At 73.2% G+C, this 57,513-nt stretch carries 50 protein-coding genes and 2 riboswitches (1 of these 52 only partly in view); of the genes, 19 read left to right on the top strand and 31 right to left on the bottom strand.

Translation table 11 applies throughout. The features are described 5' to 3' along the window. Nucleotides 1-103: the beginning of a carbohydrate kinase family protein gene (locus tag ACIQWA_RS38305; protein WP_402491062.1), read on the bottom strand. 776 nt of this gene lie to the left of the window's left edge; only the first 103 of its 879 coding nucleotides appear in the window; its start codon is at nt 101-103; its stop codon lies beyond the left edge, outside the window. Nucleotides 104-106: 3 nt separating this feature from the next. Further along, nucleotides 107-1,105, bottom strand: coding sequence for a pseudouridine-5'-phosphate glycosidase (locus tag ACIQWA_RS38300; protein ID WP_402491059.1), 999 nt, complete (start codon nt 1,103-1,105; stop codon nt 107-109). Between the two features lie 138 nt (nt 1,106-1,243). Here ACIQWA_RS38300 and ACIQWA_RS38295 point away from each other — a divergent pair, with 138 nt between their 5' ends. Then, nucleotides 1,244-2,146 carry a LysR family transcriptional regulator gene (locus tag ACIQWA_RS38295; RefSeq protein WP_360242411.1) on the top strand — a complete coding sequence of 301 codons (903 nt, stop codon included), beginning with the start codon at nt 1,244-1,246 and terminating at the stop codon, nt 2,144-2,146. A gap of 183 nt (nt 2,147-2,329) precedes the next feature. Further along, nucleotides 2,330-4,012, top strand: coding sequence for a peptide-N4-asparagine amidase (locus ACIQWA_RS38290; RefSeq protein WP_402491057.1), 1,683 nt, complete (start codon nt 2,330-2,332; stop codon nt 4,010-4,012). 294 nt (nt 4,013-4,306) lie between these two features. Here the strand turns inward: ACIQWA_RS38290 and ACIQWA_RS38285 are convergent, their stop codons facing one another. The 3 genes from ACIQWA_RS38285 to ACIQWA_RS38275 all read right to left on the bottom strand — a co-directional run bounded on the left by ACIQWA_RS38285 (nt 4,307) and on the right by ACIQWA_RS38275 (nt 7,008). Then, complete coding sequence (locus tag ACIQWA_RS38285) at nt 4,307-4,984, bottom strand: response regulator (protein ID WP_402491054.1); 678 nt, start codon at nt 4,982-4,984, stop codon at nt 4,307-4,309. A gap of 232 nt (nt 4,985-5,216) precedes the next feature. Then, nucleotides 5,217-5,708, bottom strand: coding sequence for a hypothetical protein (locus tag ACIQWA_RS38280; protein WP_402491052.1), 492 nt, complete (start codon nt 5,706-5,708; stop codon nt 5,217-5,219). Between the two features lie 115 nt (nt 5,709-5,823). After that, entirely contained in the window at nt 5,824-7,008 is a 1,185-nt protein-coding gene (locus ACIQWA_RS38275) for a sensor histidine kinase (protein ID WP_402491050.1), read from the bottom strand. Between the two features lie 401 nt (nt 7,009-7,409). Here ACIQWA_RS38275 and ACIQWA_RS38270 point away from each other — a divergent pair, with 401 nt between their 5' ends. Then, nucleotides 7,410-8,210: a (2Fe-2S)-binding protein gene (locus ACIQWA_RS38270; RefSeq protein ID WP_402491048.1), complete on the top strand. Its 801-nt coding sequence runs from the start codon at nt 7,410-7,412 to the stop codon at nt 8,208-8,210. Nucleotides 8,211-8,310: 100 nt separating this feature from the next. Here ACIQWA_RS38270 and ACIQWA_RS38265 read toward each other — a convergent pair whose 3' ends face one another. From ACIQWA_RS38265 to ACIQWA_RS38245, 5 genes are all read right to left on the bottom strand, one after another. Next, a complete protein-coding gene (locus ACIQWA_RS38265) occupies nt 8,311-9,375 on the bottom strand; it encodes a hypothetical protein (RefSeq protein WP_402491046.1) in 1,065 nt (354 codons plus the stop codon). Nucleotides 9,376-9,580: 205 nt separating this feature from the next. Next, entirely contained in the window at nt 9,581-11,173 is a 1,593-nt protein-coding gene (locus tag ACIQWA_RS38260) for an alpha-amylase family glycosyl hydrolase (protein WP_402491043.1), read from the bottom strand. A gap of 208 nt (nt 11,174-11,381) precedes the next feature. Then, a complete protein-coding gene (locus ACIQWA_RS38255) occupies nt 11,382-12,032 on the bottom strand; it encodes a bifunctional 4-hydroxy-2-oxoglutarate aldolase/2-dehydro-3-deoxy-phosphogluconate aldolase (RefSeq protein WP_402491040.1) in 651 nt (216 codons plus the stop codon). Then, on the bottom strand, nt 12,029-13,699 hold the full coding sequence (locus ACIQWA_RS38250; RefSeq protein WP_402491037.1) for an amidohydrolase family protein: 1,671 nt from the start codon (nt 13,697-13,699) through the stop codon (nt 12,029-12,031). Before ACIQWA_RS38250 ends, ACIQWA_RS38255 begins: the two co-directional genes overlap by 4 nt. Further along, nucleotides 13,699-15,054 carry an alanine racemase gene (locus ACIQWA_RS38245; protein WP_402491034.1) on the bottom strand — a complete coding sequence of 452 codons (1,356 nt, stop codon included), beginning with the start codon at nt 15,052-15,054 and terminating at the stop codon, nt 13,699-13,701. The genes ACIQWA_RS38250 and ACIQWA_RS38245 overlap by 1 nt, the downstream gene beginning before the upstream one ends. A 226-nt stretch (nt 15,055-15,280) precedes the next feature. On the opposite strand from ACIQWA_RS38245, the gene ACIQWA_RS38240 reads away from it, so the two are divergent. The 4 genes from ACIQWA_RS38240 (at nt 15,281) to ACIQWA_RS38225 (ending at nt 18,520) form a co-directional block, all read left to right on the top strand. Beyond that, nucleotides 15,281-16,369 carry a sugar kinase gene (locus ACIQWA_RS38240; RefSeq protein WP_402491031.1) on the top strand — a complete coding sequence of 363 codons (1,089 nt, stop codon included), beginning with the start codon at nt 15,281-15,283 and terminating at the stop codon, nt 16,367-16,369. Nucleotides 16,370-16,406: 37 nt separating this feature from the next. Beyond that, a complete protein-coding gene (locus ACIQWA_RS38235; protein ID WP_360242376.1) occupies nt 16,407-17,156 on the top strand; it encodes an IclR family transcriptional regulator in 750 nt (249 codons plus the stop codon). A 68-nt stretch (nt 17,157-17,224) separates the two neighbouring features. Then, nucleotides 17,225-17,635 (top strand): RidA family protein, encoded by a 411-nt coding sequence (locus tag ACIQWA_RS38230; RefSeq protein ID WP_402491028.1) that lies wholly within the window; start codon nt 17,225-17,227, stop codon nt 17,633-17,635. Between the two features lie 159 nt (nt 17,636-17,794). Continuing rightward, a complete protein-coding gene (locus tag ACIQWA_RS38225; protein ID WP_402491025.1) occupies nt 17,795-18,520 on the top strand; it encodes a DUF2470 domain-containing protein in 726 nt (241 codons plus the stop codon). A gap of 226 nt (nt 18,521-18,746) precedes the next feature. On the opposite strand, the gene ACIQWA_RS38220 is transcribed toward ACIQWA_RS38225, so the two are convergent. Then, entirely contained in the window at nt 18,747-19,730 is a 984-nt protein-coding gene (locus ACIQWA_RS38220) for a peptidoglycan DD-metalloendopeptidase family protein (RefSeq protein ID WP_402491022.1), read from the bottom strand. Between the two features lie 2 nt (nt 19,731-19,732). Further along, nucleotides 19,733-19,915, bottom strand: a riboswitch (cyclic di-AMP (ydaO/yuaA leader). A 397-nt stretch (nt 19,916-20,312) separates the two neighbouring features. On the opposite strand from ACIQWA_RS38220, the gene ACIQWA_RS38215 reads away from it, so the two are divergent. Continuing rightward, nucleotides 20,313-21,770 (top strand): MFS transporter, encoded by a 1,458-nt coding sequence (locus ACIQWA_RS38215; RefSeq protein WP_402491073.1) that lies wholly within the window; start codon nt 20,313-20,315, stop codon nt 21,768-21,770. A gap of 23 nt (nt 21,771-21,793) precedes the next feature. Here the strand turns inward: ACIQWA_RS38215 and purB are convergent, their stop codons facing one another. From purB to ACIQWA_RS38195, 4 genes are all read right to left on the bottom strand, one after another. Then, complete coding sequence (gene purB, locus ACIQWA_RS38210) at nt 21,794-23,224, bottom strand: adenylosuccinate lyase (RefSeq protein WP_360242361.1); 1,431 nt, start codon at nt 23,222-23,224, stop codon at nt 21,794-21,796. A gap of 72 nt (nt 23,225-23,296) precedes the next feature. Continuing rightward, nucleotides 23,297-23,752 carry a MarR family transcriptional regulator gene (locus ACIQWA_RS38205; RefSeq protein ID WP_360242359.1) on the bottom strand — a complete coding sequence of 152 codons (456 nt, stop codon included), beginning with the start codon at nt 23,750-23,752 and terminating at the stop codon, nt 23,297-23,299. Nucleotides 23,753-23,858: 106 nt separating this feature from the next. Further along, nucleotides 23,859-24,275, bottom strand: coding sequence for a DUF3037 domain-containing protein (locus ACIQWA_RS38200; RefSeq protein WP_402491017.1), 417 nt, complete (start codon nt 24,273-24,275; stop codon nt 23,859-23,861). Beyond that, nucleotides 24,272-25,027, bottom strand: a complete 756-nt coding sequence (locus ACIQWA_RS38195; protein WP_402491014.1) for a HipA family kinase — start codon at nt 25,025-25,027, stop codon at nt 24,272-24,274. The genes ACIQWA_RS38200 and ACIQWA_RS38195 overlap by 4 nt, the downstream gene beginning before the upstream one ends. A gap of 205 nt (nt 25,028-25,232) precedes the next feature. On the opposite strand from ACIQWA_RS38195, the gene ACIQWA_RS38190 reads away from it, so the two are divergent. After that, entirely contained in the window at nt 25,233-26,591 is a 1,359-nt protein-coding gene (locus ACIQWA_RS38190; protein ID WP_360242350.1) for an NAD(P)/FAD-dependent oxidoreductase, read from the top strand. A gap of 123 nt (nt 26,592-26,714) precedes the next feature. Here ACIQWA_RS38190 and ACIQWA_RS38185 read toward each other — a convergent pair whose 3' ends face one another. Continuing rightward, nucleotides 26,715-27,917, bottom strand: a complete 1,203-nt coding sequence (locus tag ACIQWA_RS38185; protein WP_402491010.1) for a GDSL-type esterase/lipase family protein — start codon at nt 27,915-27,917, stop codon at nt 26,715-26,717. 155 nt (nt 27,918-28,072) lie between these two features. Beyond that, nucleotides 28,073-29,410, bottom strand: a complete 1,338-nt coding sequence (locus tag ACIQWA_RS38180; RefSeq protein WP_402491008.1) for an aminotransferase class I/II-fold pyridoxal phosphate-dependent enzyme — start codon at nt 29,408-29,410, stop codon at nt 28,073-28,075. A 34-nt stretch (nt 29,411-29,444) separates the two neighbouring features. Between ACIQWA_RS38180 and ACIQWA_RS38175 the strand changes: the two genes are divergently transcribed. From ACIQWA_RS38175 to ACIQWA_RS38150, 6 genes are all read left to right on the top strand, one after another. Further along, nucleotides 29,445-30,146 (top strand): pyridoxamine 5'-phosphate oxidase family protein, encoded by a 702-nt coding sequence (locus ACIQWA_RS38175; protein ID WP_402491005.1) that lies wholly within the window; start codon nt 29,445-29,447, stop codon nt 30,144-30,146. A gap of 13 nt (nt 30,147-30,159) precedes the next feature. Then, a complete protein-coding gene (locus ACIQWA_RS38170; RefSeq protein ID WP_402491002.1) occupies nt 30,160-30,879 on the top strand; it encodes an FMN-binding negative transcriptional regulator in 720 nt (239 codons plus the stop codon). Nucleotides 30,880-30,992: 113 nt separating this feature from the next. Further along, on the top strand, nt 30,993-32,405 hold the full coding sequence (locus tag ACIQWA_RS38165) for a sugar porter family MFS transporter (RefSeq protein WP_402490999.1): 1,413 nt from the start codon (nt 30,993-30,995) through the stop codon (nt 32,403-32,405). Between the two features lie 74 nt (nt 32,406-32,479). After that, entirely contained in the window at nt 32,480-33,181 is a 702-nt protein-coding gene (locus ACIQWA_RS38160) for a dienelactone hydrolase family protein (RefSeq protein ID WP_402490996.1), read from the top strand. A 93-nt stretch (nt 33,182-33,274) separates the two neighbouring features. Then, on the top strand, nt 33,275-34,549 hold the full coding sequence (locus tag ACIQWA_RS38155; RefSeq protein WP_402490994.1) for an MFS transporter: 1,275 nt from the start codon (nt 33,275-33,277) through the stop codon (nt 34,547-34,549). A gap of 99 nt (nt 34,550-34,648) precedes the next feature. Next, nucleotides 34,649-35,185, top strand: coding sequence for an HAD domain-containing protein (locus tag ACIQWA_RS38150; protein ID WP_402490991.1), 537 nt, complete (start codon nt 34,649-34,651; stop codon nt 35,183-35,185). Here ACIQWA_RS38150 and ACIQWA_RS38145 read toward each other — a convergent pair. Next, complete coding sequence (locus ACIQWA_RS38145) at nt 35,163-35,951, bottom strand: CPBP family intramembrane glutamic endopeptidase (RefSeq protein WP_360242324.1); 789 nt, start codon at nt 35,949-35,951, stop codon at nt 35,163-35,165. The genes ACIQWA_RS38150 and ACIQWA_RS38145 overlap by 23 nt on opposite strands. Nucleotides 35,952-36,027: 76 nt before the next feature. Continuing rightward, the gene (locus ACIQWA_RS38140; protein ID WP_360242321.1) at nt 36,028-37,533 is read right to left on the bottom strand and encodes a glutamate--cysteine ligase; all 1,506 of its coding nucleotides are present in this window, start codon (nt 37,531-37,533) and stop codon (nt 36,028-36,030) included. Nucleotides 37,534-37,908: 375 nt separating this feature from the next. Here ACIQWA_RS38140 and ACIQWA_RS38135 point away from each other — a divergent pair, with 375 nt between their 5' ends. Together ACIQWA_RS38135 and ACIQWA_RS38130 are read left to right on the top strand one after the other, a co-directional pair. Continuing rightward, a complete protein-coding gene (locus ACIQWA_RS38135; protein WP_402490988.1) occupies nt 37,909-38,481 on the top strand; it encodes a hypothetical protein in 573 nt (190 codons plus the stop codon). A 406-nt stretch (nt 38,482-38,887) separates the two neighbouring features. Next, complete coding sequence (locus tag ACIQWA_RS38130; RefSeq protein WP_402490986.1) at nt 38,888-39,079, top strand: DUF5999 family protein; 192 nt, start codon at nt 38,888-38,890, stop codon at nt 39,077-39,079. A 113-nt stretch (nt 39,080-39,192) separates the two neighbouring features. On the opposite strand, the gene gcvP is transcribed toward ACIQWA_RS38130, so the two are convergent. Beyond that, nucleotides 39,193-42,093 (bottom strand): aminomethyl-transferring glycine dehydrogenase, encoded by a 2,901-nt coding sequence (gcvP, locus tag ACIQWA_RS38125; RefSeq protein ID WP_402490983.1) that lies wholly within the window; start codon nt 42,091-42,093, stop codon nt 39,193-39,195. 236 nt (nt 42,094-42,329) lie between these two features. Continuing rightward, nucleotides 42,330-42,433: riboswitch (glycine riboswitch) on the bottom strand. Nucleotides 42,434-42,656: 223 nt separating this feature from the next. Between gcvP and ACIQWA_RS38120 the strand changes: the two genes are divergently transcribed. Together ACIQWA_RS38120 and ACIQWA_RS38115 are read left to right on the top strand one after the other, a co-directional pair. After that, entirely contained in the window at nt 42,657-43,763 is a 1,107-nt protein-coding gene (locus tag ACIQWA_RS38120; protein WP_402490980.1) for a PRC and DUF2382 domain-containing protein, read from the top strand. 197 nt (nt 43,764-43,960) lie between these two features. Further along, complete coding sequence (locus ACIQWA_RS38115) at nt 43,961-45,451, top strand: MFS transporter (protein ID WP_360242306.1); 1,491 nt, start codon at nt 43,961-43,963, stop codon at nt 45,449-45,451. A 210-nt stretch (nt 45,452-45,661) separates the two neighbouring features. Here the strand turns inward: ACIQWA_RS38115 and ACIQWA_RS38110 are convergent, their stop codons facing one another. The 11 genes from ACIQWA_RS38110 to ACIQWA_RS38060 all read right to left on the bottom strand — a co-directional run bounded on the left by ACIQWA_RS38110 (nt 45,662) and on the right by ACIQWA_RS38060 (nt 57,369). After that, nucleotides 45,662-47,065, bottom strand: coding sequence for a DNA polymerase IV (locus ACIQWA_RS38110; RefSeq protein WP_402490976.1), 1,404 nt, complete (start codon nt 47,063-47,065; stop codon nt 45,662-45,664). A gap of 72 nt (nt 47,066-47,137) precedes the next feature. Next, on the bottom strand, nt 47,138-47,860 hold the full coding sequence (locus tag ACIQWA_RS38105) for a vancomycin high temperature exclusion protein (RefSeq protein WP_402490973.1): 723 nt from the start codon (nt 47,858-47,860) through the stop codon (nt 47,138-47,140). Nucleotides 47,861-47,957: 97 nt separating this feature from the next. Then, the gene (locus tag ACIQWA_RS38100) at nt 47,958-48,602 is read right to left on the bottom strand and encodes a MerR family transcriptional regulator (RefSeq protein ID WP_360242297.1); all 645 of its coding nucleotides are present in this window, start codon (nt 48,600-48,602) and stop codon (nt 47,958-47,960) included. 231 nt (nt 48,603-48,833) lie between these two features. Continuing rightward, entirely contained in the window at nt 48,834-49,310 is a 477-nt protein-coding gene (locus ACIQWA_RS38095) for a bifunctional nuclease family protein (RefSeq protein ID WP_030062493.1), read from the bottom strand. 98 nt (nt 49,311-49,408) lie between these two features. Further along, the gene (locus ACIQWA_RS38090; RefSeq protein ID WP_402491071.1) at nt 49,409-50,101 is read right to left on the bottom strand and encodes a MerR family transcriptional regulator; all 693 of its coding nucleotides are present in this window, start codon (nt 50,099-50,101) and stop codon (nt 49,409-49,411) included. Between the two features lie 182 nt (nt 50,102-50,283). Further along, nucleotides 50,284-50,826, bottom strand: a complete 543-nt coding sequence (locus tag ACIQWA_RS38085) for an FHA domain-containing protein (protein ID WP_360242294.1) — start codon at nt 50,824-50,826, stop codon at nt 50,284-50,286. Nucleotides 50,827-51,388: 562 nt separating this feature from the next. Continuing rightward, entirely contained in the window at nt 51,389-52,492 is a 1,104-nt protein-coding gene (locus tag ACIQWA_RS38080; protein ID WP_402490969.1) for a DUF881 domain-containing protein, read from the bottom strand. Between the two features lie 49 nt (nt 52,493-52,541). Beyond that, the gene (locus ACIQWA_RS38075) at nt 52,542-52,874 is read right to left on the bottom strand and encodes a small basic family protein (RefSeq protein ID WP_030062488.1); all 333 of its coding nucleotides are present in this window, start codon (nt 52,872-52,874) and stop codon (nt 52,542-52,544) included. After that, the gene (locus ACIQWA_RS38070; RefSeq protein WP_360242288.1) at nt 52,871-53,956 is read right to left on the bottom strand and encodes a DUF881 domain-containing protein; all 1,086 of its coding nucleotides are present in this window, start codon (nt 53,954-53,956) and stop codon (nt 52,871-52,873) included. The genes ACIQWA_RS38075 and ACIQWA_RS38070 overlap by 4 nt, the downstream gene beginning before the upstream one ends. A 172-nt stretch (nt 53,957-54,128) precedes the next feature. Continuing rightward, nucleotides 54,129-56,624 (bottom strand): mannose-1-phosphate guanyltransferase, encoded by a 2,496-nt coding sequence (locus ACIQWA_RS38065; RefSeq protein WP_360242285.1) that lies wholly within the window; start codon nt 56,622-56,624, stop codon nt 54,129-54,131. Nucleotides 56,625-56,748: 124 nt separating this feature from the next. Next, entirely contained in the window at nt 56,749-57,369 is a 621-nt protein-coding gene (locus ACIQWA_RS38060; protein WP_360242282.1) for a CDP-alcohol phosphatidyltransferase family protein, read from the bottom strand. Between the last annotated feature and the right edge of the window lie 144 nt (nt 57,370-57,513).

Below are 57,513 nucleotides of genomic sequence, written 5' to 3'. Positions count from 1 at the left end.
CGCGCCGCCGGAAGACCTGGGCACCGGAGTCGGTGCCGTGGCGCAGCGGCCCGTCGACCCAGACCACGATGTCCTCGACGAGGTCGCCGAGCACCCCCAGCACGGGTCAGGCCCCGGCGGTCGCGGCGGCGGACCCGTCGGTCCGGTCACTCCCGCCGGCCCCGCCGGCCGTGCCGACCAGGGCCGCCAGGGCGGCGGCGATCTCGCCGCCGAGGCGGACGTTGCCGCGGTAGACCTCGACGTTGACCTCCAGGCTGCGCCCGCCGGTGTCGCGCTGGATGTGGTCGAGCAGGAACGGGGTGGAGGCGTTGCCGGTGATGCCGCGGCGCTCGGCCTCCGCCCAGGCGCGGGCCAGGATGCCGTCCAGCTCCTCCGGCGGCAGCTGCTTGGCCGGGTCGACCGGGTTGGCGATCAGCACGGCCTGCGGCAGGTCGAGCCGGTCGCGGGCGTCGATCACCGCGGCCGCCTCCGCCGCGGACTGCACAGCGAAGTTGATCTCGTGGCCGGAGTCGGTGACGTAGAAGCCGGGGTACTTGGTGGTGCGGTAGCCGATGACCGGGATGTTGAGGGTCTCGAAGCGCTCCAGGGTGGCCCGGATGTCGAGGATGGACTTCACCCCGGCGCTGATCACGGTGACCGGGGTGGCAGCCAGGGTGGTCAGGTCGGCGGACTCGTCGAAGCTCTCGGCGGCGCCGAAGTGGACGCCGCCGAGACCGCCGGTGGAGAAGACCCGTACGCCCGCGCGGTGGGCGAGGAAGGCGGTGGCGGCGACGGTGGTGCCGCCGTGCCGGCCGAGCGCGGCGACCACCGGCAGGTCGCGCAGGCTGACCTTGTCCAGGCCGTCGGTGGCGGCGAGTTCGGTGATCTGTTCGGTGCTCAGGCCGACGGTGGGGACGCCCGCGTGCACGCCGATGGTGGCCGGGACTACGCCCGCCGCGCGCAGCTGCTGCTCGGCCTCCAGCGCGACCGCCAGGTTGCGGGGGCGCGGCAGGCCGTGGGTGAAGATCGTCGACTCCAGGGCGACCACGGGACGCCCGTCGGCGACGGCCCGGGCGACCTCCTCGGAGATCTGGATGGCGGGGGTGCTGGCGGGCTGTCCGGTCATGGCGGGAGCTTCCTGTGAGATGCCACTGCGGTGGGGCAACGTGACGCTCAGCGTATGGACGGTTCGGATCGGAAACCAGAATGAGTCCTGGGGTTTCCGATAGCCGCTCAACTATTGGTTCGCACTAGGATGACCCGCATGGGCTTCACCTTGCGACAGCTTGAGGTCTTCCTGACGGTCGCCGAGACGCTGCACTTCGGCCGGGCCGCCGAGCGGCTGCACATCTCGCAGCCGACGGTCAGCCAGGAGGTCGCCCGGCTGGAGCGGACGGTCGGTGTCGAGCTGTTCGACCGCAGCCGCCGCTCGGTCGCGCTGACCGAGGCGGGCGAGGTGATGGCGGCCGAGAGCGCGAGGCTGCTGGAGCAGGCCGGGGCGATGCTGGCGCGGGTCCGGCTGCACGAGGAGTCCCGGCTGGGGACGGCGCGGATCGTCGCCTCCCCGAGCGTGGTGAACCGGCTGCTGCCCGCCGTGGTCAGCCGGGCCGAACAGGAGCTGCCCGCGCTCGACACCGCCGAACTCGCCGTCGACACCGGCCAGGTCTCCGCCACCCTGGCCGGGGAGCTCGCCGACATCGGCCTCGGCCGCTTCCTGGAGGACGTCCCCGGCTACCGGCTGGAGCGGATCGCCGACGAGCCGGTCCGGGTCGCCCTCGGCCGGGACCACCCACTGGCCGGCCGGACGGCCCTGCGGCTGGCCGAACTGCGCGACCTGCCCCTGCTGTTGTGGCCGCGCGAGCAGCACCCCCGGTACTACGACCACGTGCTGGGCCTGTGCGCGGAGCACGGCGTCGACCCGCCGGTGCTGGTCAGCCCACCGCGGATCGTCGGCTCCCGGCTCTACCTGCTCGCCCGCAACCGCGCCTTCTCGCTGGTGCCCGGCTCGATGACCGGCCACCTCACCGAGGACGTGGCCACCGTACGGCTGGACGGCCGGGCCACCCTGCCGCTGGAGATGCAGTGGCGCACGGACGACCGCCGACCCCCGCTGGCGACGCTGCGCAACCTGATCCGCCAGGAGGCCGCGGCCCTGGAGGAGTGGTAGGCCCGACCGCCCACCGTCCCGACCGCTCATCACCCCCCGCCGGACCCGACCGACGCCCCCGCGGAGGGCCCCGGAGGGCCCGAAAGCAACTCTTGACGGTCACATGCCACCGCCGGAAGGATGCCCGGGACACCCACCCGGCCCGTCGCGCGCCGACGGGCCGCCCGACCCCGGGGACCCACCTTGGCCCTGCTCCCCCGGCGCTCCCCGCGCCCCCTGCTGCGCCGCCTCGCCGGACTGCTCGGCGCCACCGCCCTCACCCTCGCCGGCACCCTGACCGCCGCCGCCCCGGCCCACGCCGACTTCGGCAGCGACTACCACGACCCGGTCACCGCCACCAAGCCGCTCACCCGCCCCGACACCCGCTCCTGCACCGTCGAGGTGATGCACGACCGGGAGTTCCGCAACGGCTACGGCAACCCGCCCGACACCCCGTACACCGCCACCCTCACCCCGCCCGCCGACTGCGCCGGCCCCTGGTCCGCCGTGGTCCTGGACCTCCACGGGCAGGTCGCCGGGCGGCAGTTCGACCGGATCTTCAGCGTCCGCGTCGGCGGCGTCGAGGTCCTGCTGTCCTCCACCCCGGAGCCGTCCCACGACGGCATCCAGTGGAACGTCGAACGCGACCTCACCCGCTACGCCCCGCTGTTCGCGGCCGGACCGCAGCCGTTCGCGCTCGACCTCGCCAACGTCACCGACACCACCTACACCGGCGTCTACCAGGTCTCGGCGAGCCTGACCTTCTACACCGCGAACGACCGCTGGCCCGCCGCCCACGGCGCCGACCAGGTCCTCACCACCGGCCCGTTCTCGCTCACCCAGGCCGCCCCGGGCACCGCGGGGGACCTCACCTTCCCGCAGAACCTGCAAGGGCTCACCGCCGAGGTGTACGCGCGGGGTGGCGGCGCCTGCGAGGAGTTCGCCTACGCCTCCGCGCCGGACGCCTTCGTCGCCGCGAACCCGTCGATCGGCGCCTGCGGCAAGGGCCCGTTCCGCGAACTGAGGCTGACCGTGGACGGCCGGGTGGCCGGCGCCGTCTGGCCGTACCCGGTGATCTACACCGGCGGCTGGGACCCGCTGCTGTGGCGGCCGGTCCCCGGCGTCTTCGCCTTCGACCTGCCCGCCTACCGGCTCGACCTCACCCCGTACGTCGGCCTGCTGCTCGACGGGCGGCCGCACCGCGTCGGCATCGCGGTGAACGCCTCCGAGGCGCAGAGCAACGACGTCTGGACCGGCCAGGTCAACCTGTTCGCCGAGGTCGACCACGGCACCACCCGTACCTCCGGGCAGCTCACCGACCACCGGGTCGCCCCCGAGGCCGCCGTCACCACCCAGTTCGCCGACCACGGCGGCGGCAGCGGCGACTGGACCGTCACCGCCACCCGGCACGACCTGGCCCGCGGCTGGGTGCAGACCTCGCACGGCCGGATCACCACCGAGGTCCGCGACGACCTCACGTTCAGCTCCGCCCAGCAACTGCGCGACAGCGGCAACGACGTGACGCTGCACAACGGCACCGACCTCACCCGCACCACCGCCACCTGGGGCGGCGGACCGCACCGCACCACCACCGTGCACGAGGGCGAACCGCTGGACGTCACCTACAAGGTGACCCACGACGCGGCCGGGAACACCGACCAGAACACCGCGATGGACCTCGGCTACCACCGCGAGGCCACCACCGCGACCGGCGGCCACGTCACCGGGCGCAGCACCGTGGACCACACCCTGCGACCCACCGCGACCCGCCACGACGGCGACCGCACCGTCCGGACCGGCAGCAGCACCGAGGACTACCGCAGCACCGGACCGGACGGGCCGTACCACCGGACGCTGAGCTTCGTGGACGGGTGGCCGAAGCCCTGAGGCCTCCCTCTGCCCCGACTTGCGAAATCCGCCCGATTTCGGGCCGTTCACCCCTGGTGCACGGCTCGTAGGAGGCGCATGATGGGAGGTGGACCTGCGAGGTAGCTGAAGGAAGTTCGACCGCAGGAGGCAGTGGCGACAGGTCGAGACGGATCAGGGTCTGCCGCTGGTACTACCTCGGTCGACGATCGAACTACCGGCCGGAGGACGTGACGTCCGGAGGCCACCCCCACCTCGCAGGTTCCCCGCGTCCACGGAGCTTCCCCTCGCTCCGTGGACGCGTCCTGCCGTCCGCTACCGCGGCACCGGGTACCCCGCCTCCCAGGCGTGCACCGCGATCCCGACCCGGTTCGACACGCCCAGCTTGCGCTGGATGCTGGCCACGTGGGTCTTCACCGTGCCCGCGGAGATGAACAGTTGGGCCGCGATGTCGGCGTTGGTGCGGCCCGCCGCGACGTGACCGGCGATCTCCACCTCCCGCTCGGTCAACGGCACCGCCACCCCCACCCCGGCCGGGCGCGCGGGCCGCCGCGGCGCCGTCACGTGCTGGAGCAGCCGCACCGTGACCGACGGGCTGATCAGGCTCTCCCCGTCCGCCGCCGCCCGCACCGCCTCGGCCAGCAGGGCCGGGCCGGAGCGCTTCAACAGGAAACCGGAGGCGCCGTGCCGCAGCGCCGGGTAGACGTACTCGTCCAGGTCGAAGGTGGTCAGCACCACCACCCGCACCGAGCCGGACAGTCGCCTGGTCACCTCCAGCCCGTCCAGCCGCGGCATCCGGATGTCCACCAGCGCGACGTCCGGCCGCAGTTCGGCCGCCAGCTCCAGCGCGGCGACCCCGTCGACGGCCTCGCCCACCACCTCGATGTCCGGCTGGGCGTCGAGGATCCGCCGCACACTCCGCCGGACGGCCTCCTGGTCGTCCGCGACCAACACCCGGATCACCCGCGGGCACTCACCGTTCGCACTCGTCACACCGGGCAGTCTCCCGCACCGACCGGCGGGCGGGAAAACTCACGCCGCCGGTCCGGCGCGGTTCACCTCCGCCCGGTGAAGCCGACCGCCATGAGCGCTTCCGGTGGGCGTCCGCCCGTCACCCCCTCCGTCAGCCGGCGCGGGCTCCCGGCCGGGGCGACCGGCCTGAGCCTCGGCGGCGCCGTCTCCCTCTCCGGCATCGCGGCCGCCCCCGCCAGCGGGGGCGCGGGCCCTAGATCTGCGTCCACCCGCCGCGCGCGAGGAGCGCGATGGGGCCCGCCACGAGCAGGGCGGCGAAGACCGTCCCCACCGAGCCGCGGTCGCGCCGGCCGGCGAGCAGCAGCATGACGCCGGACGGGAAGGCGAAGACGAACACCGGCAGCGGGAGCAGCACGTACGGCACCGAGCAGACGGCCTCGATGCCGAACTGGAACCAGCCGACAGCGAGGCAGGCACGCCGGAAGCTCGGCTCGCGCGGTACGGCCAGGGGCAGCACGGTCATCGCGAGGAATCCGACGTACAGGCCCCAGAACCACGCGCTGTCGGGCCTCGACGACAGGCCCGCGACGGCATACGGCACCCAGGCGACACCGGCCAGGGCGACGAGGATCCGCCCGCTCGGTCTGACCCGGCCGCGGACGGGGCCGGTACGCGGCTCCCCCGACCGGTCGGCGAACGCGGCCCCGGCCGCGAAACCGGGCTGCGCCGGCAGCAACTTGCTCATCCCTACCCCCTGAGAACAACCCTGAGAACGGTCTCGAGAACGGTTCCGAGAACGATTTGAACGTGTTCAACATAGCGCTCCGACCGTCCCCCGGAAAGCCCGGCGGCGCCCCTCGCTACCGCCCCGGCAGGGTGCAGCACACCTGCCAGCCCGACGGGCCGAACGGGCCGCAGGTCAGGGTGCCGCCGTGGGCGGCGGCGCGGGCCGCCAGGCCGACCAGCCCGGTACCGCCCGCGCCGGGGCGGCGGCGCAGCCGGGGCCGTCGGGCGGCCGGCCCGCCGGTGTCGCCGACGGTCACCCGTACCGCCCGGCCGTTCGGCTCGGCGGCCACCCGGACCGTCACCGCGGTGGCCTGCGGGGCGTGTCGGCGGACGTTGGTCAGGGCCTCCAGGACCACGGCGTACGCGGTGGCCTCGGCCTCGGCGGCGAGCAGTCCGACGGCCTCCGGGGCGAGCTCCACGGTGGCGCGCGGGCCACCCGTCGTACCGAAGCGCTCCACCAGCTCCGGCAGGTCGGCCAGCCCGACCCGGCGGGTGGTTCCGGCCGTCGCCCGTCCTTCGCGCAGCGCACCGACCATCTCGTCCATCGAGTCGAGCGCCCGCAGCCCCGCCTCCTCCAGGCGGCGCAACAGGGCGGCCGTCTCCGCCGCCTCCTGGCCCGGGAGTTGGCCGGCCTGGGCCTCCAGCACGATGCCGGTGATCTCGTGGGCGACGAAGTCGTGCAGCCCCCGGGCGACGTCCAGCCGCTGCTCGCGCCGCGCCCGCTCGAGGGCGCGCTCCCGGCGGACCTCCAGCACCCGCAGGTAGAGGCCCGCCCCGGCCACCCCGAGCACCGGCAGCAGCGAGAACAGCACGCCGGCCACCGGCCCGGCCGCACCGCCCTGCGGCATCCGGAGCACGGAGCGCAACGGGAGCACCACGGCCGCGAGACCGACCAGCCCGCCGACCGGCCCGGCCCAGCGCTCGGGCAGCCGGCGGACGGCCCGGTACAACACGCCCAGCAGCGCGAGCCATTCGAGGGGCAGCCAGAACACGGGCAGCCGGTACGGCCCCGGGTAGCCCAGGTCGACCAGCAGCGAAACCCCGGCCGCGCCGGCCGCTGCGGCGGCGAGGGTGACCCTGCCGACCGGCCAGGGCAGCAGCGCCACCACGGCGGCGAGCGCGGCCGTCAGGGCGAGCAGCAGGGCCGGCCCACGGTCCCCCGGGTGAGCCAGCACGACGGGCGCGAGCAGCAGCAAAGCGGCGACGACGGCGGGCCGATGGCGGCGCCGGGCAGGGCGGGACTGACGGTCGGTGCGCACACCGCCGAGCCTACGGGCAGCTCTCCCGGGGGAGGCCCGCTCCTCCCCGCGTAGGAGGCAACTCCCCTCCGCAGCGGGAGGTCCGGGCGGCCCGGCCGGGCCAGACTGGATGCCGTCGGACCAACCCCGCACCGGAGGGCCGAGCACCGTGGATCTCCGACCGCCAGGGCGCGGTAGCGTTCATCCGCACGACGGGCGCAGCGGCCGCCGTGCCCGGCTGACCACCGCCCGACCGGGGCCTCCGGCGCCGACCTCCGGCCTCCGACCGGGGCGGGGCGGCGCGTCACCAGCCGCCGTCCGAACCTCGGCCCCCTGGAGGACCAGATGCACCCCGACCGCCCGATCCCGCCCGGGCCGACCGAAGCCGGCGTGGGGTTCAACGACCTTACCGGGGAGGGCCGTTGAACCCCGCGCCCAAACAGCAGCCGGCCGGACAGCCGCAGGCGGAACAGCCGCAGGCCGGACTGTCGCAGACAGAACGACAGCAGCCCGACTACGCCCGACTCGCCACCCTCGGGCCGTACTTCGCCCTCGACACCGCCCCCGCCGGCCCTCCGCCACCCGGTTTCCGCCGGCTGCCGGAGCTGTACGGCACCGGCCCGGACGCGCCGCTCGCCACCCGGATCCAGGTGGTGGCCCAGCGCCTGGGCACGACCGAACTCCGGGTCGCCGCCTCGATCCTGCACCTCGGCCTGGCCGCCCGCTTCTGGTCGGTGGGCATCGGCTCGGCCGTCCTGCTGGGGACGGTCCCGACCCTGGAGCGCGCCTGGGTACGGATCCCGGACCAGGGACCGATCGACCTCTGGACGCCGCCGGAACCGCTCCGCCCGGAGCCCGGGGAACTCGTCGATCAGCTCCACCGCTCCGTCCTGATCGGGCAGTTGGAGCCACTGGCCGCAGCAGTGCGGGCCGCCGTGCCGCTCTCGGCACGCCTGCTGCGCGGCAACGCGGCCTCCGCGCTGGCCGGGACGCTCCGGGTGCTGAGCGCCCGAGAGTCGCTCCCGGCACGGGAGTTGGTCACCCAGCTGCTGGACCGCCCGCCACTGACGGGCTCCGGCACGCTGCGCACCGGCCCGCGCGGGGCCGCGTTCCGCCGGACGAGTTGCTGCCTCTACTACCGGATCGGCCCGGGCGCCGGGCTCTGCGGGGACTGCTGCTTCACCCGGCCGCCGGCCCGCCGGGAGCCGCCCGGCACCGCCTGAGGCCCGCACCCGGCTTGTCCAGAGCCGGGTACGGGCCGCTTGTTCCCCACCCGGTTCCGATGCCCTCGCACCGGGTGAAGTCCCTTCGGGCGTACGGTCCTCAGACCGCGACCGCCTCCTCCATCTCCTCCTCGGCCTCCGCCTCCGCCTCGGTCCGCGCCGCCACCGCGCGGCGCCCCCGGCCCTCGTACGCCGTCGCGGCGACCAGGGCCGCCCCGCCCAGCAGCAGCCAGACCACCAGGGTCAGCACGTGCCCGCCGAGGCCGGCGCCGCCGTCGAAGTACAGGATGTCGCGCGCGCCCTCCAGGTAGCCGGCCCCGGTCCAGAAGCCGTGCAAGGCCCCGAAGAACCCGTTCTGCAGTTCGGGCCGGTAGATGCCGCCGGAGGAGGTGAAGTTGAGCATCACGAACAGCACCATCAGGGTCAGCGTGGTCCACTTCTTCAGGAAGCTGTGCAGGCCGATGCCGATCAGCACGATGCCCGCGGAGTAGAGCCAGCCGAGCGCCCAGACGGCGGCGTAGTCGTGATCGACCACGTGGAAGAGCGGCCCGGCGGTGGCGATCCCGATCACGCTGACCACCAGCGAGACGACCACGCCCACCAGGGCCCGGATCCGCATCGGCAGCCCGGCGCCGGCCGCGCCGATCACCGCGACGCTGGCGTAGGAGCCGATGCTCAGCGCGACCAGCAGGAAGAACAGGCCCTGACCGGTCGGGTCGCCCTCGGCGGGGGTGGTCAGGTCGGTGACGTGCAGCGGGACGCCCTGCTTGTCCGTGACGTTGGTGAACACCGCCGTGGCGGCCACCACCGAGGTGTCGGAGTTGCCCTTGGCCACGATCAGCTCGGGGGTCCTGGCGTCCGGGACGAAGGCGCCGACCAGGTCGCGGTCGCGCAGCAGCTGCTCGGCGGCGGGGCGGTCGGCGACGGTCCGGACGTCCAGCGCGGCACCGGCCTTGCCCTGGATGGTCTGCGCCAGCCCCTGGGCCTGGGGGCCGGAACCGACCACGGCGACCTTGAGGTGGTGGGGCTCGGGCTGGTGGAAGGCGCCCTGGTAGGCGAGGGCCATGCCGAGGCACATCAGCAGTGGGGTGAGCAGGTGGACGGCGAGGTGCTTGAGCGAGTGGCCCGGGGTGGGCGCTGCGGTGAGGGTCTGGGGTGTGCTCATGGCGTTCGTACCGTCCTCCGGCGATCTCTTCGATGACGATGGCAAATACAACCAATACCGGTGGTAAATGCAACCATCTATGGATGTAGCTTACAACTATCAGACGCGGATCGAAAGCTGCCCGGAAGCCGGGCCGCCGAAGAATGCCCCGGCGGCCCGGCTCAGACCCGGCTCAGACCCTACTCAGGCCCGGCTCAGGCCTGGCTCACCCCAGCTCGAACACCCCGTACGAGAACCCCTCGGCCCGCAGCTCGCCGTCCACGACCCGCACCCCCTGCACCTCCAGCGGCCGCACCGCACCCCCGCCCGGGAGGTCCGCCAACCGGACCGTCCCCGGTTCCCGGCGCGGGTTCACCGCCACCAGGTACCGCCCGGACCGCACGTACACCAGCGGGTACCCGGCCTGCCGTACCTCCACCCCGCCGGAGGCGCCCAGCCCCGGGTGGGCGCGGCGCAGCGCGATCAGGCGCCGGACGGTGTGCAGCAGCGAGGTCGGATCGGCGCGCTGGGAGAGCACGTCCGGGCGGTGCGGGTCCGGGTCCGGCGGCAGGTAGCACCGCTCGGGCGCGGCCGTCGAGAACCCGGCCGAGGGGCCCGGCGTCCACTGCATCGGGGTCCGCGACCCCGCCCGGTTGAAGCGCGGGCCGAGCATGCTGCCCTCGACGTCCGGCAGCCCGGGCAGGTAGCGCATGCCGATCTCGTCGCCGTAGTACACGGCGGGCAGGGTCGGCCAGGTGAGCAGGAAGGCGAAGGCGGGGGCGAGTTGCTCCCCGGAGCGCGGGGCGGTGGCCAGCCGGGAGAAGTCGTGGTTGGCGGTGGGCAGCACGATGTGCCCGTTGCCCTCGGTGAGTTCGGCGGCGGAGCGCCAGGCGTCCAGGAAGGTCCGCGGGGTGCCGCGCCCCTCGGCCTCGAAGTAGCACGGGCCCTGCTGCCAGAACTCCTCGACCGTCCCACCGCCGTTGTTCCACAGCGAGCGCAGCGGGAGGCCGTGGTCGTCCCCGCCGAAGTGCAGGAAGAAGTCGGCGTGGAACCCGGCCGCGACGGCGGCGGCCGGTTCGCCCCACTCGGCGAACAGCGCGGCCTCGGGGTGGGTGCGGTCCAGCCAGTCGCGCAGCTCGGTCCAGAGCTTGGCGGTCTCCACCCGGCCCGGGTCGTCCTTGACCAGCGAGTACGCCATGTCCACCCGGAAGCCGGCCACGCCGAGGCCCAGCCAGTGCGCCATGATGTCGCGCAGGGCCGCCCGGTTGGCGCGCGGGCCCTCGGCGTCCACCGGCTGCCGCCACGGCTCCGACGAACTCGAGCGCGCGTAACCGAAGTTGAGGGCCGGCTGACAGTCGAAGAAGTTCGGCCGGTACCAGCCCGGCCGGCTCCCGGGCGAGGCGACGAAGCCGTCCACCGGCCGCTCGGACCAGATGTAGCGTTGGTCGGCCGGGTCCTCGGCGGAGGCCAGGAACCAGGGGTGGCGGTCGGAGGTGTGCCCGGCGACCAGGTCCAGCAGGATCCGGATGCCCTTGCCGCGCGCGGCCTCGACCAGCGCGACCAGGTCCTCGGTGCGGCCGTAACGCGGGGCCGGGGTGAGGTAGTCGGTGACGTCGTACCCGGCGTCGCGGAACGGCGAGGCGAAGCAGGGGTTGAGCCAGACGGTGTCCACGCCCAGCCAGGCGAGGTGGTCGAGGTGCTCGGTGATGCCGGCGAAGTCGCCGATGCCGTCGCCGTCGGAGTCCGCGAAGGACTGCGGGTAGATCTGGTAGAGGACGGCGTCGGCCAACCAGTCGGGGCCGGGGCGGGTCGAGGTCATGGGGCGGGTCCTCCTGTCGGGTCCGGGGGCCGCCCGGGCCGGTGGCCGAGGGGCCCGGGGTGATCCGGGTGCCATCGATTCTCGTCCGATCCCGTCCGTCCCGACAGCCCGCCGTGCACCTTCACCGAACCGCCGCCGGACCGCCGCCGGAGCGACGCCGGGGCCGATGGCGGGCCGACCCGGCGCGAACCCCGCTCCGCAGGAGCCGCTACGTTCCCGCCGCGCAGGCCCGGGTGAACGCCCGGGCCCGCCTGGTGATCTCCGCCCAGTCCCCCGCCTCCACCACGGCCGGGGGCACCACGTCCGTCCCCGCGCACACCGCGAGCGCCCCCTGGGCCAGGAACTCGGCCGCGTTGCCCGCGTTCACCCCGCCCGAGGCCACCAACGGCACGTCGGGGTACGGGCCGCGCAGGTCCTTGAAGTAGCCGGGGCCGAACGACCGGGCCGGGAAGATCTTGACGGCGGCCGCCCCCAGGTCGACCGCCCGGGCCACCTCGGTAGGGGTCAGTGCCCCGAGCACCACCGGCACCCCGCGCGCCCGTCCGACCTCGGCGACCTCGGGCCGGCAGCCGGGGGTGACCAGGAAGGAGGCCCCGGCGTCGATCCCCCGCCCGGCCTGCTCGGCGGTCAGCACCGTACCGACGCCGACCCGCCACCCGGCCGCCGATGCACGCTCCAGATGGTCCGTCACCTTCGGTGTGGTGTAGGTGAATTCGGTGAGGTTGATGCCGCCCTCGGCGAGTGCGGCGCACAGTGCGGCGGCGTCCGGGATCCGGGGTGCGCGGACCACCGCGATCACCGGGTCGTTCCGCAGCTCGGAGAGTGCGTTCGTGCTGTGCACAGCGTTCGTGGCGTTCATCGGGCCACCGTTCCTCGATCGGTGCGGCGCAGGGCGCGCCCCGGCCGGGCGCCGGTGGTGCGACCCTGCCGGACGACGGCGGTGCCGTTGACGTACACGTACTCGATCCCCTCGGCGGGCAGCCGGGGTTGCTCGAAGGTGGCGGTGTCCCGGACCCGTTCGGGGTCCAGCAGCACCAGGTCGGCGTGGTACCCGGGGGTGATCCGGCCGCGCCGGTCCAGCCCCAGCCGGGCGGCGGGCCGGCCGGTCATCCGGGTGATCGCCTGCTCCAGGGTGAGCACGCCCAACTCCCTTCCGTAGTGGCCGAGGTAGCGCGGGAAGGTGCCCCAGGCGCGCGGGTGCGGCCGGGCCCCGACGAGCAGCCCGTCGCTGCCCACGGTGTGGGCGGGGTGGCGCATCACCGCCCGGACGTTCTCCTCGTGCCCGACGTGCTGGAGCACGGTGGTGGCCAACTCGTCGCGACGCAGCAGGTCGAGGAAGAGCTCCGTCCCGCCGACCCCCCGCTCGGCGGCCAGGTCGGCGACCGTCCGGCCGACGGTCGGCGCGAGGTCGGCCGCGCGAACGCCGGAGATCTGGACGGTCGCCCAGTCGGCGACCACGCCGTGGCAGCCGTCGCTGCCGGTCCGCTCCATCGCGTACCGGATCCGCTCGCACGCGGCCGGGTCCGCGAGCCGGGCCAGGGTGGCGCCGGGGCCGCCCTCGGTCGCCCAACTCGGCAGCAGGGCGGCCAGGGTGGTGGAACCGGGCAGGTAGGGGTAGCTGTCCAGGGTGAGGTCGACGCCGTCCGCGAGCGCCCGGTCGACCAGTTCCAGGAACTCGCCGGCCCGGCCCCGGTTGACGCCGAAGTTCATCGTGGCGTGGGTCAGGTGCAGCGCACAGCCGGACCGCCGGGCGATCTCCACCATCTCCGCGTAGCCCGCCAAGGCGCCCTTCCCGTACGAGCGCTGGTGCGGGGCGTGGAAGCCGCCGTAGGCCGCGACCACGGTGCACAGCGCGACCAGCTCGGCGGTGTCGGCGTACATCCCAGGGGTGTAGCTGAGGCCGCTGGACATGCCGACCGCCCCGTCCAGCAGGCCCTGCGCCAACACCTGGCGCATCCGGTCGAGTTCGGCCGGGGTGGGCGGGCGGTTGTCCCAGCCCATGGCGAGCATCCGCAGCGCGCCGTGCGGGACCAGGTAGCAGGCGTTGACGGCGACCCGGGTGCGGTCGATCCGGTCCAGGTACCCGCCGACGTCGCGCCAGTCCCAGTCGAAGCCCGCCGGATCGCCGTTCCAGCCGGCCAGTTGGCGGCGCAGCGCGGGCAGGGTGGTGTCGTCCGCTGGGGCGTAGGACAGGCCGTCCTGGCCGAGCACCTCGCAGGTGACGCCCTGGGTGACCTTGGCCGGGTGCTCGGGTTCGAGCAACAGGGCAAGATCTGAGTGGGCGTGCATGTCGATGAAGCCGGGGGCGAGCACCAGGCCGTCGGCGTCCACCACGGCGCCTCCACCGAGGCCCGCACCGATCTCGGTGATCACTCCGTCGGCGATCCGCACGTCCGCCCGGTAGCGGTCGGCGCCCGTCCCGTCGACGACCGTGGCCCCCTTGAAGACCGTCGCACCCTTGACCACGGTCGCCCCGGCGGAGACGGTCGCCCCGCCGGGGCCGGTCGCGCTCTCCCCCGTCGTCATCAGAAGAACGTCCTGACCAGCCCGGTGATCTTCGGCTCGGCCGCGTCCGCCGAGTCCAGCACCGGGATCGCGGTCCACTTGTCGAAGGCCGTGCACGGGTGGGAGACGCCGAGCCGCAGCACCGCGCCGATCGGTGCGAGGTCGCCCGCGTCGCGGAGGAAGGCGTGCTGGTCGTTGAGCGCGGTGATCCGGGCCGCCGTACCGGTCAACGCCACTCCGCCGCGCACCAGTTGCGGCTCGGGCAGGCCTTCGTCGAAGGGCAGGTCGCGCTTGCCCGCGTCCAGCAGCGCGAGTTGCGGCTCGGGCCGGGAGGCCACCCGGGCCCAGCCGTGCAGCGCACCGCGGAACGGGGTCGGCCCGCCGCCCCGGGCGAGCGGGGAGATGCCCCGGTAGAACCCGTCGTCGTGGGCGATGTACGCGCCCGAGCGGAGCACCACCAGCGCCTCCGGCAGGGCGGCCAACTCCTCGACCACCAGGTCGAAGTAGGCGCTGCCACCGGCCGACACCACCGGCGGCGCGCCGTCCGGGTAGGCCCCGGCGAGCCGGCCGTGCAGCTCGCCGAGCGCTTCCAGGTAGCCGCGGACGGCGGCCAGTCCCTCGGCGGTGGCATCGTGCGCGAGGGCGCCCTCGTAGCCGCCGACGCCGGCCAGCCGCAGGGTGGGGGCGCGCAGCACGGCGGCGGCGACCTCGACGGCGGCGTCCACACCGCGCACGCCGGTCCGCCCGCCCGGGCCGCCGAGTTCGACCAGCACCTCGACCGGCCGCTCGGCCCCGGCGGCGCGCAGCGCCTCGTCCATCAGCCGTACGCCCTCGGTGGAGTCGGTCCAGCAGAGGAAGCCGAAGCCCGGATCGGCGGTCAGTTCGGCGGCGAGCCAGGCGAGCCCGGCCGGGTCGAGCAGGGTGTTGGCGAGCAGGATCCGCCGGACGCCGAAGGCGCGGGCGACCCGCACCTGGGGCAGGTTGGCGAGGGTGATCCCGTGGCTGCCGGCGGCGAGTTGGGCCTGCCAGAGCTCGGGCGCCATGGTGGTCTTGCCGTGCGGGGCGAGCACGACGCCGGCCTTGGCGCACCAGTCGGCCATGGTACGGACGTTGTGGTCGAGCGCGGCTCCGTCGAGGGTGAGCAGCGGGGTGCCGAGGGAGGAGAGGGTCGGTCCGGTGGCGAGCCAGTCGCGGACGGTCCGGCCCCAACTCTCCGGCGGGGCGGCCTTGAACCGCCAGTCGAGGGTCTCGTCGGCCAGCGCCGCGACCGCCCCCTCGGCGATGCCGGGCCCGTCCGCGCCGCTCGCGAAGGTGCCGCTGCTCGCGAAGGTGCCCCTGCTCGCGGAGGTGCCACTGCCCGCGAAGGTCTGCTCCACCGTCTTCCTCCATCCGCCATGTTGCAACATGTGCAACGAGGGTTGCACATGCTGGCAACACGGTTCTAGCATCGGCGCCGGATCACGGTCAACGGAGGTCGAACCCCACCGCCCAAGGTCGACACACCGCCGCCGCAGACGAGGAGCCCAGCAGATGCCGCCACAGGACCACCCGGGGCCCGACCGCCCCGGCCCTCCCCCGACGGCCGTGTGCGTGGGCGAGTCGATGGCTGTGCTCCTGCCCGACCGCCCCGGCCCGCTGGAGTCGGTGGACACCTTCCGGCTGTCCGTCGGCGGCGCCGAGTCCAACGTGGCCGGGGCCCTGGCCGCGCTCGGCGTGCCGACCGCCTGGATCAGCCGGGTCGGCGACGACGGCTTCGGCCGCCGCCTGCTCGCCGAGCTCGCCGCCCGCGGCGTGGACGTCTCCGGCGTCGCCGTCGACCCGCACCGCCCGACCGGCCTCTACCTCAAGGAGGTCGGCGGCACCACCGGCCACCGGCACGACCTCGGCCCCGGCCGCAGCCGGCTGCACTACCATCGGCGCGGCTCCGCGGCCGCCGCCCTCTCCCCCGCACTGCTCACCGACCCGGCCGCCGCCGGCCTGCTGACCGACGCCCGCCTGCTGCACCTGTCCGGCATCACCGCCGCGCTCTCCGACGACTGCCTCGCCCTGCTGCGCGCCCTGCTCGCCGACCGCCGCCCCGGGCGGCTGGTCAGCTTCGACCTCAACTGGCGCCCCGCGCTCTGGCGGGACCGCGACCCGGCCGTACTGCCGCCGCTGCTGGACGCCGCCGACCTGCTGCTGCTCGGCGCCGACGAGGCCCAGGCCGCCTTCGGCACCGACGAGCCCGCCGCACTGCGCCGCCGCTTCCCCTCGCCCGCCACCGTGGTGGTCAAGGACGCCGCCCGGCTGGTCACCGCCCTGGAGCGGGACGGCACCGCCGCCGCCGAACCGGCCCTGACCGTCGAGGTGGTGGAGGCGACCGGCGCGGGCGACGCCTTCGCGGCCGGCTACCTGGCCGGCACCCTCCGCGCCCTGGACCAGCGCCGACGGCTGCGGCTGGGCCACCTGAGCGCGGCCTGCGCGCTGACCGCGCACGGCGACCAGGCCGAGCTGCCGCCCGCCCCGGTGCTGACCGCGCTGCTCGACGCCTCCCCCGCCGACTGGGCCGCCACCCGGGTCAGCGCCGAGGGCATCGACTCCCCGGCCCTACCCGCCGCCCGCCGCTGGCTTCGGACCGGGGCTCAGCCGCCGGTAAGGACACCGGCCCAGACGGCGGCCGGGGCACACGCCGACCGGGCCCGGGCACAATGAGCACCGACCCCCGCCACCCGACCGGAGCACGAGCCCGATGAGTCAGACCGTCACCCGCGCCCTGCGCATCCTCGCCGAACTCGGCGAGGGCGAACGCTCCCTCGACCAGTTGGCCGAGGTCCTCGGCGTGCACAAGACCACCGTGCTCCGGCTGCTCCAGAGCCTGGAGGAGGAACGGTTCGTCTACCGCGACGCGGCCTACCGCTACCACCTCGGCGCCGGCCTGTTCGCCCTGTCCGGCCTCGCCCTGGAGCAGCGCGGCGTCCGCCGGATCGCCGCCCCGCACCTCGCCGAGCTGAACTCCGCCACCGGCCAGACCGTGCACCTGGCGGCCTACGAGGGCGGCGAGGTGGTCTACATCGACAAGTTCGACTCCCGGCACCCGGTCAGGATGTACTCCCGGATCGGCCTGCGCGCCGCCCTGCACAGCGCCGCCGTCTCCAAGGTCCTGCTGGCCGACCTCCCGCTGCCCGTGCGCCGCCGGGTGGTGGCCGGAATCGACTTCACCCCGCACACCGAACGCACCCTCACCACGCCCGAGGCGCTGCTCGCCGAGCTGGAGAAGGTCGCCGCCCAGGGCTGGGCGCAGGACCACGCCGAGCACGAGGCCTTCATCAACTGCGTCGCCGCCCCGATCCGGGACGCCAGCGGCCGGGTGGTCGCCGCCGCCTCCATCTCCGTCCCGGACGTCGTCCTCCCGTACGAGCAGGTGCTGGACCTGCTCCCGCAGCTGCTCGCGACGGCCCGGGCCGTGTCGGCCGACTGCGGCTGCCCCGACCACAATTGACGAACCGCCCCGACCACAACTGACTAACCGTCAGCGAACCTTCACCACCGCAAGGAGCCCCGACCCCGATGTCCTCCGACAAGATCGAGATCCGCACCGACGGCGCCCCGGCCCCCGCCTGGATGTTCTCCCAGGGCGTCCGCAAGGGCCCGATCCTCCAGGTCTCCGGCCAGGGCCCGCAGGATCCGGCGACCGGCGAGTACCTCCACCACGGCGATGTGAAGGCGCAGACCCGCCGCACCCTGGAGAACGTCAAGGCCATCGTCGAGGCCGGCGGCGCCACCATCGAGGACGTGGTGATGTTCCGCGTCTACCTCACCAAGCGCGCCGACTTCCCGCTGATGAACGAGGTCTACGCCGAGTTCATCGAGGAGAACGTCAAGCCCGGCGGGGTGAAGCCGTGCCGCACCACGATCTTCGTCGAACTGCCGCAGGAGCCGATGCTGGTGGAGATCGACGCCCAGGCCGTCGTCGCCTGACCCGCCGCCACGACGCCCCGAGGGTCCGGACGCCACCACGCGCCCGGACCCTCGCCACATCTCCGTCCCCCTTCACGCCTGCACGGCCCCACGCGCCCACTTGCCACACCTCCAGAGGGACATTAGGTTAGGCTCACCTAACCAACAGGAGGTCCGTCCATGAGCCTCACCGCCGGCGACGCCGAGGTGCCCGAGCCCACCACCGCCGAACGGGTCCGCAGCCTGCTCAGCGCGACCTCCTCGCTCACCGTCCGCGCCCTCGGCGAGCACCACGACCTGGACACCCCGGTCTCCGTCCACGGCTCCCGACTGCGCCTGCGCGCCCCGCTGGACGCCCCGCTCGTCGCGGCCCTCGCCAGCGCCACCGCCACCGACGGCCTGGCCGTCGTGCTCGACGTCACCGACGTCTCCCCCGTGGCGGTCCGCGACCGCATCCGGGCCCGGCTCACCCTGGCCGGCCGGCTGCACCTGGCCCACCTCGCCGACGACGGCCTCAGCGTCCACCTCCGGGTCGACGTCGCCCACGCCGTCCTCGCCACCCCGTACGGCACCGGCGCGCTCACCGCCGCCGACCTCGCCCTCGCCGCCCCGGACCCATTGGCCCGGCACGAGGCCGCCCTGCTCACCCACCTGGCCGACGACCACGCCGACGCCCTCGACCTGCTCACCCGGCTGCTCGACCCGGCGCTGCTCACCCACGGCCCGGACATCCGCCCGCTCGCCCTGGACCGCCACGGCCTGGTGCTGCGCCTGGACCACTCGCACGGCCACCGCGACGTCCGCCTGGTCTTCCCCGAACCCGCCCGCGACACCGAGGACTTCGGCCACCGGATGCACGAGCTGCTGACCGCCGCCGAACACGACCTCCCGGCCCGCCGGAACTGACCTCCGCCCGCCCCAACTCGCCCCCCGAGCCGGGAAACGGCAGCGGCCGGCCCGGCCGTACGAGAGTTGTCCCGTACGGCCGGGCCGGCCTTGGGCGTGTCCCGCGCCCAGGTCCACTGGTGCGGCGATCACCCGGTCGAGCGGTCACCCGACATGACCATCCCGGGCGGTCGATTCGCCCCGCATCAGCGGTGGTTCACACGTCCCTGCGGAAGGACCCAAAGGGTCAGAGCGCGACGCCGTGCGCCCGCAGGTAGGCGACCGGGTCGATGTCCGAGCCGTACTCCGGACCGGTACGGATCTCGAAGTGCAGGTGCGGGCCGGTCACGTTGCCGGTCGCACCGGAGAGGCCGAGCTGCTGACCGACGGTGACGGTCTGACCGATGCTCACGCCGATCGAGGACAGGTGCGCGTACTGGGCGTACTTGCCGTCGGCGAGCTTGATCTCGACCTCGTTGCCGTACGCGCCGCCATTGCCGGCCTTCACCACGACACCGTTGGCGACGGCGCGCAGCGGGGTGCCGGTGGCGGCGACGAAGTCCTGGCCGGTGTGGTGGCCGGAGGCCCACATCGAGCCGGCCACGCCGTAGGCCTCACCCAGCACCGGGTTGGCGAGCGGGGCGACGTAGCCCGAGGTGGCGGCGACCGGGGCGGCGGTGACGGCCTGGGCCGGGGCGGCGGTCTGAACCTGGGTCTGCAGCTGGGCGCCGGGCTTGGCGGCCTCGGTCCGGACCTGCACCTGGGTGTCCGCAGCGGCGGAGGTGTCCTGGCCGGCCGGAGCAGCGGGCTTCGCCGGAGCGGCGGGCTTCGCCGGAGCGGCGGGCTTGGCCGGAGCGGCGGGCTTCGCGGCGTCAGCGGCGTGACCGGCGAGGGTCAGCTGCTGACCGGGGAAGATCAGGTTCGGGTTGGCACCGACCACCGAGCGGTTCTGCTCGTACAGCGCCTGCCAGCCGCCCTCGACGTGCTTGACGTCGGCGATCTTCGACAGGGAGTCACCGCTGACGACGCGGTAGCTCTGCTGGGCGGCCGGGGCGGCAGCCGGAGCGGCGGCCTCGGAGGCGGCCGGAGCGGTGGTGGCCGCCGGGGTGGTGTGCGCCTGGGCGCTGATCGCGGTCACGAGCGGCAGGACGAACGAGGCGCCGGTGACGGCGGTGGCGATGCCGATGCGGGCGGCACGGGGCAGGGCGATACGACGAGCCTGTGCAGGCATGGAATTTTCCTCTCCGACGCCTGCGAGGTGAGCTGTCGGGTTCGGGCTGGAGTTGCCCGGCCGCATGCGCGGCTTCACCCCAAGCCGGCCCTGGTGGTCCGCGCCCGAAAAGGCGCGAACTCCGGTCCGGCGACTTACCTGTGGGTCCCCCGCTCCTGCCGTACAGAGTTCGGTGCGAGCCACCGGGCAGCGGCAGGACTCGGCGTTCCACCCGGTGGATCCGTCCGGACTGGCCGGGCGGTCGCTGAACTAAAACTCATCCGTTCGGGTGAAGCAATGTCGATCTCTTGAATCGGCAACAAACCGCACCACCCCTGTCACCCTCCGAATGGTCCCCTACACGGTCAGTGCACGATCCATTCACCCGGCGCCACTGATCCACCACCCTGCGCCGCGGGCACCACCCCCGTGCGACCGTCCGTTCACGCACCGCCACCGACCGACACACCACCCGGTGACCCTTGTCACGTGCGCCCCGGCGGGCGCAGGATTCGGCCCGTGGCCACCTCTCAAGCCGGCACTCTGCGCCTGGGCACCGCGCAGGGCCGCTGGGTACTCCTCGCGACCGTGCTCGGCTCCAGCATGGCGATGCTCGACGGCACCGTCGTCAACGTCGCCCTGCCCCGGATCGGCGCCGACCTCGGCGCCTCCCTCGCCTCCCTGCAATGGACCCTGAACGCCTATCTGCTCACCCTGGCCGGTCTGATCCTGCTCGGCGGCGCCCTCGGCGACCGCTACGGACGGCGCCGGGTCTTCCTGATCGGCGTGGTCTGGTTCGCCGTCGCCTCCGCGGCCTGCGCCGCGGCCCCGACCATCCACGTGCTGATCGCCGCCCGCGCCGTCCAGGGCATCGGCGGGGCGCTGCTCACCCCGGGCTCGCTCGCCATGCTCCAGGCGGTCTTCCACCCGGACGACCGCTCGGCGGCGGTCGGCCTCTGGTCCGGCCTGGGCGGGGTGTCGGCGGCCGTCGGCCCCTTCCTCGGCGGCTGGCTGGTGGACGGCCCCGGCTGGCGCTGGATCTTCCTGCTGAACCTGCCGCTGGCCGCCGCCGTGATCGCGGTGACCTCCCGTTACGTCCCGGAGAGCCGGGACGAGTCCGCCGCCGGCCGCTTCGACGTGCCCGGCGCCCTGCTCGCCGCCCTCGCGCTCGGCGCCGTCACCTACGCGCTCACCGCCGCCGGGGAGGGACTGTCCCCCGCGGTCTGGGTCACCGGTGCGCTCGGGCTGCTGCTGGCCGCCGCCTTCGTGGCCGTCGAGCGGCGCGCACCCGACCCGATGCTGCCGCTCGGACTGTTCTCCTCCCGGCTGTTCACCGCCGTGAACCTGGTCACCCTCTGCGTCTACGCGGCGTTCAGCGGGGTCTTCTTCCTCCTGGTGGTGCAGTTGCAGATCGTCTCGGGCTTCTCCCCGCTGGTCTCCGGCTTCGCCCTGGTGCCGATCACGCTGCTGATGCTGACCCTGTCCGCGCGCGCCGGGCGGCTCGGCAAGCGGATCGGCCCGCGCGTCCCGCTCACCGTCGGCCCGCTGCTGTGCGCCGCCGGGGTCCTGCTGATGCTGCGCACCGGCCCCGGCTCCTCCTACTGGGCGGACGTACTGCCCGCCGTCGCGGTGATGGGCTCCGGGATGACGCTGCTGGTCGCACCGCTGACCGCCACCGTGCTGGCCGCCGTCGAGGTGCGGCACGCGGGCATCGCCAGCGGCGTCAACAACGCCGCCGCCCGCGCGGCCGGCCTGCTCGCGGTGGCCGCCCTGCCGGCCCTGGCCGGACTGAGCGGCGACGCCTACCGGGTGCCGTCCGCGGTGGACTCCGCCTTCCACACCGCGATGCTGATCTGCGCGGGCCTGCTGGCCGCCGGCGGGCTGATCGCCTTCGCCACCGTCCGGGGCAACGTGCTGGCGCCGGAGGAGGAGCGCCCGGTGGCCGAGCCGAACTGCGACTGGCCCTGCGCCACCACCACCCCGCCGCTCGACCCGGGCCGCCCCCGGACGCACGAGGGCCCCGCCACCGGAACGGCGGCAGGGCCCTCGTCGGAGAACTGACGCCACGTCAGTTCAACGGCGCGTCAGAGGATGTCACCCGGAGCGTACTTGGCCGCCTCCGGGTAGGCCGCCGCGACGGCCTCCACCTGGCGGACGACCTCGGCGACCTGCGCCCCGGCCGCACCGGTGAAGGACAGCCGGTCGGCGAGCAGCGCGTCCAGCGCGGCCCGGTCCAGCGGGATCCGCTCGTCGGCGGCGAGCCGGTCCAGCAGCTCGTTCTCCCGGGCTCCGGCGCGCATCGCCAGCGCCGAGGCGACGGCGTGCTCCTTGATGACCTCGTGGCCGGTCTCCCGGCCGACGCCCGCGCGCACCGCGCCCATCAGCACCTTGGTGGTGGCCAGGAACGGCAGGTAGCGGTCCAGCTCGGCCTCGATCACGGCCGGGAAGGCGCCGAACTCGTCCAGGACGGTGAGGAAGGTCTCCAGCAGGCCGTCGAAGGCGAAGAAGGCGTCCGGCAGCGCGACCCGGCGCACCACGGAGCAGGAGACGTCGCCCTCGTTCCACTGGTCACCGGCCAGCTCGCCGGTCATCGACGCGTAGCCGCGCAGGATGACGGCCAGGCCGTTGACGCGCTCGCAGGAGCGGGTGTTCATCTTGTGCGGCATCGCGGAGGAGCCGACCTGGCCCTCCTTGAAGCCCTCCGTGACCAGCTCGTGGCCGGCCATCAGGCGGATGGTCTTGGCCAGGCTGGACGGCGCGGCGGCCAGCTGGACGAGGGCGGTGAGCACCTCGAAGTCCAGCGAGCGCGGGTAGACCTGGCCGACGCTGGTCAGCACGTGGTCGAAGCCGAGGTGGCCGGCGACCCGGCGCTCCAGCTCGGCCAGCTTCTGGGTGTCGCCACCGAGCAGGTCCAGCATGTCCTGGGCGGTGCCGACCGGGCCCTTGATCCCGCGCAGCGGGTAGCGGGCGATCAGCTCCTCCAGGCGGCGGAAGGCGACCAGCAGCTCGTCGGTGATCGACGCGAACCGCTTGCCCAGGGTGGTGGCCTGCGCGGCCACGTTGTGCGAGCGGCCGGCCATGACCAGCTCGGAGTGCTGGGCGGACAGCTTGGCCAGGCGCACCAGGACGGCGACCGTGCGGTCCCGGACGTGCTCCAGGGACTGGCGGATCTGGAGCTGCTCGACGTTCTCGGTCAGGTCCCGGGAGGTCATGCCCTTGTGGATCTGCTCGTGGCCGGCGAGCTCGCTGAACTCCTCGATCCGGGCCTTCACGTCGTGGCGGGTGACCCGCTCACGGGCGGCGATCGAGCCGAGGTCGACCTGGTCGATCACCCGCTCGTAGTCGGCGACGGCATTCGCGGGCACCTCGACACCGAGGTCCTGCTGGGCCTTCAGGACGGCGAGCCACAGGTGGCGCTCGAGGACCACCTTGTGCTCGGGGGACCACAGCTGGGCCAGGGTCGCCGAGGCGTACCGGGAGGCCAGGACATTGGGGATCTGGGGCTTCGCGCTCACGCTTCGCAAGCCTAACAGCCGAGGTCACGCCCCCTGCAGCCGCCAACGCGCTACGCCCGTAGAGCCTTGGCGCTACTGCGGCGCAACCGTCCGGCCGGCCAGGACGGGCAGCACCTGCCGGCAGATCGAGTGCAGGGCGATCCGCTGCTCGTCGGTCATCGCCTCGAAGGCCTGGTGGGTGCGGGCCATCTCGCCGCGGATCCGGTTGAGGATCTCCCGGCCCTCGGCCGTGATCACCACGATCTTCACCCGGCGGTCACCGGCGGCCGCCTCCCGGTTGGCCAGGCCCAGCGTCTCCAGCCGGTCCACGATCCCGGTCACGTTCGACGCGTCGCAGCCCAGTCGCCCGGCCAGCGCGCGCATCGGCACCGGCTCCTGCACCGAGCCCAGCGCCTTGGCCTGGGAGGAGGACAGCCCGTGCCGGGCCGCGGCCGCCGCGAAGTCCTGGAAGTACGCGGCACCGACGGCGGCCAACGCCTCCATCAGCTCGGCGTTGGTCGGTACGGTCGTCGTCGAGATCGAACCCATGGGGCCAGCGTACGGCCGAGTGCTTCAGTAACTCAAGCTTTGACCACGGCAACCGTCGGCGAGCCGCCTCACAGCCACCCGTTCGGGGCGGGGCGCAGCGGCAGGGTCAGAGCACCAGCTGGTCGAACAGCCGCCGCAGCTCGGCCTCCGGGTCCGCGGTCAGCCCGGTGTGCACCGGCCCCGGCTGGACGACGGCGCTGCGCGGCGCCGTCAGCCAGCGGAACCGCTGCCCGGGGCTGTCCGCGGCCGCCGGACCGGCCTGCGGCCCGCCCAGGCAGACCGCCTCGATCCCCTGCAACGCCCGGCGCACCCCCTGGACGTCCGCGACCGGGTCCAGCGCCAGCAGCCGGGCCTGGTCCAGGTGGGTCCGCGCCCCCAGGTGGGCACTCTGCCGGCAGTACAGCAGCACCCCGACGTTCACGCACTCACCCCGCTCGACCCGCGGCACCGCCCTGATCACGGCGTACTCGTAGTCGTGCAGCTCCACGACGGCCGGCAGCGCGGCCGGCAGCGGCTCGGTCATGCGGACACCTCCGGCAGCCAGTCCCGCGGACCGGCCAGTCGCTCGGTCAGCTGGGCGCGGTACGCGGCGCGCACGTCCTCGGGCGAGTCGAAACCGAACTCGTCCACCAACCACACCTCGGGAATCCGCGCCACCGCCACCTCGACGGCCTCCTCCGCGATCGGCGCGAGCGCCTTGTCCGCCGCCGCCAGGTCCGGCCGGGCGCGCAGCAGCGCATGGTCGGAGGCGTCGTACGGGCGGCGCGCCCAGCCCGCGGCACCGGCCCAGTTGTGGTGGAAGATCAGGCTCGCGCCGTGGTCGATCAGGCGCAGCCCGCCGGTCGCCACCAGCAGGTTGGGGTTGCGCCAGGACCGGTCGACGTTGCCGATCAGCGCGTCGAACCAGAGCACCTGCCCGGCCAGTTCGGGGTCCACCTCGAAGCAGAGCGGGTCGAAGTTCAGTGCCCCGCTGACGAAGGCCATCCCGAGGTTGGTCCCGCCGCTGGCCCGCATCTGGTCCTGGATCTGGTGGTCCGGCTCGCTGCGCGCGAGCACCGGATCCAGGTCGACGGTCACCAGCTCCGGCACCGGCAGGCCCAGCCGCCGCCCCAGCTCGCCGGCCAGCACCTCCGCGACCAGCGCCTTCCGGCCCTGCGCGGCGCCGACCCATTTCAGCGCGTACAGCCGCCGGTCGTCGGCCTCGACCAGGCCCGGCATCGAGCCGCCTTCTCGCAGTGGCGTCACGTACCGGATCGCCGTCACCTCGGGGAGCACGACCGACAGCCTATCGGTGCCCCGCCCCGCCCCCGTACGCACCGGTCCGCGCCTCCCCGCCCCGCCCCGGCCCCCGACCTGAGCCCCCATCCGCCCCTCCTCCCCCCTCCGCCCCACCCCGGTGGCAGCCCCCGCTGCTCCGTGCGAGTGTGGCGGACAGTAATGGGGGCCTTCCGGTACGACCTGTACGGCAAAGGGATGAGCGATGGAACGACCTCGGATCCTGATCGTGGGCGGTGGCTTCGCAGGCCTGGAGTGCGCCCGCCGCCTCGAACGCAAGCTCTCGCCGTCGGAGGCCGAGATCACGCTGGTCACGCCGTTCAGCTACCAGCTCTACCTCCCCCTCCTCCCCCACGTCGCGGCCGGCGTCCTCACCCCCCAGTCCGTGGCGGTCTCCCTGCGCCGGAGCCTGCGCCGCACCCACATCGTCCCCGGCGGCGCCATCGGCGTGGACCCGGCCTCCCGGGTGTGCGTGGTCCGCAAGATCACCGACGAGGTGGTCGCCCAGAAGTACGACGCCCTGGTGCTCGCCCCCGGCAGCGTCACCCGCACCTTCGACATCCCCGGCCTGACCGACTACGCCCGCGGCATGAAGACGCTCGCCGAGGCGGCCTACGTCCGTGACCACGTGATCGCCCAACTCGACCTCGCCTCGGCCACTCTGGACCAGCGCGAGCGCGAGTCCCGGCTGCAGTTCGTGGTGGTCGGCGGCGGCTACGCGGGCACCGAGACGGCCGCCTGCCTGCAACGCCTCACCACCGCCGCCGCCCGCCGCTACCCGCGTCTGGACGCCCGCCAGATCAAGTGGCACCTGATCGACATCGCCCCCAAGCTGATGCCCGAACTGGGCGACGCCCTCGGCACGGCGGCCCTGGAGGTGCTGCGCGGCCGCGGCATCGAGGTGTCGCTGGGCGTCTCGGTGGCCGAAGTCGGCGCCGAGACGGTCAAGTTCACCGACGGCCGGGTGATCCCCTGCCGCACCCTGATCTGGACGGCCGGTGTGGCCGCGAGCCCGCTGATCGGCACCCTGGACGCGGAGACGGTCCGCGGCCGGCTCGCGGTGACGGCGGAGATGCGGGTGCCGCAGTTCGAGGGCGTGTTCGCGCTCGGCGACGCGGCCGCCGTCCCCGACCTGGCCAAGGGCGACGGCGCGGTCTGCCCGCCGACCGCCCAGCACTCGGCCCGCCAGGGCCGCGCGGTGGCCGACAACGTGATCGCCTCGCTGCGCAGCCAGCCGCTGGCGCCGTACTACCACAAGGACCTCGGCCTGGTGGTCGACCTCGGCGGCAAGGACGCGGTGTCCAAGCCGGTGGGCATCGAACTGCGCGGTGTGCCGGCCCAGTTGGTGGCCCGCGGTTACCACCTGATGGCAATGCGCACCAATGCGGCGAAGTTCCGGGTGGGGGCGAACTGGCTGCTCAACGCGACCGCCGGGGACGACTTCGTCCGCACCGGCTTCCTGGCCCGCCAGCCCGCCCGACTGCAGGACTTCGAGTACACCGACGCCTATCTGACGAAGGATCAGGTCCGCGCCCACGCCCAGTCCCTGCTCGCCAAGGGCTGAGCCGGGAACTGAGTCAAGGGCTGAGCCGAGCACCGGCCGGAGCAGCGCACCGAGCACCGCCCGAGCACCGCACCGCCGCCCCCCGCCCGCACACTCCGGGCGAGGGGCGGCGGCACGCCCGCCTCACTCCGCCGTCAGGTACATCCCGCTCGCGTCCCGCCCGGCCGTGTTGTTGCACGCGTAGTTGCCGCTCGGCCGGGTCCACAGCTGCCCCAGACACGCGCCCAGCGCCTGCTGCCCGTAGTAGTTGGGGTGCATCGACTCCTGGAGCGCGCCCTGGCTGGTGTTGAGGCCGCCGTCCAGGAAGCGCGCCCACTCGCTGGTGGTCGCGGACGGGCCGGAGCCCGCACTCGGCTGCTGCGCGGAGGTGGAGCACACCTCACGGCCCTGGAGCATGTTGGAGAGGTCCAGGAACTGCGCCCCCTTGGCGGCCGCCACCCCCGCCAGCGCCTTGGAGATCTGCGGCACCATCGAGTCGCGCGCCCAGTCGGCGTCCCCGTCCCAGAACGGGCAGCCGCCGGTGTCCGACCGGCTCCAGCCGCTCTCCGGGTAGCGCATCTCGGCGCTGCGCGGGATCGGCGAGGGGTAGGACTGGAGCACCAGCCGGTAGTCGGAGCGCGCGTAGCCCGCGTTGGTCATGACGGCCCGGATCTCGTCGATCGCCTTGCCCACCCCGGCCATCGCGGCGGGCATCTTGGAGTCGATCTGGGACTGCGCCGAGCTGTGGCAGTAGGAGTACCAGATCAGGTAGTCCTGCACGCAGTTGGAGATGATCCCGGAGAAGCCGAGGTCGTTGCCGCCGATCGACAGCGTGATCAGCTTGACGTTGTTCTGGGCCGCCACGGTGGCGAGTTGGTCGGCCTGCGGGGCCTCGCCCTTGAGGGACTGCCCGCCGTTGGCGGCGCGGAAGACGTTGCCGGTGACGGCGCCCGAGCAGGCCAGGTTGATCTGCTTCTGGGCGACGCCCTGGGCGCCGAGCACCTCGGCGACGTCGGAGCGGTCGCACCCGCTGGCCGCCGTCGCGCCGTAGACCAGCGAGGGGTCGTACGAACTGCCGTTCCAGGCGCGGTCGGTGCCGGTCCGGTTCCCGCCGGAGTCGGCCGAGTTGCCCTTCCAGCGGCCGGCCTCGCCGGAGATGTAGCTGTCGCCGAGCGTGACGCTCGCGGTCGGTCCGGCGGGCACGGCGGCCGGCGCGGCCGGGGCCGCCGAGGCGGGCGCGGCGAGGGCCAGCCCCGCCAGGGTCAGCGGCAGGGCGGCGGCTGCGGTGAGCAGCCGACGGCCGAGTCCAGGGGTGCTGCTGGTGCGGCTCGAACTGTTTTCGGGCACGGCGGAACTCCTGCGGCTCGGTCTCCCCGCGGATGGGGGCGGGAAGACGCGTACGTGAGGGAAGGCCGCCGGCCGGTGGCGCACGAAAGATGGCATGGCCGCGCCGGTTACCGCTAGGTACGTGCAGCAGGTTTCCCGCTTCGTTACCGACGGGTTCAGACCAGCCGGGTGTCGGCACCGCCCGTTCCCAGGACCGCTGCCAGATCGCCGGCCAGCTCTTTTGCGCCCGCCCGGTCGAGTCCCGCGACGGTGAACCGCAGCCCGGGCGGCGACTGGATCCGGTACCGGGCCCCGGGCGCCGCGACCCAGCCGCGCTGCACCAGGGCGGCCAGCGCCGAGGTCTCGTCCGGCACCGGCACCCAGACGTTCAGCCCGCTCGCCCCGTGCGCCTCGATGCCGCGCGCCGCCAGCTCCGTCAGCAGCGCGTCCCGCCGCTCCCGGTAGGCGGCGGCCACGCTCGCGGCCGGCGCCGCGTCGGCGCGCCACAGCTCGGCGACGGTGCGCTGCAGCAGGTGGCTGACCCAGCCCGCGCCGAGCCGCAGCCGCCCGGCGACCCGCCCGACCGTCTCCTCGTCGCCGACCATCACCGACACCCGCAGGTCCGGCCCGTACGCCTTGGCCGCCGAGCGCACCACCGCCCAGTGCCGCGGCCCCGCGCCGACCAGCGGCCGGTACGGCTGGTCGACGATGCCGTGCCCGTGGTCGTCCTCGATCAGCAGCACCCCGGGGTACTCGGCCAGGACGGCCCGCAGCGCCGCGGCCCGCGCCTCGCCGAGCGCCGCACCCGTCGGGTTCTGCGCCCGGCTGGTCACCACCACCGCACGGGCCCCGTCGGCCAGCGCCGCGGCCAGCGAGTCCGGCAGCGGCCCCTCGTCGTCCAGCCGTACGGGCAGCGGGCGCAGCCCCATCGCGGGCAGCAGGTCGAGCAGGCTGCCCCAGCCCGGGTCCTCGACCGCCACCGCGTCGCCGGGGCGCAGCCAGGCGACGAGCGTGCGCTCGATGGTGTCCAGCGCGCCGGAGGCGACGGCGATCGGGCCGCCGGGCAGTCCGTCGGCCTCGAAGGAGCCGCGGGCGAGTTCGAGCAGCCCGGGGTCGATCCGCGACTGCCCGTACAGCACGGGCTCGGCCCTGGCGGCCTCGGCGGCGGCCGCGAGGGCGGGGGCGAGGTCGGGCAGCAGCGCCGGGTCGGGGTTGCCGGTGGAGAGGTCGCGGGCGCGTTCGGGAACCGGGATGCGGATCTGGTCGCGGGTGGTGAGCGCGGGCCGGGGCAGGATCCGGCTGCCCTTGCGGCCGGCCGTCTCGATCACCCCGCGGTCGCGCAGCAGCCGGTAGGCGGCGGCCACCGTGTTGGGGTTGACGCCGAGTTCGACGGCGAGGTCGCGCAGCGGGGGGAGCGGGGTTCCGGGTGCGAGCTGTCCGCTGCTCACGCCCTGTTCGATGTGGGCCGCGATTTCGCTGGCGCGTCGCCCTTTCAGCGGATAGTCTCCTAGCACAAACCAGATTATGCACTAGTACATAGAGGTTGTCATGTCGACCACGCCGACGAACACCGAGAACACCGAGAGCGCCGAGAGCACCGAGAGCACCGACTACGCCCGGACCCCCCGCACCACCCCCACCCGGTACAAGGACCGTGCCACCTGGGAACGGGAGGCGATCCACGCCATCCTCGACGAGGCCTACCTCTGCCACCTCGGCTTCGTCGTCGACGGCGCCCCGGTCGTCCTGCCCACGGTCTTCGCCCGGGTCGGCAGCCGGCTCTACGTCCACGGCTCCACCGGCAGCCGCCCGCTGCGCGGCGCCGCCGAGGAGCAGGGCCTCCAGGTCTGCGTCACGGTCACCCACGTCGACGCCCTGGTGCTGACCAAGTCCGCGTTCAACCACTCGGTGAACTTCCGCTCGGTGGTCGCCCACGGCACCGCGTACCAGGTCACCGACCCCGAGGAGCTGGACGTCGCGCTGGCCGCGCTGGTCGACCAGGTCGTCCCCGGCCGCTCCGGCGAGATCCGCCCGGCCAACCCCAAGGAGCTCGCCGCCACCGCCGTGATCCGGCTGGAACTGGACGAGGTCTCGGCGAAGACCCGCTCGGACGACGCCGGCGACGACCCGGCCGACGCCGACCTGCCGTACTGGTCCGGCCTCGTCCCGGTCAGCACCGCCTACGGCGCCCCCGAGCCGCACGACCCGACCATCCCGCTGCCCGCGCACATGCGCCGCTACCCCCGCTGAGGAAGGCCCTCCGATGCTGATCAGGTCCTGGGACCGCGGCGACGAGGAGGAGTGGCGCGCCTGGCTGGCCGAGGGCCGCGACTTCGGCCTGCTCGCCGCCAACGGCGGCCCCGACGAGGGCCCGGTGCTCGTCCCCACCCACTTCCTGCTGGACGAGGAGCGCGGCGAGATCCTGCTCCACCTCGCCGCGCCCAACCCGCTGCTGGCCGCCGTCCGCGCCGACCCGAACGTCACCCTGGCGGTCACCGACGGCTACGCCTTCGCCCCCGGCCACTGGCGCGGCGAGCCCGGCACGCCCACCAGCTACTACGCCTCGGTGCACTTCCACTGCACCGCCGAGGTGGTGGAGTCCGCCGAGGGCAAGGCGGAGATCCTCAACCGCCAACTGGCGCACTTCCAGCCGGAGACCCCCGAGGTCCGGGTGGTCCCCGGCGGGACGGAGTTCGGCCGGCTGCTGCCCGGCCTGCGCGGGCTCCGCCTGACGGTCCGCGAGGTGCGCGCCAAGTTCAAGTACGACGACAAGAAGCCGGCCGCCGAGCAGGCCGCGATCGCCGGGCGCCTGGCCGCCCGCGCGGACGCCCCCGCGCTCCGTCGTGACCAGGACGCCGCCGCCCGTACCCAGTTGCTGCGACGCCACCAACGGCGCCAGGAACGGCGCCAGCAGCAGCGCACAGAACGGCTCACCGAACGGCGCACGGAGCGGCGCACGACCACCGCGCGCGCCGCCGACTGACTCCGTTTCACCCGATCGGTCCCCAACTCGGGCGGGGCGGCCGCCGCGCTGCTCGAATGTGAGACGAGTCCTGCCCAGCCGTCGGGGCGGGCCCGTCCACCCGGGGAGCGCGCGTGTCCACAATCCACCACCAGCGGGCCTCCGGCGAGGCCCACCTCGGGCACGTGATCTTCATCTCGGCGGCCGCCGCGATGGGCGGCTTCCTGTTCGGCTACGACAGCGCCGTGATCAACGGCGCCGTGACGGGCATCCAGAAGCACTTCGCGGTGGGCCACGGCACCACCGCCTTCGTGGTGGCCATCGCGCTGCTCGGCTCGGCCGCCGGCGCGGTGGTCGCCGGCCGGCTGGCCGACCACTTCGGCCGGGTGCGCACCATGCTGCTGGCCGCCGTGCTGTTCGCGGCCAGCGGCATCGGCTCGATGTTCCCGCCGAACATCGAGGCCCTCGCCACCTGGCGCGTGGTCGGCGGCGTCGCGATCGGCATCGCCTCGGTGATCGCGCCGACCTACATCGCCGAGGTCGCGCCGACCGCCTACCGCGGCCGGCTCGCCTCCTTCCAGCAGATGGCGATCGTGCTCGGCATCACCATCTCCCAGCTCGCCAACTACGCGCTCAACCAGGCCGCCGGCGGCGAGTCCACCGGCCACCTCGGCGGCATCCAGGCCTGGCAGTGGATGCTCGGCGTCGAGACCGTCCCGGCCCTGGTCTACGGGCTGATGGCGCTCTCCATCCCGGAGTCGCCGCGGTTCCTGATCGCCGACCACCGCGAGGAGCAGGCCCGCAAGGTGCTGGTCGAGGTCGAGGGCGAGGGCGTCGACCTGGACGCCCGGGTCGCCGAGATCCGCGCGGTGCTGGAATCCACCCACAAGCCCCGGCCCAAGGACCTGCTCGGCGGCCGCTTCGGCCTGCTGCCGATCGTCTGGATCGGCATCGGCGCCTCGGTGTTCCAGCAGTTCGTCGGCATCAACGTGATCTTCTACTACTCGTCCTTCCTCTGGCAGTCGGTCGGCATCAACGAGTCCAACTCGCTGCTGATCAGCCTCTCCACCTCGATCATCAACGTGATCGGCACGGTGATCGCGATGGCCCTGGTGGACCGGATCGGCCGCAAGCCGCTCGCCCTGGCCGGCTCGATCGGCATGGCGGCCGCACTGTCCACCGCCGCCTGGGCGTTCTCCTACCGGCACGGCACCGGCGACACCGCGACCCTGGACAACACCCACGCCACCGCCGCCCTGGTCGCCGCCCACGTGTTCGTGCTCTGCTTCGCCTTCTCCTGGGGCGTGGTGGTCTGGGTGCTGCTCGGCGAGATGTTCCCCAACCGGATCCGGGCGCTGGCCCTGTCGGTCGCGGCCTCGGCCCAGTGGATCGCCAACTGGGCGATCACGGTCAGCTTCCCGGACCTCGCCGACTGGAACCTCTCCGCGACGTACATCATCTACGCGGCCTTCGCGCTGCTCTCGATCCCGTTCGTGGCCTTCTGCATCAAGGAGACCAAGGGCCGCGCCCTGGAGGAGATGGGCTGACCGGCCGCACCCTCCCGCTCCCCCGCCGCACCCGGCCCGACCCGGCGAACGGCCCGACCCACCGAGAGGAAGCCATGCCTGACCAGGGCGGTCCTCGGCAGAACGTCAGCTTCCCGAGCAACGGCCGCACCGCACACGGGTACCTGGCCCGCCCTCCGCAGGGCGTCGGACCGGGCCTGGTGGTGGTGCAGGAGTGGTGGGGGCTCACCTCGCACATCGCGGACATGGCCGACCGCTTCGCCGCCGAGGGCTTCACCGTGCTGGCCCCCGACCTCTTCGGCGGCACCACCACCCACGACGGCGCCGAGGCGGCCCGGCTCAAACGCGAACTCCCGGTCGAACGGGCCGTCGAGGACCTCGGCGGCGCCGTCGACCACCTGCTGGCGCTGGACGGCGTGGTCGGCGACGCGGTCGGCGTGGTCGGCTTCTGCATGGGCGGCGGCTTCGCCCTGATGCTGGCGGCCCGGGCCGGCGACGCGGTGGCCGCCGTGGTCCCCTTCTACGGCCTCCCGGCGGACCCGGACTTCGACTACCGCGGCCTCACCGCCCACGTCCTCGGCCACTTCGGCGAACTCGACGGCTCGATCCCGATGGCCGCCGTGGACGAGGCGGCGATCCGGATCGGCGAGGCCACCGACGTCCGCCCCGAGATCCACTTCTACCCGGCCGGGCACGCCTTCATGAACGACGAGAACCTGCTGGGCACCTACGACGCCCTCCAGGCCCGGATCGCCTGGCGCCGCACCCTCACCTTCCTCTGGGGCCACCTGGGCTGACGCCCCGCCCCACCGGCCGCGGCGCCCCGCCCCCACCGGTTCGGGTGCGAAATTCGGATGACACCGCCACGGACTCCGACCATAGTCACCCGGGTGCCGACCCCACACCCCCGCCGCCTCACCTGGGCGAGCCGCAACTTCCGCATCCAGACCGCCGCCACCGTGATCAGCGGCCTCGGCAACGCCGGCGCCCCCATCGCGACCGCCTTCGCCGTCCTCGGCAACGGCGGCGGCGCCACCGAGGTGGGCTACGTCACCGCCGCGCGGCTGCTGCCCACCGTGCTGTTCCTGCTGGTCGGCGGCACCCTCGCCGACCGGCTGCCGCGCCACCACGTGATGGTCGCCGCCAACCTGTTCAGCGGCGCCTCCCAGGCCGTCCTGGCCGCCCTGGTGCTGGCCGGGAACGTCCAGCTGTGGCAGCTGCTGGTGCTCTCGGCCGCCGGCGGCGCCGGCTACGCCCTCTACTCCCCCGCGGCCGGCGGCATGATCATGCAGGCCGTCCCCCAGGAGCACGCCGCCCGCGCCTTCGCGGTCTTCCGGATGGGCCTGAACGCCTCCCAGATCGGCGGCGCCGCCCTCGGCGGGGCGCTCACCGCCGCCGTCGGCCCCGGCTGGGTCCTCGCGCTGGACGCCGTCTGCTTCCTGATCGCCGCCTCGCTGCGCTTCTTCCTGGAGCCCGAGTCCGCACCCGCCCCCTCCGGCGGCGGCATGCTGCGCGACCTGCGCGAGGGCTGGCGGGAGTTCTCCTCCCGCCGCTGGCTGTGGGTGATCGTGCTGCAGTTCGCCGTGGTGGTGGCCTGCATCAACACCGTCGAGTCGGTGTACGGGCCGACGGTGGCCGACGAACGCCTGGGCGGCGCGGGCGCCTGGGGCGCGGCGATGTCCGCGTACGGCGTCGGCCTGGTCGTCACCGGCCTGCTGATGGCCCGTTGGCGCCCCCGCCGGATCCTGCTGGTCGGCAACTGGGGCGTGTTCCTGTTCGGCGCCCCGGCCCTCGCCCTGGCCGCCGGCGCCCCGCTGCCGCTGCTGATCGCCGCGATGTTCGTGTCCGGGGTCGGTGTCACGGTCTTCGGCGTCAACTGGATGGTCGTGCTCCAGCAGGAGATCCCGGAGGAGATGTTCTCCCGGGTCTCCGCGTACGACGAGCTCGGCTCCTACTCGCTGGCCCCGGTCGGCACCGCGCTGGCCGGCCCGGCCGCGGCCGTACTCGGCCTGTCCGGCGCGCTGTGGGCCTGTGCCGCGCTGTGCCTGCTGCTGAGCGCCGTCGTCCTGATCGACCCGCAGATCCGCCGGCTCTCCCGCCGCGACCCGCGCGGAAGCACCCCGGACGCACCGGTGCCAGCCGGAGAACCCGCGCCCGCGCCGTGAGCGCCCTGTGCGCCCCGCGTGCGCCCGTCGGAAAGCAACCATCGGGGCCGACGGTTCGTCCGACCGGGTAGGTAGATCCATCCACTTGGGGGCCCACCGGTGCCGAAGCCACTGCTGTTCCTGGACGTCGACGGGGTGCTGAACCCGGTCTGTCCGCATCCGGACGCCGGGTTCGACGCCCACACCCTGCTCGGCTACGCCGTCCTGCTCTCCGCCGAGCACGGTGCCTGGCTGCGCGAACTCGCCGGGACGTACGAGCTGGTCTGGGCCACCACCTGGGAGGAGCACGCCAACACCCACATCGCCCCGGCGATCGGCCTGGACCCGCTGCCCTTCGTCCGCTTCACCGGGTACGTCCCCCAACCCGGCGACCCGCACGTCCCGTTGATGCAGCTGTTCTCGGCCCGCAAGTGGGCCCCGCTGCTGCGCTACGCCGAGGGCCGCCCGTTCGCCTGGGTGGACGACGTCATCCCGTCCCGGCTGGTCCGCCGCTCGCAGTGGCGCCGGGACCGCCTGCTGCTGCCGATCGACCCCGGCCAGGGCCTGGAGCGACGGCACGTCGACCGGCTGCTCGCCCGCCCGCCGCGCCGCCAGTCCCTGCCGGGATCACCGGTCACGGGGTCGGCAGCCAGCTGACGTGCCCGGCGAGCAGCGCGTACCCGACGAAGGCCACCGTGTCGATCAGCGCGTGCGCCGCCACCAGCGGCATCACCCGGCCCCAGCGCCGGTACAGCAGGCAGAACACCGCCCCCATCACCATGTTGCCGACCAGCCCGCCGACCCCCTGGTACAGGTGGTACGAGCCGCGCAGCACCGAGCTGGCCGCCACCACCGCCGGCCACGACCACCCCTGCTGCCCCAGGCGGCGCAGCAGGTAGCCGAGGACGACGACCTCCTCCAGGATCGCGTTCTGCCAGGCCGACAGCACCAGCACCGGCACCCGCCACCACACGTCCGGCAGTCCGGAGGGCGCCACCGTCAGGTTGTACCCGGCCGCCTGCGAGGCCAGGTACAGCGCCAGCCCGGAGCCGCCGATCGCCGCCGCGACGGCCGCCCCCCGGCCGAGGTCGCGCAGCTTCTCCCGCAGGTCGAAGCCCAGCACCCGCAGCGAGGTGCCCTCGCGCACCAGCAGGTAGCCGACCAGCACCACCGGCATCAGCCCGCGCCCGATGTAGTACAGCTGCCAGACCAGGTCCAGCCAGGGCCGCCCGGGCGCGCGCGAGCCGTTCAGGGTGGCGACCTGCTGCCCGAGCTGGAGCGGTGCGGTGAGCGAGCCCGCGAAGCTGATCAGCGCGCTGATCCCACTGGCCCCGAGCGAGAGGCCGAGGACGACCAGCAGTTCCACGCCGAGCAGGCGTCGGTCGGGCTGCGCGGTCTCCGGCGCGGTCGGGCGGGTCGTCACGGGTGCTCCAGCGGACGGACGGTCGCCCCGGTCGTCGGCCGACGACCGGGGCGATCATCCTGACACAGCGGCGGGCTCAGCCCACCGGCCAGGTGTGCACCGGTTCGCCGCCGCGCATGTGCTCGGCGTAGCGCCTGGTCATCGCGGCGAGGGCGGCCGGGCGGTCCATGCCGTACTGCTCGCGCAGCCGGTGGAAGGTGGCGCTCTGCCAGGCGGCGCCGTTGGTGCGGCGCAGGCAGCGCTGCTCGATGATCCCCAGGTAACGGTCCCGGTCGGCGGGCTCCACGCCCCACTCGTCCAGCCCCTGGTAGGCCATCGGCAGCAGTTCGTTGAGCACCAGGTCGACCGCCGACACCGTCTGCAGCCCGCCGCCGCGGCCGGCCCGGCCGGGGCGCGGCCACTGGAACACCGCGTCGATGCCGTACCGGGCGCCCTGGCGGAAGTTCTCGTCCGCCCGCTCGAACGGCAGCCGGGTCCAGACCGGCCGGGGCTGCTCGGCGAGCACCCGCACCAGCCCGTAGTAGAAGGCGGCGTTGGCCAGTGTGTCGGCCACCGTCGGCCCGGCCGGCAGCGCCCGGTTCTCCACCCGGAGGTGCGCGACCCCGCCGGAGACGTCGTACACCGGGCGGTTCCAGCGGTAGATGGTGCCGTTGTGCAGCCGCATCTCGGCGAGCCTGGGCGCGCCGCCGGAGGCCAGCACCTTGAGCGGGTCCTCGTCGTCGCAGATCGGCAGCAGCGCCGGGAAGTAGCGCAGGTTCTCCTCGAACAGGTCGTACGCCGAGTCCACCCAGCGCTCGCCGAACCAGGTGATCGGGCGCACGCCCTGGGCCTTGAGCTCCGCCGAACGGGTGTCACAGGCCTGCTGGAAGAGCACCGGACGGGTCTCCCGCCACAGCTCCCGCCCGAACAGGAAGGGGGAGTTGGCGCCGAGCGCGAGCTGCGGCCCGCAGATCGCCTGGGCGGCGTTCCACACCGAGGAGAACCGCTGCGGGGTCACCTGGAGGTGCAGTTGCAGCGAGGTCGCGGCGGCCTCGGCGACCATCGTGACGGACTCCAGCTGGAGGTGCTCCACGCCTTCGATGTCCAGCGCGATGTCCTCCCCCCGGGCGGCCAGTATCTGGTCGCTGAGCAGGCTGTACCGCTGGTTGTGGCTCATCGCGTCCAGCCCGGTGTGGTCGTTCTCCAGGGTCGGCAGGATGCCCACCATGACGATCCGGGCGCCGGCCTCGGCCGCCTGCCGGTCGGCGTACCGCAGACCGGTGTCGATCTCCTCGCGCAGTTCCTCGAAGACGTGCCCGCAGAGCCGGTGCGGCACGATGTTGACCTCGATGTTGAACTGGCCCAGTTCGGTCTGGAAGTCGCTGGACCCGATCGCACTCAGCACCTGGGCGTTGCGCATGACCGGCAGGCCCTGTTCGTCGGCCAGGTTGAGCTCGATCTCCAGCCCCATCACGGCCCTCGGCCGGTCGAAGCGGTCCTCGCGCAGCATCCGCCCGAGCGCGTCGAGGCAGGCCTGGAGCTTGAGCCGGTACTGCTGCCGGTCCGCCAGATCCGCCCGTGTCGCCACGACCTTCTCGCCCACGGTCCCCTCCTCCTGAGACACCCGGCCGGTCGACCGTGCCAGCATCATGCCCACCTCGAAGATCGATACCCGAATGCTTGTACTGGCTTGCATTGCAAGGCATCTGACGGTAATTCAGGCCATCTGCAGACTTGCTCGCCGCCACCGCCTGTGATAAACAGATCACCCTGCGCATTTGTTCGATGAACCGCTGAGTTCGCACTGCGCTCCGGCCGGTCCACTCCCGCCCCGAGTCCCTCGTCGAGGGCGGAGACCGCGCCGGCGCCGCGATCCTGCACAACCGGACAAGGCCGGCCCCCGTCACCGTGGACGCGCCGAGCCGCGCCGGTATGCCGCACTCGCACGCCGATCTCGCTTGGAGAGGCGGATCCCGCCATGACCCTGCAGACCCCCCAGCCCCCACCGAGTGCCCTGCGCGCGGTCCTCGGCGCACTCGACTCGGAGACCGCGCTGCGCCAGCCCGCCGCCGCCGCGCTACGTCACCCGAACGGCCCACTGCTCCCCGCGCACCCGCTCGCGGTGCACGTCCTGGACGGCCCGCGCCCCGAGCTGCCGGCCGCCCGGCGCACCGGCTGGCGCTTCCTGATCAAGGACGGCCCGGACGTGGCCGCCGCCGCCGAGGTCGTACAGAGCCCCGAGGGCCACACCTTCTCCCACTTCACCGCCGGCCCGTACCTCTCCTCCACCGTCCGGGCGCTGCGCGAGGCCTGGCAGCTCGCCCAGGGATCCCGCTCCCGCTGCCAGCCCCGACTGCTCACCTTCCCCGGCCAGTACGCCACCGCGCTCTGGCTGCACAGCCCCGACGCCGGCCCGTCCGCCGACCTGCTGATCCCACTGGCCCCGGCCCCGCTCGGCGTCACCGCGCACCGCGCCTACCCGGCCGCCGAACTGCTCCCGCTGCTCGCCCGCGCCCCGCTGGCCGGATCCCTGCTGCTCGGCTCCCCCTGAGGGCACGCCCGCACCGGCCGTCGGGCACCGCGCCCGACGGCCCTTCGCCGCGCCCACCCCGCCCGCCGCCATCACCCGAACGGCCACCACCCGGACGGGCCATCCGCCATGGCCCGCTCGGGCCAGACCCCGAGTGGCCCACCAGTGCGCGATTCCTCCCCGGCCCCACCTGAACGGGTGATCTCTGCCCTGGAGTTGTGGCGCATGTCACGAAATCGCTGCGCGGGCGTCCGCAGATGCCGACACTGGGAACCAGCGTGGAAGGACCCCCTGTCCTACCCACTTGAGTGCTGGCCAAACCCGGCCGGCACCCGGACAGGATCCGACCACCACGGCGGCCCCGGACGGCTCGACCTCCGGGGACCGCACCACGGGGAGGATCGCAGAGCGAAGCGAGGGTACGCGTATGTGCCAGCACCGTCCTGAGTGCCCGACGGCCGAGTCCGAGGACCGCGAAGCGGCCGAGCCGGTGGCCTGCCACCCGGAGCAGGGCTGGAGCCTGCTCTGCAACGGTGTCGTCCTGTTCGAGGACACCGGCGAACTGCTGCCCGACGGCCGGGTGATCGCCCCGCGCCGCCCGGTCGCCCACGCGGCCTGAGCCCCCGCAGCCCGAGCCCGGCCGACCGGCGCAAAGGGCAGGGCCCCGGCAGAAACGTTCTGCCGAGGCCCTGTCCGCTCGCTCACCGCGCGTCCTGCCTACCGCGCGTCCGCTCAGACGCCGTACTCGTCCAGCGGCGGGCAGGAGCAGACCAGGTTGCGGTCACCGTACGCGCCGTCGATCCGGCTCACCGGCGGCCAGTACTTGTCCGCCGGGTTCACACCCGCCGGGAAGACCGCCTCCTGCCGCGAGTAGCCGTGCGCCCAGTCGCCGGCCAGCGCGGCGGCGGTGTGCGGGGCGTTGCGCAGCGGGTTGTCGTCGGCCGCCCACTCGCCCGAGCCGACCTTGTCGATCTCGCCGCGGATCTCGATCATCGCGTCGCAGAACCGGTCGATCTCGTGCAGGTCCTCGGACTCGGTCGGCTCGATCATCAGCGTGCCGGCCACCGGGAAGGACATCGTCGGCGCGTGGAAGCCGTAGTCGATCAGGCGCTTGGCGATGTCGTCCACCGTCACGCCCGTGTCCTTGGTCAGCGGGCGCAGGTCGATGATGCACTCGTGCGCGACCAGCCCGCCCGGGCCGGTGTAGAGCACCGGGAAGTGCGGCGCCAGGCGCTTGGCGATGTAGTTGGCGTTCAGCACGGCGACCTGGGTCGCGCGCTTGAGGCCCTCCCCGCCCATCAGCCGGACGTACGCCCAGGAGATCGGCAGGATCGCCGCCGAGCCCCACGGCGCGGCCGAGATCGGGCCGACACCGGTGGCCGGGCCGGCCTCCTCCTGGAGCGGGTGGTTCGGCAGGTACGGCGCCAGGTGGGCGCGCACCGCGACCGGGCCGACGCCCGGGCCGCCGCCGCCGTGCGGGATGCAGAAGGTCTTGTGCAGGTTCAGGTGCGAGACGTCCGCGCCGAACTTGCCCGGCTTGGCCAGGCCGACCAGGGCGTTCAGGTTGGCACCGTCGACGTACACCTGGCCGCCGGCCTCGTGCACCAGGGCGCAGATGTCGGTGATCTGGGTCTCGTACACGCCGTGGGTGGACGGGTAGGTGACCATCAGCACCGACAGGTTGTCACGGTGCTGCTCGATCTTGGCCTTGAGGTCCTCGACGTCCACGTCGCCGTCGACCAGGGTCTTCACCACGACCACGCGCATGCCGGCCATCACCGCGGAGGCGGCGTTGGTGCCGTGCGCCGAGGACGGGATCAGGCAGACGTCGCGCTGGGTGTCGCCGTTGGCGTGGTGGTAGGCGCGGACGGCCAGCAGGCCGGCCAGCTCGCCCTGGGAGCCGGCGTTCGGCTGGATCGAGACGGCGTCGTAGCCGGTGACCTCGACCAGCTGCTGCTCCAGCTGACGGATCAGGGTCAGGTAGCCCGCGGCCTGGTCGACCGGCGCGAAGGGGTGCAGCTGGCCGAACTCCGGCCAGGTCACCGCCTCCATCTCGGTGGTGGCGTTGAGCTTCATGGTGCAGGAGCCCAGCGGGATCATGCCGCGGTCCAGCGCGTAGTCCCGGTCCGACAGGCGGCGCAGGTAGCGCAGCATGGCGGTCTCCGAGCGGTGGCTGTGGAAGACCGGGTGGGTCAGGTACTCGTCCTCGCGCAGCAGCGCGGCCGGCAGCGCGTCGGCGGCCTCGGCGACCTCGACCGCGGGGACGCCGAACGCGGCCCAGACGCCGGCCAGGTGCTCGCGGGTGGTGGTCTCGTCGGTGGAGACCGAGATCCGGTCCTCGCCGTCCTGGAACACGTTGATGCCGTTGGCGCGGGCGGCGGCGGCGATCTCGGCGGCGCGGCCCGGGACGACGGCGGTGACGGTGTCGAAGAACTCGCCGTGCAGCAGCTCGACGCCGCCGGCCCGCAGGCCCTCGGCGAGGGCGGCGGCGTAGCGGTGGGTGCGGCGGGCGATGTCGGCCAGGCCGTCCGGGCCGTGGTAGACGGCGTACATCGAGGCCATCACGGCGAGCAGCACCTGGGCGGTGCAGATGTTGCTGGTGGCCTTCTCGCGGCGGATGTGCTGCTCGCGGGTCTGCAGGGCCAGGCGGTAGGCGCGGTTGCCGTCGGCGTCGACGGAGACGCCGACCAGGCGGCCGGGCAGCGAGCGGGCGTACTCGGCGCGCACCGAGAGGTAGCCGGCGTGCGGGCCGCCGAAGCCCATCGGGACGCCGAAGCGCTGCGAGGTGCCGCAGGCGATGTCGGCGCCCAGCGAGCCCGGGGACTTGAGCAGGGTCAGCGCCAGCAGGTCGGCGGCGACGGCGACGATCGCGCCCAGGCCGTGCGCCTGCTCGATCACCGGGGTGAGGTCGCGGACCACGCCGGTGGCGCCCGGGTACTGCAGCAGCACGCCGAAGACGCCGCGCTCGGCGATCTCGGCCGGGATGCCCTCGGACAGGTCGGCGACGACGACCTCGACGCCGGTCGGCACGGCGCGGGTGTTGATCACCGCGACGGTCTGCGGCAGGGTCTCGGCGTCGACCAGGAAGACGCCGCCCTTGACCTTGGTGACACGGCGGGCCAGCGCCATCGCCTCGGCGGCCGCGGTGCCCTCGTCCAGCAGCGAGGAGCCGGAGGTGGGCAGGCCGGTCAGGTCGGAGACCAGGGTCTGGAAGTTGAGCAGGGCCTCCAGGCGGCCCTGCGAGATCTCCGGCTGGTACGGGGTGTACGCGGTGTACCAGGCCGGGTTCTCCATGACGTTGCGCAGGATCACCGGCGGGGTGAAGGTGCCGTAGTAGCCCAGGCCGATCATCGGCTGGAGCACCTGGTTGCGGCCGGCCAGCTCGCGCAGCTCGGCGAGGACCTGGGCCTCGCTACGGCCGGCGGGCAGGTCCAGGGCGGTGATGGAGCGGATCGCCTCGGGAACGGCGGTGGCGGCGAGCTCGTCCAGCGAGCCGTAGCCGACGGAGGCCAGCATCTTCTCCTGCGCGGCGGCGTCGGGGCCGATGTGGCGGTTCTCGAAGGGGCTGGCCAGCTCAAGCTCGGTGAGGGTCGAGGCGCTGGTGTGGCGTCCCGCGTTCGGCTGGGCGTTCATGGTGGTCGAGGCCTCCTGGTCACGGACCGGCGGGGGTGCGCACGCCGGCCGGTCGCGCCGCTGCGGACAGCGGACCGACCTGGGCGGGCGGACCCGTAAGGCCTCCCCCTCTGTCATCGGGACCTGAGAGCTTCGCCCGCACGCCGCGCGGTGGCGCGCCGTCGGCTTGCACCGTCGGTGAGGGTGGTGATCGTCGGCTCCCGCGCCGGCGGTCCTGCCCTGCTTTCCAGAGTGACCTATCCCGCACGGTACGGATGCCTGAGAGATTCCGGGGAGGAGTTGCTCCTTCGGCGCCCCGACCAGCGGTTTTCACTGTCGAGGACTCTCCCGAGCGGGCTCGGCGGTCGCGGCCCAGGGTACCAGCGGGCGGCCTTCCGATCACGGGTGCGTCGGGTCACTCCGGGTCTACGCGCGTCCCCCGGACGGCCCAGCGCGAAGCCCGTCCGGCGCACCCCGGTCGCGCACGTCCGATTGATGGCTTTTGGTGTGAAGTGGCGGAGAGGACGGGTGCTCCGACCGCCTCACCCGCGGGAGTTCCGCAGGCGCAGCGCTTGGAGGAAAGAGTGCAGACCGACATCGACCCCAGGGACCTCATCGGCCACAAGGCGGTCGACCGCAACGGGGACAAGATCGGCACGGTGGACGAGGTGTATCTGGACGACGCCACCGGGCATCCGGAGTGGGCGGCCGTCCGCACCGGCATCTTCGGCCGGGACGCCTTCGTCCCGCTCACCACGAGCGAGTTCTCCGGCGACGAACTCCGGGTGCCGTACGACAAGTCGCTGGTGAAGGACTCGCCGGACTTCGGCGTGGGCCAGCACCTCTCGCCGGCCCAGGAGCTCCAGCTCTACCGCTACTACGGCCTCGACACCCCCGTGGACGGCCGTCCGGCGGCCGCGGAACCCGCCAGGGACGACCGGCCGGACCTCGACTTCGGCACCACCACGGCCGCCGCGGCCGCCAGGCCGATCGCCTTCCACTCCCCCGACCCCGCCCCGACCACGACCGTGACGGGCACGACCACCACCATGACCAGCACCGGCACGACCCACACCAGCACCGACACCGCCACGGAGGCCCACGTGCGGACCCTCAGCACCCCCGCACCGATCGCCAACGGCACCGCCCCCGCGCCGGCCGCCGCCCACCTGGTCGAGCCGAAGCCGCAGCCCGCCGCCACCACCCCGGCCGCGAACGGCACCGCCGCCTCCTCGGCCCCCAGCGGCCCGGTCGAGATCACCTGCCGCGAGGAGCGGCTGGACATCACCACCGAGTGGCACGTGCTGGGCAGCGCGAAGCTGCGCAAGTACGTGACCAGTGAGCAGGTCGAGCGCCGCGTCCCGGTGGTCCGCGAGCGGGTCCGGGTGGAGCGGATTCCGGTCAGCGACGCCGAGCGGGCCTCGCTGACCGAGAAGGAGATCGCCGAGGCGGTCGAAGAGGTCACCCTCCGTGAGGAGCGGCCGGTGGTCCGCAAGTACCTCGCCCCGGTCGAGCGGGTCCGCCTGGTGGTGGAGCGCTACACCGAGGAGGAGGTGGTCCGGGACGAGCTCCGCCGCGAGCACGTCGAGGTCCACGACGACACGGCCGCCCCCGCGCCGGACGAGGCGGACGACCCGCTCGTCCACGCCGCCGACGGCTCCCGGCCCGCCGCCCTGCGCCCGCTGGCCTGACCTCCCCCGAACTCCCCGATCTCCGCTGATCCCACGATCGCAGCGATCCCACGAGGGCCCCGGACTCCGGTCCGGGGCCCTCGTCGTGCGCCACAGTTCCCCACTTTGCCAAACCTTAACCACTCGATATTTGACAACCTGAACTATCCCCCGCACAGTTACTTGAGTTCATTCACTATGTACGGGAGGAAGCAACCGTGAGTGAGGCAGTAAAGCCCACCACCGCGGCCGAGAAGCAGAGCAACGCCCGGGTCCTGCCGGCCCTCATCCTGGCGATGCTGTCGTTCAGCGTGGTGCAGACCGCGGTCGTCCCGATCCTGCCGTCGCTGGCCAAGGAACTGGACGTCTCCGGGTCGAACATCACCTGGCTGATGACCGCCAACCTGCTGTCCGCCGCCGTGCTGACTCCCCTGCTGGGCCGCTTCGGCGACCTCCGGGGCCGCAAGCCCATGCTGCTGATCTCGCTGGCCGGCCTGGTCGCCGGTTCGGCGCTGGCGGTCTGCACCCACTCCTTCACCTGGCTGATCGTCGCCCGCGTCCTCCAGGGCGCCGGCGGTGGCGTGATGCCGCTGGCGATCAGCATCGTCCGTGACGAGCTGCCCAAGCAGAAGGTGACCGGCGGCGTCGCCGCCATCAGCGCCTCGATGGGTGTCGGCTCCGGCCTCGGCCTGGTCGCGACCGGCCTGCTGCTGGAGCACTGGAACTACAAGTCGATCTTCTGGATGGGCCTGGCCTTCGGCCTGCTCGCCGTCGCCCTGGTCGCCTTCCGGGTCCCGACCGACCCGGTGACCGACAAGGAGGGTGGCGCCGATCCGCTCGGCGCGCTCACCCTGGCCGCCTGGCTCTCCGCCCTGCTGGTCGCGGTCAGCCAGGGCAACCACTGGGGCTGGACCTCCACCAAGACCCTCGGCCTGTTCGCCGTCGCCGCGGTGGTCGCCCTGATCTGGGGCGTCATCGAGACCAAGGTCGCCCACCCGCTGGTGGACCTCAAGATGATGGGCCGCCCGGCCGTCGCCTTCACCAACCTGGCCGGCCTGCTGATCGGCTTCGGCATGTACGGCTCGTTCATGGTCATCAGCAACTTCTCCCAGACCCCGGAGAAGCTGGCCCACTACGGCTTCACCGCGACCGTGCTGCACGCCGGTGTGATGCTGCTGCCGTCCGCGATCGGCTCGATGGTCGCCGCCCCGATCGGCGCCCTGCTGATCGCCCGCCGCGGCCCGCGCCTGCCGCTGGTCCTCGGTGGCGTCCTCGGCGCGATCGCGATGGCCTACCTGGCCCTGCGGCACAGCGCCGAAGGCGACATCTACACCGCCTCCGCGATCTTCGGCCTCGGCATCGGCCTCGCCTTCGCCGCGATGCCCGCCTTCATCAACGGCGCCGTCCCGGTCGAGCAGAGCGGCATCGCCAACGGCATGAACTCCGTGCTCCGCACCGTCGGCGGCGCGATCGGCACCGCCGTGATGACCGCGATCCTGACCGGCGACACCATGAAGCTCCCGATCAAGATCCCGGTGCTGCTGCCCACGCTGGACGCCTACAAGCACGCGTTCTGGGTCACGGCCGCCGTCTGCGTCATCGCCGGCGCCGTCCCGTTCCTGATCCGCACCACCAAGCCGGCCGCCACCGTCGCCGGCGGCGCGGCCCGGCAGGACTCCAGCCCCGAGCTGGCCAAGACCGACGCCTGACGAGGCGTCCGGCCCGCGCGTTCAGGGACAGGACGCGCGGGCCCGGGCCTCCGCCCGGTCGCGAGGGCATCACGACCGTCCGGGGCCCGGCACGGAATGCGGCCCCACCCGGTACTCCTACCGGGTGGGGCCGTTCCGCGTTCCAGCTCGTTCCGCGTTCCCAGCTCGTTCCGCGTTCCCGCGCCGGTGCGTCCCGCGCCCCCGCCCGCCTCAGTCCTCCTGCGCGTCCGGCTCCTCCGGCTGCTCCGGTTCCTCCGGCTGCCGCAACGGCAGCGGCCGGGCCGGCTCCAGCGCCGGATCGTCCACCGCGAAGGTCCGCACCCGCCCCGGCCCGCTCCACGGCGTCTCGAACCGCACCGTCACCCGCCCCACCCCGCTGCCCTGCACCCACCCCGGCCCCAGCTCGGCGTGCCGGACGTCCTGTCCGGGCATCCAGCGCCGCACCACGACCTCCTCCGGCTCCTCCTCGGCCACCGCCGCCTCGGCCACCTCGGCGTGCTCCGCCGCCTCCTCCCGCAGCGCCTGCGCGAAGAGGTCCTCCTGGGTGTAGTCGGCCAGTTGGGCCACGCCCACCCCGAGCAGCCGCACCCCGCCGGTGATGTCCACCTGTTCGGCGAGGCGCCGGGCCGTCGCCGTGATCACCGCCTCGTCGTCGGTGGGCCCGCCCAGGGTCTCCGAGCGGGTCAGCGTGGAGAAGTCGAACCGCCGCACCTTGAGCACCACCGTCCGCCCCGAGCGCCCGGCCGAGCGCAGCCGCCGGACGCACCGCCCGGCCAGCGCCTCCACCTCCCGCAGCACCCGGTCCCGGTCGGCCAGGTCCACCTCGTAGGTGTCCTCCACCGAGACCGACTTGGCGTCCTGGTCGGCTACCACCGGCCGCTCGTCCAGCCCTATCGACATGTGGAAGACCCCGGTGCCGTGCGCCCGCCCGAGCAGCTGGACCAGCTCCGCCTCCCCCGCCTCCGCGAGGTCCGCCACCGTGCTCAGCCCGGCCCGCCGCAGCACCTGTTCGGTGGCCGGCCCGATCCCGGGCAGCGCCCGGACCGGCATCGGGCCGAGCACGGCCCGCTCCTGCCCCGGCTCGATCAGCACCAGCCCATCCGGCTTGGCCTGCTCGGAGGCGATCTTCGCCATCAGCTTGGAGCCCGCCGCCCCCACCGAGCCGGTCAGCCCGGTGAGCCGCTGGATGTCCGCCCGGAGGTCCTCCGCCAGGGCCAGCACCAGCCGCTCCCCGGTCTCGTGGTCCGCCTCCGACAGCACCGGACCGTACGGACCGGCCTCCAGGTCGACGAAGGCCTCGTCCAGGCTCAACGGCTGCACCAGCGGCGACAGTCGGCGCAGCAGCCCCATGACGATCTCGCTGTTCTGCCGGTACGCCTCGAACCGCCCGGACAGGAAGGCCGCATTGGGGCACAGCCGCCGCGCCTGGGCCATCGGCATCGCCGAGTGCACCCCGAACCGCCGCGCCTCGTACGAGGCCGTGGAGACCACCCCGCGCCCGCCGAGCCCGCCGACGATCACCGGCTTCCCGCGCAGGCTCGGCTTGGCCGCCTGCTCCACCGCCGCGAAGAAGGCGTCCATGTCGAGGTGGATGATGCTCGGCAGAGATCGCACCCGCCGATCATCGCGCACGGGTCCGACAGTGCGTACGAACCCGGCCGACGCCCCGCGCCCGCCGCCCCCCGGTTACTGCTTCGCGGCCTCCGCCAGCGCCTTCGGGATGCCGTCCTCCTTGGGCCCGAGGAACACCGGGTCCGGCCGCAGCCAGACGTTCACGGCCGCCTTGCCCGCCCCGGCGACCTCCCGCAGCCCGCCGTACAGCCAGGTGGCGTCGTGCGCCTCCGGCACCCCGACCGCGTACGAGCGGATCCCCGCCGCCTCGCACAGCGCCAGCGCCCGCCGGACGTGGAAGTCCTGGCTGACCAGCACCGCGCGGTCCACCCCGAAGATCCGGTGCGCCCGGGTGCAGGAGTTCCAGGTGTCGAAGCCCGCGTAGTCCCGCACCACCCGGTCCCCGGGGACGCCGTGCGCGGTCAGGTAGCGGTACATCGCGTCCGGCTCGTCGTACTCGATCCGCCCGTTGTCCCCGGTCACCAGGATGGCCTTGACCTTGCCCTCCCGGTACAGGTCGAGCGCCGCCACCAGCCGGTGCTCCAGGTACGGCGACGGCTCGCCCTGGTCCAGCCCGGCGCCGAAGACCACCGCCACCGGAGCCGAGGGCGCGCTCTCCACGGTGCCGACCCGGTCCCCCGCCCCGAACCAGAGCCAGGCGCTGGGCGCCAGCGCGAGCGAGCAGAGCAGCGTCGTCGCCTGGAAGACCCTGCGCTGCGTACGGCGCTCCCGCAGCCGCACCCGCACCCCGCCGGCCCGACGCCGCAGCAGCTCCGATATCCCGGTGCCGACCTCCACGTGCCCCTCCCTCGATCGTTTCACCAGGCAACACGACGAGGCCGTGGGCCGGAACGGTTCCCCGCTCCGGCCCACGGCCCCGTGGAAGTGCTGCCGGTCAGACCGCCCGGTTGCGCCGCTGCGCCAGCTCGTCCGCCGGATCGTCGCCGACCAGCGTCTCGCCGGTGTCGGTCCGCTCCGCGTGCAGTCGACCGAGGGTCAGCTCCAGCTCCTGCCAGACCGCTCCGACCGCGATGCCGAACACCCCCTGACCGCCCTTCAACAGGTCGACCACGTGCTGCGGCGTGGTGCACTCGTACACCGTCGCACCGTCGGACATGAGCGTCAGCCCGGCCAGATCGGCCTGCTCGGCCGCCTGCAGATGGGCGACGGCCACCCGGATGTTCTGCAGCGAGACGCCGGCGTCGAGCAGCCGCTTGACGATCTTCAACAGCAGCACGTCGCGGAAGCTGTAGAGCCGCTGACTGGTCGCCGGGTACGCGGTGCGGACGCTGGGCTCCAACAACCCGGTGCGGGCCCAGTAGTCCAGCTGGCGGTACGTGATGCCGGCCGCCGCACAGGCCGTCGGGCCGCGGAAGCCGATCAGTTCGGACGTCGGGGCCAGCCGCTCGATCGCGGGCTGGCCCGGCTGCACGGCCGGGAACCTGCTCATCCTGGGCAGGTCCGCCACGGTGCGAGCGGTGCGCGGCATGTGCACGGCGCACAGGCCTCCCACGGCCGCGTCATCGCCGGTGCTGCTCATGCCTACCTCCGTCCACTCGTGCTGCGGGCAACCGACTGCGGGCATCGGCCACCCGGACAGCCACTCCTGACGGTAGGCAGTCCCCTATGACCCGTCAACGATCGCCACGCCGGGCCAGACAAACCACATCACTCAGGAGAGTGGTTTTTCGTGCCCCTAGTGTGGGTAGGTGGACGGATTTTGGCAAAACGGCACGCTCAAGGGCCGACCAGCCCCGGCCGGACAGGCACCCTACTGGGGGCCGCCGCCCCCGAAGTCCTCGGGCGACACCTGGTCGAGGAACTCGCGGAACTTCTCGACCTCGTCCTCCTGCTCGTCCGGGATCGCGATGCCCGCCTCCGCGAGCACCTCCTCGCTCCCGTAGATCGGCGTGCCGGTGCGCAGGGCCAGCGCTATCGCGTCGGACGGCCGGGCGCTCACCTCGACCCCGCCGGCGAACACCAGCTCGGCGTAGAACACGCCCTCCCGCAGGTCGGTGATCCGGACCTCGGTGAGCTGCTGGCCGAGCGCTTCCAGGACGTCCTTGAACAGGTCGTGCGTCAGCGGGCGCACCGGAGTCATGCCCTGCTGGGCGAAGGCGATCGCGGTCGCCTCGCCGGGGCCGATCCAGATCGGCAGGTATCGATCTCCCCCGACCTCCCGAAGCAGCACGATCGGCTGGTTGGAAGGCATCTCCACTCGGACACCCACGACGTCGAGCTCATTCACACAGGCAACCCTATGGCTCCGACCCCGGATATGAAAGCGCAGGGCCGACGCCGCTGGTCAGCGCGGTGCACCGGCCCCGCGGACGGCATCCCGACGCCCTAGGAGCGAGGCCGCAGACCGGCCTGCACCATGGCCGCGTGCAGCCGCACCGACAGCGTGGCCAGCTCCCGTGCGGTGGCCTCCGCGTGCGCCCGGGTCTGCGGGTTCCGGTGCCGGCGCAGCGGCGCCACCACCTGCTCCACCAAGGCGATCTCGCGGTCCGCCGCCGCCTTCATCGCCCTCAGGTGCCGCGGTTCCAGCCCGTACCGGCCGAGTTCGGCCACCAGCCGGGCCACCTGGAGCGCCTCCCCGTCGTACCCGCCGTCCGGGCCCGGCGCGACCAGCCCGTACGCCTCCCACTCGGCCAGCTCCGGCTCCCCCGCCCCGGCGGCGGCCAGCAGCTCGGCCCGCCCCAGCCGGACCCCGGAGGCGACCTCGGCCGAGGCCACCAGCTCGCGGTCGGCCTCCTCCAGCGGGCCGGGCCGGGCGTCGGCGGCCGGCAGCGCGGGCGGGGCCTCACCCCGCTCGATCGCGTCCAGGTGCTCGCGGATCACCCGCAGCGGCAGGTAGTGGTCCCGCTGCATCCGCAGGACGTAGGCCAGCCGCTCCACGTCGGAGGGGCTGAACTTGCGGTACCCCGAGGGGGTGCGCTGCGGCTCGACCAGCCCCTCCGCCTCCAGGAAGCGGATCTTGGAGATGGTCACCTCGGGGAAGTCGTCGCGCAGGAAGGCCAGCACCGCGCCGATGCTCAGCAGTTCGTCACCACCGCGCCGTCGGCCGGCGGGCCGGTCCGGACGGACCGGCTGCCTGGGGGCCGCGACCACCCCGCGCCCGCCGCGGTCCGACTGCGGACCGGACGACGACGCAGGGTTGGCCGCCCCGAGAGAAGAGGAAGGAGTATTCGTATTCACTCGGGCTCCTGCCGACGTTGGTTTCAGTACCCCCGGTTGTGGCCGGCGAAGAACACCAGCCGGTACTTCCCGATCTGCACCTCGTCGCCGTTGTTCAGCGGCACCTCGTCGATCCGCTCCCGGTTGACGTAGGTGCCGTTCAGGCTGCCCACGTCCGCGACGCTGAATCCGGCCGGGGTGCGGCGGAACTCCACGTGGCGGCGAGAGACCGTGACGTCGTCCAGGAAGATGTCACCCTGCGGGTGACGCCCCGCCGTGGTGACGTCCGAGTCCAGCAGGAACCGGCTGCCCGAGTTCGGACCGCGCTGGACGATCAGCAGCGCCGAGCCCGGCGGCAGCGCGTCGATCGCCGACAGCACCTCGGCCGACAGCGCCGGCGTGGTACCGGTACCGGTGGTCGCGGACGGGTCGTAGGACTCCAGGCCGGAGATCGAGATCGTCGAGGTGGTCTCCGCCGCCCCCTCCGGCAGCAGCCCGCCGCGCAGCGCCGTACCGCAGTTGGAACAGAAGCGGGCCGCGGCCGGGTTCTGGTTGCCGCACCTGGGGCACGGAGTGGGGCCAGCCATGTTCACAGCCTCCTGGCGCGGCACACCCGACGGGTTGTGCCCGGCGTACGGGTCCGGGGCAAACCCTCCACCAGAGGTTGAGGGTGCTGACGGGAAACCTATGCGCGGGTCGCCGGAGGGGTCAACCGACGCGCCGTAGCCCGCCGGATTCCCGGCGTACTGCGCGGCACCGTCCCGGTACAGCTGCTGTCCGGCGTACTGACCCGCCTCGGGGGCAGGGCGCATGCCCGGCACCGCGGGCTCGTCCTCCGCCCGGCGGTGCCGGGCGGTCGGCGCCTCGACGGCGGCCGCGTCGCGACCCTTGTTGCGACCGAACAACTTCGAGAAGAAACTCACGGGCGAATCCCCTTGCGTGTGACAGACCCGCCCGCGGGGCAGGGTGAGAACCTCGGACAGGCTGCGGGCCCGATTGCGGCTCGGGCCTGCTGGAGCGGTACTCCGACGTGTGGTGCTGCGGTTGGTGCTACGGAGCGTACTGGTGCGAACCAGTCTCTCCCACGCGACGACGACACCCCGCACCGGGTGCCGCGGGCCCGTGACGGGCCGTTCGTCGAGCGCCCCGTCACTTCGAAGCCGGCTTGGCGTACTGCGGCGTCTTCAGATCCACCAGGGCGTCCACGACCACCTTCTGCTGCTGGGTGATCGTCGCCCGCGCCTGGTGGCTCTCCAGGGTGCGCACGACGCCCCCCGGGATGTTCAGCGCGGGTGTCAGGTCCTGCGGGTTCCCCACGACGGTGAACCGATAGGGCTGCGAGACCTTCTTCCCGTCGATCTGCACCCCACCGCCCGACAGGTCGGTGAAGTAGGTGTTGACCACCACGCGCACATCGTTGATCTGAATCGCCTCCGCCCCCGCCGCTCGAAGTTCCTGCAGGGTGTCCAGCAGCATATCCGCCTTCACCTGCCCTTGGGGGTCATCGACCGTGAGGACGATGCCCGGACCAGTGGCTTTGACCGTACCGGCCAGCACACCCAGTTCCGTCATCTTCTTCCTGGTCTGCTCCTGGGCCTCCTTGGCCTGGTTGGAGCTGTTCTCCAACTTGCCCAGGGACTGCTCGAGCTCGGCCTTCTCCTGTTGCAGACGCTGCTGACGGCTGTCCAGTTCGTCGAGGATCCGGACCAGGTCCTCCTGGCGGGCCCCGCGCAGCTGGTTGTGGTGGTCGTTGGTCGACCGCACCTGGATCGCCAGCCCCAGCCCGAGCGAGAACAGCAGCAGCGCCACCACCAGTTGCCCGCGCGACAGCCGCGGCGGCCAGATCGCCGCCTTCAACCGCCGCCGACCGGCGTGCCGGTCCACGGCGGGCGGCTCCTCGGCTCCCTCCGGCTCCCCGGCTCCCTCCGACTCCTCGACGGAATCGGGCTGCTCGACGTCCTCCGGCTCCGCGGCTTCCGACGGCACGTCGGCCCGCCCCTCGGCGAGCGCCGGCCGAGGCTCGGCCGTCGTCCCGGGTGCGGCCGCCTTGGTCAGCCGCACCGGCGCAGCCGGCTCCGCCGCCCCGGTCTCAAGCTCAGCCTCAGCCTCAGACTCCGCCGGCTCCCCGGCGGCTCCGGGCTCCCCCAGGTCGGTCCCGGCCTCCGCCGCGGCCTCCTCGACGACCTTCCCCGGCGGCTCCTCCGGAGCCTTCCCGACCGCGTTCCCGCCCGGCTCCGCGGCGGTCTCCTGCACCGCCGGGTCCGTTGCCTTCGCCCGCTCCTCCGCCGCCTCGCGGCCCGGCTCAGGCACGGAAGACATGGCGCCGGATCGCCGCCGCGTTGGAGAAGATGCGGATGCCGAGGACGACGACCACACCCGTGGACAGCTGCGAGCCGACGCCCAGCTGGTCGCCCAGGAAGACGATCAGCGCGGCAACCACCACGTTCGACAGGAACGAGACGATGAAGACCTTGTCGTTGAAGATCCCGTCCAGCATCGCCCGGACGCCGCCGAACACCGCGTCCAGCGCCGCCACCACCGCGATCGGCAGGTAGGGCACGACGGCGTCGGGCACCTCGGGTTGGACGAAGAGCCCGACGACCACCCCGATCACGAGACCCAGTACGGCAATCACGGTCTAGCTGCTCCTGTCCCTGTGGTGGTCTTGGTCGATCCGCCGGACGGACGCCGCTTCGCGGACGGCCCGGCGCCGGGCGCGGACGGTGAAACGGACGCGACGGGGCTCTCCGAGGTTCCCGGGCCGCCCGACGGCGTCCCGCTCGGACCGGCCGACGGAGTCGCCGAACCGGACGCCGACGCGGACGCCGTGGGCGAGGCCTCGGGCGTGACGGGCTGGGCGCTCCGCAGCGACACGCCGACCGCCGCCGGCAGGGTCAGGCTCTTCTGGGTGGAGAGCGTCGACTTGATGCCGTACTTCTCCTCCAGCAGGCGCAGGTACTGCCCGGCCATGTCGTTCTCGAAGGCGCTGAGCAGCTTCGGCCCGTCCCCGATCGCCTGGATGTTGTACGGCGGCACCAGCGGCCGGTTGTCCACCAGCACCGCCTCGCCGGCGGCCCGGATCGCGGACAGCGCGGTCAGCCGCTGGCCGTTGATCGAGACGGCCTCCGCCCCGGATCCCCACAGACCGTTCACCACCAGTTGCAGGTCCCGGTCGCGCAGCCGCCCGCTGTTGGAGAAGCCCTGCCCTGCCCGCGGGTCGACGTTGCCCCCACCACCGGTTCCGGCCGCGTCCTCCAGAACCAGCTTCACCCCCGGCCCGGTGACCTCCCCCAGCCCGACCTCACCGGTCAGGCCGCTGCCACCGGCGTCCCCGGAGGCCAGTGCCTGCTGCTGGGTGTCGTCGACCTTGCGCCGCAGGTCCTGGACCTCCTTCTGCAGGTGGTCCGCCGAACCGTTGCTGTCGTTGATCCGGTGGATCAACGCGTCCCGTTCCTTGGCCAGCGTCGGCTCCGCCTTGTGCGCGTTCACCGCACCCACCGTGACCACGGCCCCGACCAGCGCCAGTCCGGCGCCCAGCGTCAGCAGTCCGCGCAGTGTCCGGGGTATCCGGCTGTCGTGCTCACCGCCCCGGGCCGCGGCCGCCTCGGCGTAGCCCTCGTCCAGGCTGTGGTCCATCACGTTGGTCAGCAGGGACATCGAGGCGTCCGGGCGGTTGTACCGTCCGTTCGGAGCACTCGGCGTCGGCGTCGCTGGCATGCGGACCATCGTCCCACGACGGCGGAGGGCCCTGCGCACGGCCCCTGAGCTGCACACACGCCACACACATCAACGGAAAGTGACGGACCCTTCCGAATGAGGTGAAAACGGACAGCGGGGCGTACGGATGGAACCGCACGCCCCGCCGTCCAGGGGGTGTCCGCTCAGGACCTCACCGACCCGCACCCTCCACCACGGCAGCCCACTCGTCGAGCAGGGCGTCGGTGGCCTCGTCGTCCGGGCCCTCGGCCCACAGGTGGGTGACCGCCTCGGCCGGGTCCGGCAGCACCAGCGTCCAGCGCCCGTCCGCCTCGACGACCCGGACCCCGTCCGTGGTGTCCAGCCGCCGGCTGCCGGCCGCCTCCACCACCGAACGCATCACCATGCCCTTCGCCGCCCACGGCGTCGCGATGTCCCGCCGCCGGATGTGCGCCTGCGGGATCCGCGCGTCGATCTGGCTCAGGGTTAGCTGGGTCCGCGCCACCAGGCCGACCAGCCGGACGAAGGCCGCGGCACCGTCCAGCACCCCGCTGAACTCGGGCACCACGAAGCCGCCGCGCCCGTCCCCGCCGAACACCGTGCCCTCGGCGGCGGCCGCCTTCGCGAGGTCGTCCGGCGTGGTAGTGGTCCAGATGACCTGGGTCCCGTGGTACGCGGCGACCTGCTCGGCGATCCGGGTCGTGGTCACCGGCAGTGCCACCTGCCCGCTGCGCCGCTCCGCCGCGACCAGGTCCAGCAGCACCAGCAGCGCCCGGTCGTCGTCGATCACCCGGCCGAGCTCGTCCACGAACGCGACCCGCTCGCCGACCGGGTCGAACCGCACCCCGAAGGCCGCCCGCGAGGAGGCCACCAGCTCGCCGAGCCTGGCCAGCCCGGCCCGTCGGGTCTCCGCGTCCTCGGTGGGCCGCGCCTCGTCCAGCCCGCTGGAGACGGTCAGCGTCTCCACCCCGAGCCGGCCGAGGATGCTGGGCAGAACCAGCCCCGCACTGCCGTGCGCGGTGTCCACCACCACCTTCAGCCCGGCCTCCCGGACCCCGGTGGTGTCCACCGCCCGCAGCAGGTTGCCCGCGTAGGAGTCGAACACGCTGGACGGGAAGGTCAGGTCCCCGATCTCGCCCGGGAACGCCCTCCGGTACTCCTGACGGGCGTAGACCCGGTCGAGCTTGCGCTGCCCGGCCTGCGAGAGGTCCGCCCCGCGCTCGTCGAAGAAGAGGATGTCCAACGAGTCCGGCACCCCCGGAGTGGTCCGCAGGAAGATCCCGCCCGCGCTCCCTCGCGCGGTGTGCTGCCGGGCCACCGGCATCGGCACGTTCTCCAGGTCGCGGACGTCGATCGCGGAGGTCTGCAGCCCCGAGATCATCGCCCGTTTGAGCGCACGCGCACCACGCGAGTGGTCACGCGCAATGGTGACGGTGGCCCCCTTCTTCAAGGTCGTGGCGTACGCTCCCGCCAGCCGCACGGCCAGCTCCGGGGTGATCTCGACGTTGAGGATGCCCGAGACCCCACGGACCCCGAAGAGGTGCTCCTGGCCGCGCGACTCCCAGATCACTGAGGTGTTGACGACGGCGCCGGCCTCGATGGTCTTGAACGGGTAGACCCGGACGTTGGCCCCGATGATCGACTCCTCGCCGATCAGGCACTCGTCCCCGATCACCGCGCCGTCCTCGATCCGCGCGGCCCGCATCACGTCGGTGTTCTTGCCGACCACGCAGCCGCGCAGATTGCTCTGCGGCCCGACGTAGACGTTGTCGTGCACCACCGCCTTGTGCAGGAAGGCACCGCGCTTGACCACCACGTTGCTGCCCAGCACGGTGTGCTCGCGGATCTCCACGCCGGCCTCGACCTTGGCGTAATCCCCGATGTACAGCGGCCCGCGCAGCACCGCCTCCGGGTCGACCTCCGCCCCTTCCGCCACCCAGACGCCCGGCGAGATCTCGAAGCCGTCGAGCTCGACCTCGACCTTGCCCTCCAGGACGTCCGCCTGGGCCTTGCCGTAGCTCTCGTGGGTGCCCACGTCCTCCCAGTAGCCCTCGGCCACGTAGCCGTAGACCCGCTTGCCCTCCTTCAACAGCTGCGGGAAGACGTCACTCGACCAGTCCACGGACTCACCCGCGGCGACGTAGTCGAAGACCTCCGGCTCCATCACGTAGATACCGGTGTTGACCGTGTCGGAAAAGACCTGGCCCCAGGTCGGCTTCTCCAGGAAGCGCTCGACCCTGCCGTCCTCGTCGGTGATCGTGATCCCGAACTCCAGGGGATTCGGCACCCTGGTGAGACAGACCGTGACCAGTGCGTTCTTACTGCGGTGAAAGTCGATCAATTCGGTGAGATTGAAGTCGGTCAGCGCGTCACCGGAGATCACCAGAAAGGAGTCGTCCTTGAGCGCGTCCTCGGCGTTCTTGACACTCCCCGCAGTGCCTAGTGGCGTCTCCTCATGGGCATACGTGAGGTGCATGCCCAGTTCCTCGCCGTCACCGAAGTAGTTCTTGACGAGTGACGCCAGGAACTGCACGGTGACGACGGTGTCGGAGAGGCCGTGCCGCTTCAGCAGCCGAAGCACGTGCTCCATGATCGGCATATTCGCGACCGGAAGCAGCGGCTTCGGCATGCTGGAGGTCATCGGGCGGAGTCGGGTGCCCTCGCCCCCTGCCATTACTACGGCTTTCATTACGGGTGCGTCCTCCTTCGCGGTGGTGGACCTGCAGGTCCATCAAACCGTTCCAGAGGGTTCTCTACCCGGAAGGTCCCGTCCGACGCACCGGCGCGGCGTGGGACTTCTCTCAGATCACGTCTCAGGCTGTGGACGCCGAGCCCGCGGGGCCGGCCTTGATGATCTGCCGAGCCTGCACCGCGTAAAGGATCGCCGACCACCAGTACAACGTGGTCCCCCACCAAATGAAGGCCCAGCTCACCACCTCGGCCGGCCGGGCGATCCAGCTGTCGATGCCACCGAGCAGGAGAAGCGGAAACGCGTACATCAGATTGAAGGTCGCGGCCTTGCCGAGGAAACTCGTCTGGAGCGGCCCGTAACCGTGCCGGTTCAGAATGGGCAGCAACGAGGCGATGAAGACCTCGCGGGCCAGCAGAATCGCCGTCACCCACCACGGCAGGAACTCACGCCACGTCAATCCGACGAGCGTGGACAGCACATAGAGCCGGTCCGCCAGCGGATCCAGCAGCTGCCCCACCCGGCTGATCTGCCCCCACCGCCTGGCGAGTTTTCCGTCCAGGTAGTCGCTGACTCCGCTGAGCATCAGGATCAGCAGCGCCCACCCGTCGTTCTTCGGCCCGCCGAAGACCGGCCACAGAATGAGCCAGAGAAAAACCGGGACGCCGACCAACCGGCCCATGCTCAGCAGGTTGGGGATGGTGAGGACGCGATCGGTCTGGACCCGCGTCTCCTGGACCTCCACCCGAGGCCTCCTGTCCTGTGTCACGACAATGCACGTTGACCCTACAACAGAAAAGCCCCCGCCCGGTTCACCCGGCGGGGGCTTTTCTGAATGATTGTTCGGCGGCGTCCTACTCTCCCACAGGGTCCCCCCTGCAGTACCATC

This window comes from Kitasatospora sp. NPDC098652 (genome assembly GCF_044760155.1).
In the GTDB taxonomy this organism is placed as follows: Bacteria; Actinomycetota; Actinomycetes; order Streptomycetales; family Streptomycetaceae; genus Kitasatospora.
This window is presented reverse-complemented; position numbering and strand designations above follow the sequence as displayed.

What these genes read in the sequence shown, in the direction of transcription:
- ACIQWA_RS38065 (WP_360242285.1), bottom strand. Translation starts at nt 56,624, where the DNA reads ATGAAAGCCGTAGTAATGGCAGGGGGCGAGGGCACCCGACTCCGCCCG.
- ACIQWA_RS38225 (WP_402491025.1), top strand. Translation starts at nt 17,795, where the DNA reads ATGAGCCTCACCGCCGGCGACGCCGAGGTGCCCGAGCCCACCACCGCC.
- ACIQWA_RS38235 (WP_360242376.1), top strand. Translation starts at nt 16,407, where the DNA reads ATGAGTCAGACCGTCACCCGCGCCCTGCGCATCCTCGCCGAACTCGGC.
- ACIQWA_RS38295 (WP_360242411.1), top strand. Translation starts at nt 1,244, where the DNA reads ATGGGCTTCACCTTGCGACAGCTTGAGGTCTTCCTGACGGTCGCCGAG.
- ACIQWA_RS38280 (WP_402491052.1), bottom strand. Translation starts at nt 5,708, where the DNA reads ATGAGCAAGTTGCTGCCGGCGCAGCCCGGTTTCGCGGCCGGGGCCGCG.
- ACIQWA_RS38135 (WP_402490988.1), top strand. Translation starts at nt 37,909, where the DNA reads ATGACCCTGCAGACCCCCCAGCCCCCACCGAGTGCCCTGCGCGCGGTC.
- ACIQWA_RS38100 (WP_360242297.1), bottom strand. Translation starts at nt 48,602, where the DNA reads ATGAGCAGCACCGGCGATGACGCGGCCGTGGGAGGCCTGTGCGCCGTG.
- ACIQWA_RS38240 (WP_402491031.1), top strand. Translation starts at nt 15,281, where the DNA reads ATGGCTGTGCTCCTGCCCGACCGCCCCGGCCCGCTGGAGTCGGTGGAC.
- ACIQWA_RS38260 (WP_402491043.1), bottom strand. Translation starts at nt 11,173, where the DNA reads ATGACCTCGACCCGCCCCGGCCCCGACTGGTTGGCCGACGCCGTCCTC.
- ACIQWA_RS38215 (WP_402491073.1), top strand. Translation starts at nt 20,313, where the DNA reads ATGGCGATGCTCGACGGCACCGTCGTCAACGTCGCCCTGCCCCGGATC.
- ACIQWA_RS38130 (WP_402490986.1), top strand. Translation starts at nt 38,888, where the DNA reads ATGTGCCAGCACCGTCCTGAGTGCCCGACGGCCGAGTCCGAGGACCGC.
- ACIQWA_RS38205 (WP_360242359.1), bottom strand. Translation starts at nt 23,752, where the DNA reads ATGGGTTCGATCTCGACGACGACCGTACCGACCAACGCCGAGCTGATG.
- ACIQWA_RS38265 (WP_402491046.1), bottom strand. Translation starts at nt 9,375, where the DNA reads ATGAGCACACCCCAGACCCTCACCGCAGCGCCCACCCCGGGCCACTCG.
- gcvP (WP_402490983.1), bottom strand. Translation starts at nt 42,093, where the DNA reads ATGAACGCCCAGCCGAACGCGGGACGCCACACCAGCGCCTCGACCCTC.
- ACIQWA_RS38300 (WP_402491059.1), bottom strand. Translation starts at nt 1,105, where the DNA reads ATGACCGGACAGCCCGCCAGCACCCCCGCCATCCAGATCTCCGAGGAG.
- ACIQWA_RS38230 (WP_402491028.1), top strand. Translation starts at nt 17,225, where the DNA reads ATGTCCTCCGACAAGATCGAGATCCGCACCGACGGCGCCCCGGCCCCC.
- ACIQWA_RS38070 (WP_360242288.1), bottom strand. Translation starts at nt 53,956, where the DNA reads ATGCCAGCGACGCCGACGCCGAGTGCTCCGAACGGACGGTACAACCGC.
- ACIQWA_RS38085 (WP_360242294.1), bottom strand. Translation starts at nt 50,826, where the DNA reads ATGGCTGGCCCCACTCCGTGCCCCAGGTGCGGCAACCAGAACCCGGCC.
- ACIQWA_RS38200 (WP_402491017.1), bottom strand. Translation starts at nt 24,275, where the DNA reads ATGACCGAGCCGCTGCCGGCCGCGCTGCCGGCCGTCGTGGAGCTGCAC.
- ACIQWA_RS38190 (WP_360242350.1), top strand. Translation starts at nt 25,233, where the DNA reads ATGGAACGACCTCGGATCCTGATCGTGGGCGGTGGCTTCGCAGGCCTG.
- ACIQWA_RS38220 (WP_402491022.1), bottom strand. Translation starts at nt 19,730, where the DNA reads ATGCCTGCACAGGCTCGTCGTATCGCCCTGCCCCGTGCCGCCCGCATC.
- ACIQWA_RS38160 (WP_402490996.1), top strand. Translation starts at nt 32,480, where the DNA reads ATGCCTGACCAGGGCGGTCCTCGGCAGAACGTCAGCTTCCCGAGCAAC.
- ACIQWA_RS38250 (WP_402491037.1), bottom strand. Translation starts at nt 13,699, where the DNA reads ATGACGACGGGGGAGAGCGCGACCGGCCCCGGCGGGGCGACCGTCTCC.
- ACIQWA_RS38255 (WP_402491040.1), bottom strand. Translation starts at nt 12,032, where the DNA reads ATGAACGCCACGAACGCTGTGCACAGCACGAACGCACTCTCCGAGCTG.
- ACIQWA_RS38175 (WP_402491005.1), top strand. Translation starts at nt 29,445, where the DNA reads ATGTCGACCACGCCGACGAACACCGAGAACACCGAGAGCGCCGAGAGC.
- ACIQWA_RS38170 (WP_402491002.1), top strand. Translation starts at nt 30,160, where the DNA reads ATGCTGATCAGGTCCTGGGACCGCGGCGACGAGGAGGAGTGGCGCGCC.